Below are 56,040 nucleotides of genomic sequence, written 5' to 3' on the forward strand. Positions count from 1 at the left end.
CTGAGTATTATAAAGGGGTACATGGTCAGGAATATAAACTATCGGATATTCTCTAGCCAAAAAAGGACCGGGCGCTTTTTGCCCGGTTTTTCTTATATATTTATGCATTTGTTTCCGCTTTTTCCTTTTCTTTTGCTTCTTTGGCATAATGCTCTTTGGCAAGCTTGTCGACTTCTTTTTTTAATTCTTCAACCATGGTGTCTTCTGGTACTTTTCGGACGATCTCACCATGTTTGAATAAAAGCCCTTCGCCATTTCCGCCAGCAATGCCGATATCTGCTTCTCGCGCTTCACCTGGACCGTTAACAGCGCACCCGAGCACAGCAACCTTTAATGGTGCTTTTATTGTTGAAATATATTCTTCGACTTCATTTGCGATTTTTATTAAATCAATTTGGATGCGCCCGCATGTCGGACAAGAAATAAGTGTCGCGGCATTTGACGCCAAACCGAATGTTTTTAACAATTCGCGGCACACTTTTACTTCATCAACAGGATCTGTGGAAAGTGAAATTCTTAATGTATTGCCGATCCCCTTATGAAGGAGAATGCCGAGTCCGGCTGCGCTTTTTATAGAGCCGGAGAATTTCGTTCCTGATTCAGTAATTCCCAGGTGCAGAGGGTAATCAAAAGCTTTTGACGCTTTCTCATAAGCCTCAACAGCCAGATTAACATCGGATGCTTTAAGGGAAACGATGATATCATGGAAATCAAGATCCTCCAAAATCTTAATATGATATAAGGCACTTTCTACCATGCCATCTGCTGTTGGATAGCCATATTTTTCAAGAATTCTTCTTTCCAATGAACCGGCATTTACGCCGATTCTAATCGGAATCCCTTTTTCCTTCGCAGCATTGACAACGGCTTCGACGTTTGCGCGCTTGCCGATATTACCTGGATTAATCCGGATTTTATCAGCGCCGCCCTCGATGGCTTTCAACGCGAGTTTATAATTAAAGTGAATGTCCACAACGAGAGGAATGTTAATGCGCTTCTTTATCTCAGGAATGGCTTCAGCTGCCCTCATATCGGGACAGGCAACGCGCACGATTTGACATCCGGCTTCTTCTAGCCGGGCAATTTCGGCTACGGTTGCTTCAACATCATGAGTTTTGGTTGTTGTCATACTTTGTATGAAAAGTTCATTTGATCCGCCTATTGTCAAAGGTCCAACTTTAACTTTTCTAGTTTTTGTTCGATGGGTTATTTCTGACATGACCCTATCGCTCCTTTAATTTGAAAGATATCTTATAACGCATTTTAGTATACCATAAATATTGTAGCAGGACCCTATCTTGGCTTTCAAGCCATCTGCCGGCTTGTTTTGTGACGAAAATCAAACGGATTCTTGTTATTTGTTTTTATAAATCGGAAAGGCGTATGACCGGCCAATCCTAATATGATTAGGATCAGTATTTGGGTTAAGCTTATTGAAGTCATTCACCATTCGCTGGATCGCAATCGTATCATTTGGATTTAGCTTTTCAACGACGGAGAGGACAGTATCGCCAGGCGCAACTTGATAGTTTTTATATGGTATCGTGACGGTTTGTGTTACGTCAGTCTTGCGTTGTCCAGTATCTGCAGAGGGGAGGACACCCTCAGTCATATCACTATAGCTTGTCCAACCGACTAAGCCTAATATACTGATTATAATCAGCTTTTTCATATAAACAGCACCTTAAGATCGAATTTCTATCATACATATGTTCAGATATCCGGAATTATGCCTCACTTTCTTGTTTTTTCTGGGAACTTCAAGGGATATGAGACGTATAGATTAATTAAAGGGCAAGGATTATAAGCAAGGGGGAATCGTTATGGGGATTTTAGATCTGCCAGTCGTCGGCTTTATCGTCATTTTATTAGCAGCCCTATTATTATTTGGTGAAATGATCGTAAAAACTAAAGGTGTGTTTGCACTCATCGGCGGTGTCTTATTTTTATTATATTTTTCACATCATCTTTCACACAAATCACCAGCGTTAATGATAGTTCTATTGGCTGTGGGCCTGTTGTTGATTATTCTGGATGGCAAGTTAATTACAAATGGTTCGGTAGCGGCAATAGGGATTGTGCTAATGATTTTAGCGTGTGCCCTTCCTACACCGTCGGTTCTCTATGGGACGATGGTTTCCATCGCTTTTATCATAGGTGTCGCCGGTTCCTTTTCTTTCCTTAAGGTATTCCCTGCAAGAGGCTATTGGTCAAAATTAACGCTTGTTGATCAGCTTTCAAGTGAACAAGGCTATAATTCCATGAATGCGTCTTACCAGGATTTAATTGGGCAGGACGGTGTCACGGCAACACCTTTTCGACCGGTGGGAACGGTGGAGATAGAAGGAAAGACGTATAGCGCGGTCACGAACGGCATTTGGTTGGAAAAGGGTACAGCTGTTAAAGTTGTCTCGGCTGACGGTACAAGAATTGTTATTGAAAAAGAAGCGGATGTCTAGACGGGACGTCCGCTTCTTTTAATAGTCCGTGGTTTAGGTTTGGGCACTGCTTGAATCATTGAGGCAAGAATAATGATACAAATAAGAATGTAAGCACTGAAGAACAAGGGCGGCAGAGAATAGATTGTTTCTATTACTGCAAGGATAACTGTTGGCCACGTTATGGCATTTGCGGTTAACGACCAGACATGCTGAAAGCTCAGGCGCCGCTGCAACGTTTTTTTTATCAAAAAGCCAAGGCAAGCTAACATAGTAATCGCAACAAAGATGAAACAAGCAATGACGAAAAAATAAAAAATAACCATAATTGGAACGAAGATCGACGATAGTGATGGATTCTTAGTATAAAAAGAAATCAAGGTTGATGGCGACAAACAAAGTGTCACGATGGCTGTTAAAAGAAAAACGTACATAATAGTGGTCGTGATTTTTTGAAACCGGTACATCGAAGATTTTCTGGGATGGAAGAGATTATTCCACAATTGTTTTAATACCGTCATATGATCACCCTAAGGAAATTTTACAAAAGCTGTGGTCATTAAACAAGTTCTTTATTATACTATAAGAAGAAAAAGGCCCCGAGCATTAAGCGGGTAGATTGGAAAAACAAAAAGGAAAAAATATTTTATAAAAAAGTATTGTTTTTATGCTTAGGAAGTGTTATCATTATTTCTGTCGCCGAAAGATGATTGCAGACAAATTGCTTGAAAAACTTATTCAAAGTAAAGGTTGACACTCCAAGATACATATGATAAATTAAATCTTGTCGTTAAAATGTTCTTAAACATTATTTGAAGCATTGCAGAAGAAGAGACAGAAGTCATCTTCGAATAATATTCCACAGTAGCTCAGTGACGAGCGGTTGCATCTCGAATAAGCTTCGAGTTGTCTCGATGCACAAGCTGCGGAGAATATGCTTGCAGAAGAAGAGACAGAAGTCATCTTCGAATAATATTCCACAGTAGCTCAGTGGTAGAGCTATCGGCTGTTAACCGATCGGTCGCAGGTTCGAATCCTGCCTGTGGAGCCAAATGGCGGTGTAGCTCAGCTGGCTAGAGCGTACGGTTCATACCCGTGAGGTCGGGGGTTCGATCCCCTCTACCGCCACCATATACCATGGCGATTGTGGCGAAGTGGTTAACGCATCGGATTGTGGTTCCGACATTCGTGGGTTCGATTCCCATCAGTCGCCCCATTGGGACCCTTAGCTCAGTTGGTCAGAGCAGACGGCTCATAACCGTCCGGTCGTAGGTTCGAGTCCTACAGGGTCCACCACTGAATAACATACGGAGGAATACCCAAGTCCGGCTGAAGGGATCGGTCTTGAAAACCGACAGGGGCTTAACGGCTCGCGGGGGTTCGAATCCCTCTTCCTCCGCCATATTTTTTAAAAAAGTTGAATAAGCATTCTTTTATATCATCGCGGGGTGGAGCAGTTCGGTAGCTCGTCGGGCTCATAACCCGAAGGTCGCAGGTTCAAATCCTGCCCCCGCAACCAATATTTATCAAACGTTCCGCGTTGAATAATTAATGCTCGTTTGATATCGGGAGTGCCCACTGGGTGCAACCAAAAAATGTCCTTGAAGGGCTATTTTTTTTGTCTTCTTTTAATCGCTATGTGCCTTTTTATTTCTTTTTTGAAATTCAATGTTTAATATTTGATGTCCTCGGGGAATTTTGATACTGTAAAAAGTGTAGGACAAGGTGTTGTTATCACCATCTAACAGTCCTGCGACAAATCTACATACCAATTTCAAGGAGGAGATTTAAGATGGCTAATTATCAACTTCCAGATCTACCGTATGATTATAATGCGCTTGAACCACACATTGATGAAGAAACAATGAGGATTCATCATGATAAACACCACGGAACATATGTCAGCAAGCTAAATGCTGCGCTTGAAGGCAACGAAGAGTTTTCAAGCCAATCAGTTGATGATGTATTGAAAAATCTTAATGCTGTTCCTGAAAATATTCGCACAGCTGTCAGAAACAATGGCGGAGGTCACTCAAACCATACATTCTTCTGGCAAATCCTATCACCAAATGGCGGCGGTGAACCTACAGGTGCAATTGCCGATGCTATTAGCTCTAAATTTGGCAGCTTTGACAAATTTAAAGAAGAATTTGCAGCTGCTGCGGCAGGCCGTTTTGGTTCAGGCTGGGCATGGCTTGTTGTTAACAATGGCGACATTGAAATCGTCAGCACGCCAAATCAAGACTCACCAGTATCTGAAGGCAAAACTCCTGTTTTAGGCCTTGATGTTTGGGAGCATGCTTATTACCTCAAGTATCAAAATAAACGTCCTGATTACATTAACGCTTTCTGGAATGTCGTTAATTGGGATGAAGTTAATAAGCGTTACGAAACAGCAAAATAAATGAAGATATTAAAAAGGCCTGTGTCACGCAGGCCTTTTTAATTTTTTTGGAAACTATAGAATGTCGGCTTGTGGATAAGAAATTGAGGGAGAAGGAACATGTGCAGGTGGAAAAGTCGCCGATAATATTAAAAGAGCATTTTGATGGTTCAGGAAGCTACATTCCGAGTTATTCCCTGCCTCTTATAGAAATGATATTGAAGAAACCGTCCAGAAAACCATTAGGTGCATCACACGAGTAGTAAATTTATTGTCACTTTCGGGGCTTAGCCTATATAAGGGGAGGATTCCCTTGTTAATTGGAAATTAATAAATCCGCTTTTTCTATTAGCGGAACCTGAGTCCTATAAGGATTGAGCGCAGCCTTTTATAGGACTGTCATTCCGCTATTTTGGCAAAAATGCTGTATTTTGCGAGCGTATAGGACTGTGGTTCCGTTAACCGGTATTTTATGGGCTCATTAGAGCAACATTTTGGCAAATAGCGGAATCTGAGTCCTAAAGCTTCTATTGCCGCTTGTTAGTTCCGCCCGCCAATTTAGAGGTTAAAACATTAATTGGCGCCTTTGCTTTTTTTATTGTTTTTTTGGAAGAACCATCAAAAAAATCCCCATATTCACCGAAAAAACGATGATTCCCTCACGCAATGTCCATCAAAACAGACTCACCTGCAAAACTGACGCAATCCCCGAACAACAAAAGGACCCGAATCCTTTCAACATCATTTATATTTTCGTTTAAATTGATTCCCATCGCATATCTTCAACACAATGACACACAATAATTGTAGTTAAAGAAGTAGGGGAGTCGAGATGAATGGATATTTTTAAGAAAATCACGGGTGAAGACCATGTGCCGAAAGATCTCTTACTTTTACTACTGATCGGTGGTTTTTATTATCTAAGCATCGCCTTATCTAATACGTTCGTTAATGTTTATATATGGAAACAATCACAAAGCTTTTTGGATATAGGGCTTTACAACCTGATGATTGTCATTTTTCAACCGTTAACGTTTATTTTGGCCGGACGCTGGGCAAAGCGAATTGATCGGGTTATCGTAATGCGGCTGGGTGTCATTTCCCTTGCTGTTTTTTTCATTACAGTCCTGTTGCTCGGATCTCATGCCTCACAATTTCTCCTATTGCTCGGCGCTTTAATCGGTATTGGATTCGGCTTCTATTGGCTCGCTTTTAATGTGCTGACGTTTGAGATCACCGAACCGGAAACAAGGGATTTCTTTAACGGCTTCCTTGGTCTTTTATCATCATTTGCCGGAATGATCGGTCCTTTGACAGCGGGTTGGATCATATCCTCAATGGAAAAGTTCACTGGATACAAAGTTATCTTTGCCGTGTCACTTTTTTTATTTACATTAGCTGTTATTACAAGCTTTTATTTACGCAGGCGGCCGGCAGACGGTCACTTTGTCATTAAACGAATTATCAGTGAACGTGGAAATAATCCCCAATGGAAACGGGTTTTAAATGCCCACTTTTTTCAGGGTCTTCGTGAGGGAACTTTTGTTTTTGTTATTGGGATCTGGGTGTTCATTACAACAAAAAGTGAAATGGCGCTTGGTACCTTTGGTTTTGTTGAATCAGCTGTTCTTTTTATTAGCTATTTTTTCGTCTCAAGGTTAATTAAGCCATCAGGACGGAAAAAGGCGATTCTAATCGGAGGCATCCTTCTCTACGCGTCAGTCTATCTCATTGCCTTTAAACTCACATATACCACGTTGATTTTCTATGCCGTCACTGCAGCGATTGCTTATCCTGTTTTACTCGTGCCATATGTATCAATGACGTATGATGTTATTGGAAAAGGCTGGCAGGCCGCGGAAATGAGAATAGAATATATTGTTGTTAAAGAGATGTTCTATAATTCTGGACGGATCGTCTCCATTATACTCTTCCTTGCAACCGTTTTAATTTTTAATAAAGAAGGCATCCGTTACCTGTTATTATTCATCGGGCTTGGCCATTTCTTCATTTATTTTTGCATTCGTCACGTCAGATTAAAAACACAGCATAACAGAAAAATTAATGCCAATTCGCCTGAACAATTCCCGGACGGTGAGAGCGGATCACCGATTTAACTTTATTGACAATGAATGTCTAACAACAGCCTGTTCAAACATTGTATAATGGTGGCACCATGATTTTTTTGGTGTCACTTTTTTGGGGTTGTGTTATTCTAGAAGGTGGAGCATAAGTTAAATTTGGAGTGAATGGCATGGATCATGAAAAGAGAACGAAGAAAAAAAGAAATCACCTTCCTTTTCGTTTAAATATACTTTTTTTAGCTGTATTTTTGGCGTTTTCCGTATTGATTTTGCGTCTTGGTGTCGTCCAGATTGTAAAGGGCAAGGAATACCAAGATAAAGCAAATGAGACAGATCATGCTAAGACGCAATTGGATTCAGCGAGAGGGAAGATTTACGCTGCGAATGGTACGGTCCTGGCTGACAATCAAGCGGAATTAGCGGTTGTCTACATAAGGAAGCCAGGGACGACGAGCAAAGATAATTTAAAAACGGCAAAGAAATTAGCAAAGCTGATTAATATGGATGATTCGAAAGTGACCGAGAGGGATGAAAAGGACTATTGGATATTAACCCATAGTGATGCTTACGACCAAAAGCTAACACAAGCTGAACAGAAGAACTTTAAAGAAGATCCGAAGGAAGCGGATAAAGCGTATGATCTTGTCTTAGACCGAATCACAAAAAAGGATTTGGACAGCATTTCCAAGGCGGATATGGAAGTTATTGCGATCAAACGGGAGCTGGATCAATCAACAGACTTGACACCGCACTTTATCAAGAAAGACCTAAGTGAAAAGGAACTCGCGCTGATTGGTGAGCATCTGGGCGATTTCGACGGAAAAATCGATACAGCCGTGGCGTCAACCCGGAAATATCCTAACGGTGACTACTTCTTCCTCGGTCAGGTCAAGGATATTCCTTCAGAACTCGTTGACGGCTTCCTGGCCAAAGGCTATAACCGTAATGATAAGGTCGGCGTCAGCAACCTAGAAGAAGAATATGAAGATGCCTTGCGCGGGATTCCGACAACCCTGACGTTTACGACGAAAAATGGGAAGGCAGTCAATACACCAGAAAAAAAGGAAGGTCAAAGAGGCTACGATATCCAACTGACCATCAACAATAAGCTGCAAAAGGAAATTGCAAAGATTATAGATAAAGATATATCAAACACCAAACATACCTTCCCGCAACCAAAGCTTGACAGCGCCTATGCTGTCGTGATGGATCCGCATACCGGCGGGATTTTGGCTATAGTTGGCCGGAAAATTGACCATAGCACTGGGAAGTTCGAGGACGCATCATCTGGGGCAATCTATAATGCCTTCCAGATGGGTTCTGCTGTAAAGGGAGCGACGGTACTAGGCGGTTTCCAATATAACGCTGTTCCGGAATATTTTAATGATATGCCTATCGTTTATAAGAACGGCGGGAGATTCAAATCCTATAGTGATTTCGGTACTTTGACACCTGAAACAGCCCTTGAGCATTCTTCCAACGTATTTATGGCAAAAATTGCATCCAATATGGCAGGCTTTAAATTAAGGCCCGAAAATGGCCATTATAAGGCAAGAGTTTTTACCGGTGAACACTATCGAAAAGCGTTTGAAAACCTAAGACAGGCATACGGCCAATTTGGATTAGGAGTAGAAACTGGCGTTGATCTGCCGTTTGAAAGCACTGGGTATGAAGGCGGTATTCCCAAAGAAGGCGGTAAAATCATGCAGTTCGCGATTGGACAGTTTGATACCTATACACCACTGCAGCTGGCACAATATGCGTCAACGATCGCAAACGGCGGCTATCGATTAGCACCGCACTTTTTAAAATCGATTCATGCGCCGACGAATGATCCGAAAAAATTGGGGCCAACGATTTATCATTATGAACCGAAAGTGCTTAATCACATCAAGAATACACAAGAAGAAATTGACCGGGTCCAACGGGGGTTTTATTTAGTAACACATGCACCGAATGGAACAGCGCCAAGCTTAGGGCACCGTGACAATGCAAAATACAAAATTGCCGCCAAAACAGGTACGGCGCAAATTGATGTTGAAAATGATCCTGAACTTTACAATAAATCATTAGTGGCTTATGCACCTTATGATGATCCGAAGGTAGTCGTGGCTGTTGTTGTACCTGAAATAAAACATGGTGAGACAAATCTGGATATTGCCCAAGACATCTTTAAAGCTTACGACAAATTAACAGGGCATTCTTTAACAAAAGGGTAAAATAAAGGGCGTTACAATCTTTTGATTGTAACGCCCTTAAACTTTTACTTTGTCAGTATTTTTACGATTTCAGCAATGGACATGTCGCTTGATAATTTGAATTTGCCAAGCTGCATGTATTTTTCAAGATTATGTTTATCAAGATATTCATAAAACGGATCTTTATCCTTAATGATATGATTATCTAGCAATTGATCTGCGACATCTTTGGTGGTCATTCCGGCTTTTATGTTAATGACCGTGGTGTAGACTTGTTTGTTATCTTTCTTCGCTTTGTCTTTTGACTGATCACCCGACTTTTTGTCAGCTGATGTTTCCCTTGCACCGGCTTTTAATTGATTATAATTATCTTCCGATACCGCCACCATTTGATGTTCACTTAAGTATTTTGTGACCGTTGCTTCGGTTAAAGGCTCTTTCTTAATATCAACACTCGGTTGGTAAATCTGGTAGAAAAAATAGGCGATAACCGCGCAGGACACCAAAATCCCAAACGCAAATCCGCGCATACCTCTCTTTGTCATATTATTGTCACCTTCTTATTTTTTACGGTCAATAAGCAGCTCTTCTTCAAGCACTTGAACTTTTTTCTTAACCTTATACAATTCCTGCATCATTGACACCGATGTACCTTCGATCTGTCCCTCTAATTGCTTAATGCTGTCTTCTTTAAAGAAAGACAGAAGAAGCACAATGAGACCGACAATGACGAGAATTAAAATCACAACGCCCATGCTAATCCCCCAAATCTATTAAAGTCTCCTATATACTTATACCATAACGAGATTATGAGAAAAAGGGTTTTAGCAGAAACGATAGGAATTTGTAAAATATCGTCGAAAAATATCTTGGGTGAGCCGGAGATGAGTAAAATTTTTACATTTTTGATAATGGTAGATTTTAGTATAGTAAAACCTTGCAGGTCAAATAGGCCTCCTTGTCGTATAAATAGAGATGGTAGTATCCGACCTAATACTTTATAACAAATGGAGGCATCAAGAGATGAAAAGAAAATCACGGTGGATTGTTTTAGTTAGTATGATTTGTGTCATAAGTCTTGTTTTATCTGCTTGTCAAGGGAATGGCAATGAAAGCAAGAATAACGAAAAGGCTTCGAAGGATTCCCAGTCTAAATTAGCTAAAGTTCAAGAATTGAACATGGTTTCTGACGGGGATATATCGACGATGGCCAGTTTCCGTGCGACGGATGGCGTGTCATTGCGGGCAATTGAGGAAGTTAAATCCGGTTTAATGCGATTAGATAAGGATGGCAACATCATTCCTGATATGGCCAAGGAAATGCCAAAAGTAAGCGATGACCAAAAGGTTTATACCTTTAAATTGCGTCCGGATGCCAAGTGGTCAAATGGTGATCCGGTAACAGCTGATGATTTTGTTTATGCCTGGCATAAAATTTTGAATAAGGACACTGCCGGTGAATACGCTTATATTTTCACTTCCGCGGCAGTCAAAAATGCAAAGGAAATTACCGATCCGAAGAGTGCATTATACAATCAGGTTGACAAACTTGGCATTAAGGCGCTTGATGAGAAAACCGTGCAAGTGACACTTGAGCGTCCAACACCGTTCTTTTTAAGTTTGTTAGCTTTTCCGCCCTTTTTCCCTGTAGATCAAAAAGTGGTAAAGAAGTATGGTGATAAATACGCGATTGAACCAGACAACATGGTTTATAATGGTCCATTCACGATGACTGAATGGCATCATGGGACGGGTTGGACGTTTAAGAAAAATCCGGATTATTGGGATGCAAAAGATATTCATCTAAATAAGGTTAATTACAAGATTATCAAAGAAGTGTCAACGCAAACGAAACTTTACGATACGGACAAAATTGATTTCACCACTCTCAGTACAGACTTAATCCGTAAATATGAAAATAAATCGGATTTGCATAAAGGCGAGTTGGGAAAAGGCAATGTATACTTAAGTTTAAATCAAAAGATTCCGGCGTTAAAAAATAAAGACATTCGTAATGCGATATACAATGGGTTTGACCGCAAGAAGATAACTGAATACTTATTAAAGGATGGCTCAGCGCCCGCTTATTATTTTGTGGCTAAAGGCCGAATGAAAGGACCGGACGGCAAAGACTTTCGCGCAGCTTATCCTGAGATTAATAAGCATGACCTCAAATGGGCACAAGCGAAGTGGCGGAAGGGATTACATGAAATTGGGAAAAATAAAGTCAATCTTCAATTACTGATCTATGAAGGGTCATCAAACGCTGCCGTTGCCCAAAGTTTGAAATTTCAATTGGAGAAAAATTTAAAAGGGATCCATATTGAGATTCGGACACAACCTGTTAAACAATTTTCTGATTTAATGAGTGCCGGTAATTATGACTTTTCGTTAACGAGTTGGGGACCCGATTATCCTGATCCCATGTCCGATCTTGAAATGTGGGTAACAGGCGGTCCATTCAATAACACGGGATTCAGCAGTGAAAAATATGACAGCATGATTCAGAAAGCAAAAAAACTAGGAGCTGAGCCGAAAAAACGTTATGAGGTCTTGCAGAAAGCTGAAAAGCTTTTGTTGGATAGCGCGATTATTGTGCCTGTATACCAACCTGCCTATGTTTATTTGATGAAACCGTATGTGAAACAATTTGTTTATACACGCCCTGGACCGAACCAAGATTGGACCTATGCTTATATCGCCAAGCATTAACTAGTTAACAGCTCCCTCTTGAACCATGGCCATTTCTTTGATAAAATCAATAAGGGTTTATATTTAACTTTGATAATATTGAAAGATATGGAGGGATAACGATGCGCGTACTTGTGACATTAGAATGCACTGAAACAGGCGATCGTAATTATATTACGATGAAAAATAAACGCAACAACCCAGAGCGGATTGAAATGATGAAATACTGCCCGCGTTTGAGAAAACAAACTTTGCATAAAGAGACGAAATAAGCAGCAGGTTATAGCCTGCTGTTTTTTCTTTACATAAAACCGGTAGGAGGGACGGGATGTGAAAAAAGAATTAAGGCAGCATACGTTAAAGGCATTACAAGGGCTTTCCGATAGGATATTTGAGAAAGAGTGTCAGGACATTAAGGATAAACTGCTGCTTCAGAAGGAATGGCAAGAGGCTAAGACCGTTGCTATTACCATCTCAAGAGGCAGGGAAATTCCGACCCGTCCGATCATTGAAGAGGCTTGGCGGCAAGCGAAGACGGTGGCGGTGCCTAAATGTCATCCAGAGACAAAGGCGATGGCCTTTCATATCATAACGGATTTTGATCAACTTGAAAGTGTCTATTATGGTCTCTTCGAACCAAAGCCGGAAGAAACCGAAATCATTCATAAAGAAAATCTTGACATGATCATCGTTCCGGGGATTGTTTTTGATGAATTAGGCTATAGGATCGGCTTTGGCGGCGGCTATTACGACCGCTTTCTGGCGGATTATGCTGGTGCAACATTATCTCTTGCACTTGATTTGCAGGTGTTAAGTGATCTTCCTAAAGAACCGCATGATCAGCCCGTTCAAAAGATCATCACACCGACCCGGGTGATTTAAATGGCCAATCATTTTACAGGCATTTTGCTTTCTGGCGGGGAATCAAGGCGATTTGGCGAGCCGAAAGCATTTTATCCCTTCCAAAATCGGCCATTATATGATTATTCCCTCCAATCCCTTAAAGCTGTGACTGAAAAAGTTATCATCGTCAGCAGGCCGGAGGACATGAATCACTATCAATCGGTGACTGACGCCCTTGTGCTTCAGGACAATCCGAACTGCCAAGGGATGGGGCCGCTTGCCGGCATTTATACAGCCATGGCCGCTTCAGAGTCAGAATGGTATATTGTTCTTCCTTGTGACACACCATTCATCACTGCGGCGTTTCTCCGGAATATGAAAATAAAGCTTGCCGAATTGGTTCCATGCGATGGCATCGTTCCAATCTCTGGCGGCTATGAGCATCCGCTCACAGCTTGCTATCACAGACGATGCTTGCCAGTCATTGAAAACCTCTTGCAAAACAATGATCTTAGGATGGATGACTTGCTTAAATCAGTCAACATTCACTATACTTGTCCCGAAAACGATGGCTTTGCTCCAAAGCTGTTTGACAACATGAACCGCAAAGAACAATTATATAAAGAAAAAGACGTATAATAATAACCTCCCGGCTTCATATTAACTAGCAAGGAGGTTACGCTAATGAGAATGACATTTTTTCGCTTCTTGCTTATGGTGTTATTGGTATGTCTGATATATAATAAGCGTTATAGAATTCTTCAACTGTTGATTGGCATCGCAGGCCTAAAACAGTTATTCTGGTCACAAGCTTATAATATGAGGCACTTTTTGTCCAAAGGGATGGATTGGTTCGGCTATCGTGATTTCGAGGAGAATGAAAGCTAGCATCCCGCTATATTTTTTGCCTATAGAGTGCCAATTCTCCTTCTTTTGTTTCAACAAGAATGAGAAAATGTGTCGCTTTCTTATCGTACATAATAAGAGGCATGGTACTTCCAATCGGCTTCTCAATTTGGTTTTCCTTTATTTTAATTCCAAGCACATAGTTTTTATATAAACCTTCCCATAGCTGGCTGATCGCCCTATGGGTTGTTTTTTTATCCAAACCTGGGAGCGTCTGATTGTTGTAGACATGAAGATGGCTAAGCGGGAAGATATAATAATTTCTAAGGATGAGTTGAAATTTCTTTTCCGCTTCTTTTAATATAGCTTGGCGTTTATCTTGGATGCTGCGGTCATTCTTCGCTTGCCACTCCTGTTCCTCAGGGGTAATGGGAATCTGAAAGGATTGAAAGGTGCCCGGTCCGTTTGCCATAACGGAAAGATAATCGTAAGACATGACATCTTTCCCAGTTATGTGATCATCTTGGTGTTTTTCCGCATGATGAAATGAGATTGCCTTAAATTTTCCGCTGTCTTGAAACTTAAACCGTTTTTCCTGTTCAAGCGTTTGGGTATCCTCCTGCCATTTTGTAAGAAAGGCAAGCAATCTGCCATCTTTATATAATAGCGACAGATCCTCACGCAAATAGACCTTTTCATGTGTTTGTGACTGTACCTTCCAATCGAGTTCATATTCATTTTCCGTAACAGCAGGCTTCGCTGACAATTCCGTTTCATTGTAATCATAAGAAAGTCCCATGTCTTCTGGAAAATAGGTGATGCTGTCTTGGACATTGCTTTTTTCAAAATAAAAGATAAGAAAAGCTATAAGACATGAGACCGCAATGATAAAAAACACCGGACGATACTTTTTCATAGCATGATGCCTCCTAAAGACAAGCAAGTCGTGTTGTTCCATCCTATGCTGATCCGCTCTATTGATATGCTAAGAATGTGTCATCACGAATGGATTGTCCCCATTTGTAAATGATGTAGGAAGAGAAGGGGGGATTTGAAACATGCGGGATGAAATCTTCAGGATACCAATGCCATTGAAGAACAGACGGCCAAAAGTGCTGGCTACTAAGGATCCGGATAAATAATAATCTATTATGGGTTGCAGATGAAGGTAAATAACTTCATTGGACAACCCATTTTAATTTTGGGAAAATAGAGAGTAATGACTATATCACGACATAAAGGAGAGCAAAATGATAAATCAAACCATACAAACCATCATGGCTCATCGCTCGATTAGGAAATTTAAGGATCAAGCGTTATCTGCCGTACAAATCGAAACATTGGTCAAATCGGCACAAGCGGCCGCAACGTCAAGCTATCTGCAAACCTATTCCATTATAGGTGTGACAGATCTTGATAAAAAGAAACAGCTGTCTGAAGTCGGCAGGAATCAAACATGCATTGTAGAAAATGGCCACTTGTTCGTTTTTTGTGCTGATCTTTACCGCCATCACTTTATTGGCGGGCTGGAGAATGCAGACATTAAGACATCGCTTGAAAGTACCGAAACCTTTATGGTTTCTCTGATCGATACAGCGCTCGCTGCAGAGAATCTTGTTATAGCAGCGGAATCGATGGATCTTGGCATTTGCTATATCGGCGGTTTACGGAATGATGCCAGAAAGGTAAGCGAGATTCTAGGTCTTCCGGATAGGGTGATCCCGCTCTTCGGTCTATGTGTCGGTTTGCCTGATGAGAAGCCGGAGCAAAAACCGCGTCTCCCATGGACCCATGTCTACCATGAAAATACTTATGAGCCCGACCGGGAAGCTTATCGTGACGACCTAGATGAATATAACCGCCTGATCGCCAACTATTATGATAAGCGAACAAACGGTGAAAGAAGTGAAGGCTGGACAGAACAGATCGCACATGCACTGTCCCACCCGCATCGTACTTATATGAAGGATTTTTTAAAGGAAAAAGGCTTTCCGTTAAAATAAGATTTAAAAAAGGATGAGACTTATAAATGGGGAAAACATGGTATATCGGTGTTGATGTAGGGGGAACAACGGTCAAATTGGCTTTTGTGGATGATGAAGGACATATTATCGACAAATGGGATATCCAAACGGATACAAGCCATGACGGCAAAAATATTACCTCCGATATCTCAGAAAGTATAATGGTGAAATTAAAAGAGCATAACACGGCAATCTCCGATATTAAAGGGCTCGGCATAGGCGCGCCTGGTTTTATAAATATGGAGAATGGTTTTATATTCCAGGCGGTTAATATTGGCTGGCACAGTTATCCTCTAAAAGAGGAGCTTGAGAAAGCAACAGGTTTGCCTGTTATTCTTGACAATGACGCCAATACAGCGGCTCTTGGTGAAATGTGGCAGGGCGCGGGTAACGGTGCCGAGGATTTGCTTTGTGTAACATTAGGCACCGGTGTTGGCGGCGGTGTGATAACAAGAGGCGAAATTGTTCATGGTGTTACCGGGATGGCCGGTGAAATCGGTCATATTACAGTTATCCCTGAGGGCGGCCTTCCGTGTAATTGCGGAAAAAGAGGCTGCTTAGAAACGGTTTCTTCAGCGACAGGTATTTGCAGGATGGCGATCGAAGGACTTGCGGAGCATCCTAACAGCGCATTAAAAAGGATATTTGATGAAACGGGTGATTTAACGTCAAAAGATGTTTTTGATGCAGCCAAAGCCCAAGATACTTGGGCCATTTTAGTTGTAGAAAATGCCGCCTTCCATCTTGGCATGACGCTTGCAAGCGTTGCCATGACGTTAAATCCATCAAAAATAGTGATTGGAGGCGGGGTTTCAAAAGCCGGGGATGTTCTTATCAATCCTGTGAATCATTATTTTAAACTGTACAGCTTGCCTAGGGTTTACGAGGGGGCTGAACTTGTGCTTGCGGAACTTGGCAATGATGCCGGCGTGATCGGCGGGGCGTGGCTCGCAAAAACAAAGCTATAAATCTTGGTCCCTCTATTTTTTCATATTTTTATGACTATCACTCATAGAATAAAAATAATGCAAGATAGGGGGGATATCATGAATGTAACTGTAAGAAAAGGAGACACTCTTTGGTATTACAGCCAATTATTCGATGTGCCGCTGCAGTTGGTTATTGACAGTAATGAGATGGAAAACCAAGAAAGTCTTGAGCCCGGTCGAAAGGTAGCTATTCCAGGATATGTCCGCCAAACCTATACGCTTGATAAAGGGGAAAGCTTCTGGTCAGTCGCGACCAAAAGACAGCTTGCACTAGATACGCTGTTTTTGTTAAATCCTGATCTGAATCCTAAGGAGCTGAAAATTGGGGAAACAATCTACTTACCTGTTAGTGTTGGCAAAGCTTTTGTTAAAAGGGATCAGCCCTATGACTCCGAAGCAATGGCGCGTGACATTAACAGATTGACAACGGTTTATCCTTTTGTAAAGAGGGAAACTGTTGGAAAAAGTGTTGAAGGAAAACCGATTTACGAACTGCGCATTGGAAACGGTGAAAAAAAAGTCCATTATAATGGTTCATTTCATGCCAATGAATGGATCACTTCATCGGTGATCATGACCTTTTTAAATGATTACCTTGTTTCATTGACAAATCGCCGAACCATGCGGGGCTTAAGTACGGCGCCTTTCTATGACCAAGTCGCTTTATCCATTGTGCCAATGGTTAATCCGGACGGGGTTGATTTGGTCTTGAATGGTCCCCCCGAGGACCAAACACACAGGGAAAAAGTTCTGAAGCTTAATAAGGGAAATGGGGGCTTCAAAGATTGGAAGGCGAATATTCGCGGGGTTGATCTTAATGATCAATTTCCTGCAAAGTGGGAACTGGAACAAAAGGCAAGGGCTCAGGCACCTGCCCCTCGAGATTACCCCGGCGAGTCACCATTATGTGAACCGGAAGCCAAAGCTATAGCGGATTTAACAAAGAAACGGGATTTCGACCGCGTCCTAGCTTTCCATACACAGGGAAGGGTTATTTACTGGGGCTTTGAGGAGCACGAACCGGAAGAAACGGAAACAATGGCCCAAGAATTCTCACGGGTAAGCGGCTATGAACCAATCCGTAATGTGAAAAGCTATGCGGGTTATAAGGACTGGTTTGAGCAAGACTTTCGGCGTCCAGGTTTTACTGTTGAACTTGGAAGCGGGACCAACCCACTTCCTTTAAGCCAGTTTGATGAAATTTATCAAGAAAGCCTAGGAATCTTTTTGGCGAGCTTATATTTATAATTTATAAGAAAATTTATAAACAAAAAGGTGGAACGGCTCTTTCGTTCCACCTTTCACTGTTAGTCAAGCACCAACTTGCACGCCACCGCCGCCCAGCACATCAATGATGGTCATGATTGAGAACCAGCCAAAAAAGGCTAGTGACACAATAGCATAACCGGCACCCAAGAAATTTCTTTTGCTGATTTCTCTGATTGCCCCGATTAGGCAGAGAATTGCTACGAGCAAAAACATGATACCAATAGCCATGCGAAATTACGCCTCCTCACCTGTCAATCCTATTATTTCCAGAGAACATAAATATGTATTCCATTTTATATTTTAACCCTTTTCTGAATATTTGTCGAGAGGTCGTCATTTGGTTTAAACTTAAAAGGAAGTTGTTATTAAAAACATTGGAGGCTATAACATGCAGTGGACACAAATGCCCTTAGGAGCGATCCAAACAAACTGTTACATACTTGAAAATAATAAAGGTGAAGCACTTATCATTGATCCAGGGGATGAAGCAGGGAAATTAATTAAAGAAATTGAAGACAGGCAGTTAAAACCACTTGCCGTACTCTTGACCCATGCCCATTTCGACCATATTGGCGCATTAGACCCCGTTCGGAAAAAGTGGGATATTCCCGCTTATCTTCATGTGAAAGAACAGGATTGGCTAGCCAACCCCGAGAAAAATGGATCAGCTCATTTTCCAATGGTTGAAGACTATGTGTTTGATCAAGCGGAGGAACTGATTAATAAAGAAGGCATTATGACCATTGGACCTTTTGAGTTTGAGATTCTTGAGACCCCCGGCCATTCACCAGGAAGTATTTCCTTTTATTTTAAAAAAGATGGCGTGATTTTTTCAGGAGACGCACTATTCAATGGCAGTATCGGCCGGACCGATTTATATGGCGGCGATCAGGGCCTATTACTTGATAGCATTCACAGTAAGCTCCTGCCCCTGCCTGCGGAAACGGTTGTTGCACCAGGCCACGGCTTCGAGACGACGGTGACGAAAGAAAAGGAAACAAATCCTTTTTTGCTATAGCCGTAGGCGCACACCTCCCAACACCCGTCATAAACTAGTTGTGATGATGTGTTAAAGGGGAGGAAGTTGTGGAGAACAAAAAGTATCTTAACTTTTTGGCCAAACTTGGGATCAGCAGCGCTCATCCCGGTGGCCGTCCGTTAACAGAGGCTCTTATGAAAAGGGAAACCATAGGAAGAAATGACAGGGTGCTTGACGTTGGTTGCGGGGCGGGAGACACATCTGCTTATCTCACCGAGCATGTTAACTGTTTGGTTACCGCTGTTGATTTTCATCCTGAAATGATTAAATTGGCATCGGAAAAGGCGAAAGAGCTTAATAATCCTTTCGACGTGATCCAAGCTGATGCACAAAAACTGCCGTTTGCGGAAGGCTCATTCGACCGTGTTTTATCAGAATCAGTCACAGCATTTACCGAGATACCTGTCACGCTGGCCGAGTATTATCGGGTGCTTGCAAACAAAGGATCTCTACTCGCTATTGAAATGACCACTGAAAGAGAGCTTTCAAAACCTGCCGTCAAAGAAATCCAATCTGTGTATGGTATCCAAGACCTTTATACCGAGAATGAATGGGTGACAGCACTGCATGATGCCGGCTTCTCTGAAGTGGATGTTTTTAGGGGAGACGTCTTTGTAGGTACCGACCAAATGTTGAGTGAAGTGTCATCATTCAAGTTTTCCGAAAAACTTGATGTTGAAGCCTTTGAAGTGTGGATGGATCATATTAGGCTGATGCAGAAATATGAAGGTGTGCTTGGATATAGAATTTATAAGGCAATAAAATAACAAAAACGCCAGGATTTCCTGGCGTTTTTGTTATTCTGCTCCGCCCGGCACCATCATAAAGGCAGACCAATATGTAAAGCCGACAAAGAACAAGGTCAGGTAGGCGCCGAAAATATAAATATAGACACGTTCAGATAAGTTCAAGAAACTTACAGCGAGGAAAAAAGCTGTTTGGCCGTAAAATAAGAGCGCCATTGGCCACATGCCGCCAACCATTGCCATCACACCGGTGACAGCCGTCCAAAAAGCAAGCACAAGAAACATCTTAGGCATTATATCCCTCCTCCTGATCCATCCTTTTCTTTAAATTATAATGAAAAGGTTTTGGGTTGTAAACGCATACTTGTACAATTTATTTCAATTTTCATTATACCCTAAAAAGCCAAACTTTAGTAATAATAATCAGATTTCGTATGATAAGGTTTACAAACAAGGTGTTTTGGGAAGAAATTTTGTAGAAGGAGGGTTTAAGATGGGCAGGTTGACTTTTTTTACATATCCTAGTTGTACGTCATGCCGTAAGGCAAAGTTTTGGCTAAATGAAAATAATATAAATTATGAAGAACGACATTTGTTCAAGGAAACACCTGATGTAAAGGAGCTTATGAATATTATAAAACTGACAAGAGACGGTTTATCGGAAATTTTGGCTACGAGAAGCGAAACTTATAAGCAGTTAAATGTGAACATCGACGATTTACCCTTAAGCGAAGGGCTTAAATTGCTGTCTGACGAACCAAAATTGTTAAGACGGCCGATCATCACAGACGGAAAACGGCTGATCGTCGGCTATAACCAGTCAGGGCTAGTGAAACTTTCAGAACATCAGAAGGATGATGCCAAGCGAGTTTCCTAAAATCAGGCGGCTTTTGGAGGATTGGCATTTGGACGAGTATCATAGAAATAAACCCTTGGAAGGTTTTTCAGAAAAAGATAGTCTTGACTGACAGACACCGCAACAAAAAGAACCAATTGCCAATCCACATGTTTTAACACGGGCGACTCATCCTTTCATCTTCTAGGTTTGTTTTAATATTATATTAATGCAAAGGATTGTCTTATAACCTCATCGTTTGGAGCCGTCCGCAGGCACTTTTATTTTTGAAAAATTTTTTTTAAAAAGAAGGAGTTCCAAATAAATTGTCGAATTATACCTTTAATCTTGTTAGAAAGAAGGTGTTGGATTGGATGAAGTAGAAAAAAAGAGTCACCAAATTCTCTTAGACGCTTTTGCAACGGAAGCATCGGACATTCATTTTCTCCCCCGAAAGAAAGACACCCTCGTCGAACTCCGAATTCACAATCATCTCTACGAATTGGACCTGCTTCCACAACGTTTTGCCGAACGCATTGTTTCCCATTTTAAATTTCTCTCAGGTATGGATATTGGTGAGAGAAGACGCCCGCAAAATGGCGCGATGGAAGTGACCCTTCAGAGCCGTTATGTTCACCTTAGGTTATCGACTTTGCCAACTTCTTATAATGAAAGCCTTGTGATCCGCCTGTTGCCTCAGAAGCTCGATCTCCTTGTTACCGATTTATCCATTTTTTCCGAAGCTACAACACAATTAATGTCACTCCTTAATTATGAAAATGGTTTGATTTTGCTTTCAGGCCCGACCGGGTCAGGAAAGACGACGACACTTTACACCCTGCTGCAGGCAGCAAAACGCAAATTTAACGCAAGGGTGATCACCTTAGAGGATCCTGTAGAAAAGAAAAATGACGCCTTCTTACAAATGGAAATTAACGAGAAAGCAAATGTCGGTTATTCCGACGGGTTTAAAGCGATACTCCGGCATGACCCTGACATTATTATGATTGGGGAAATCAGGGATATTGGCACAGCCAAAATAGCGGTCCGTGCTGCTTTAACGGGCCACCTCGTCTTTTCAACCGTCCATGCTTTTGATACAACGGGCACGATCCAAAGGATGATTGAGCTTGGCATTCCCCGCTATGACCTCAAGGAAATGCTTGTTGGCGTCATTGCCCAGAGATTGGTAACCATCACCTGTCCGACATGCGGACCCGTTTGCAAACCGCAATGCCCCAATCGTCATCATTCCAAGAGAACTGGAATATTTGAGGTGCTAGCAGGCATGGCGCTTCACGAGCAACTTATCGACAGCAAAAGAAAACATCGTGCAGCATACAAAACGCTGGATGACTACCAAAGACAAGGGGTTTCACTTGGCTACATCCCCAAAAGCAGCCTTGTAAGTCCCCGTGATAACCAACATGTTCAAACGTAAATGGTCAAGAGCGCAACGCGGGAAATTCTTGATAAGCTGCGGAAGATGTCTAGCTCAAGGATATCCTCTCCACCTGGCAATAGAACTTCAAACTTACCAGCAAAAGAAACATGTTCGGGATGCTATTCAGCAGTTTTTGGCTTTATTGAAAAAGGGTTATTCTGTTCACGATGTGTTAAAAGCTTTGGACTTTCCGCATGATGTTTGCAGTCTTCTCTATTATGCGGAACAAAGCGGCCGCCTTGCCGATGGTTTTTGCGAGAGCGGGGACATGGTTTTAAAAAGGGAAAAGCATAAAGAAGCGTTGCAAAAATTATTGCGTTACCCGTTATTTTTAATTTGGATGCTTTTCATGATGATTTATTTAGTCAGCAGTTTTTTGTTCCCTAGTTTCAAAGCGCTTTATGAATCGATGACCATTGATTTGCCATTGATAACAAAAGTCATTCTTGCCGCAAATGATCACATTGCAGTGATCGGTCTCAGCATACTATGCCTTGTCATATTGTTGCTGCTTGCTGTTTACCTTTTCCACAAATTATCCAGCGTAGAGAAGAAGATCACTTTACTCTTGAAAATCCCCTTTATTTCTTCTTACATCAAGCTTTATTTCACCCACTATTTTTCTTTCCATTTCGGGAGTCTTCTGAGATCGGGGATGCCTGTGCATGACGCTATTGCCACACTTTCCAAGCAGGAATTTACAACCTTTTTTCAAACCGAAGCGAGAAGGATAGGCGAACAACTGAAAAATGGGGAACGGTTTGAGGAAATCATCAGACGGAAACCATATTACGATAAGGAATTTGTCCACGTCATTATGAATGGCCAATTAAATGGTATGCTTGGAGCCACTTTATTTACTTATAGTGAAACGGTATTGGCGAAAATGGAGGAAAAAACTAAAGTGCTTTTGACCGTCATTCAGCCGGCAACTCTGGTCTTGATCGGCGGCCTCGTGCTGACCCTCTTCATGTCTATTCTTCTTCCGGTTTTCCATATTATGAACGGGTTATAAAAAGAAAGGAAGAAATAAATGAAACATATTAAGCTAACACAAGATGGATTTACTTTGATTGAAATGATGATTGTCTTGATGATCATCTCCATCTTATTACTCATTGCTGTGCCAAATATGATCAAATCGCATGATATTGTTGAAACCAAAAGCTGCAAAGCGACGATTCAACTCGTTCAAAGCCAAATTGCTACCTATAAAGTTGAAAATAACGGCGAGACGCCTGACCTTGCAACTTTAAAAGGAGAAGGCTATGTTGACAGTGTTGAATGTCCGGATGGCGGAGAACTATCAATAAATAGTGAGGGAAAAGTGGTCAGGGCAGATGGAGAAGCACCATAACCAGAAGGGGTTTACCCTTATTGAAACAATGCTCGCTGCTTCCATTGTTTTGATTATTATTCCAGTATCGTTTATGAAACTGGCCGCCGTATCGAATCAACAAAAGCTTGATTATTTTGTCGGTGAATTAACCGATGTGATGCAGGAGGCTCAGATGACGGCGGTTTCTGAGCGCAGATTAGTGAAAGTCACATTGGATAATGTCAAGCACACCTTAAAGGTTGAGAAAGGGACAGAAATGATCAGTATCAATCATTTTGACCCTAACATCATTGTTGAAAAAGGAACGCTGAATCTCTCTATTTATTATTTGAAAAATGGCCACATGATGGGGGCGGGCAGCTTCTATGTCTCCCTTGGTGGTATAAGGTATAAGCTTACGGCTTTCATTGGTCAGGGGAGATTTCATGTTGAAAAACAATAAAGGATTATTTCTAGCGGAGGCGATGTATGCCTTCTTCATTCTAATGATTGTGTTTTTGATCAGCTTTCCTGCACTAAACAGAATTTCTCATGAAAGGATGGCAATAAAGGAAATGCATCAGGCCGTTAATATCCTCCAATATGAACTGATACAGTGGCGGATCAATGACATCGCGGAAAAGGATCAAATTATTAAAAATGGCTTGGTTTATCACTTAAGCTGGCATGATATGCCAAAAGATGAATTGAAATTATGTATTTCATGGCAAGGCAGTAACCAGCGGGGGTTGTCCCGATGTGTTGAGGGGAAAAAATGAACAATCAAAGCGGATTTTCTTTGTTGTCGCTTATGATGACATTAGGTGTTTTTAGTGTGACCATTTTTCTTATCATACAAGTCATTCCGCCTCTTGTTAAGCAATGGCAAGAAGATGTGTCACCCAAAAAAGATGTCTATCTTTTCTTCGAACAAACAGCCATGGAGGTTCATGGGGCCGATCGTTTGAGTTGCGAATCATCCGATGCTCTTTATATTTATGATGGTGAAAATAAGATTTCTTTTGGAATATCTGGTAATCGGGTATACCGTCAAGTCAACGATAAAGGATTTGATATTGTTCTGCAGCACGTTAGGTCAATTGCTTTTTCCTGTAAGGAAAACGCTGTGATGATGACAGTAGTGGACACGGAGGGCAGCATTGATCAATGGGCTGATGTTTATTTTGCATCTAAGGCGGGTGCCTCATGACTAATGAAAAAGGGTTCATTTTACCCCTAACAATGACCATTAGCTTAATTCTTATTATATTTGTCTTGCATAGTTTAGTCCTGTATCAAAGCGACCGCCGTTTTATAAAGGAAAGGCTGGTTTCCTTTGAACTAAATGAACTGATTCAACTTGCCGCTTTCGATTTAGAAGACCGAATTGAAGACAATACATTGGCTTCTTCAGGAAAACTCATTTACTCAAAAGGATTTGTCCTTTATGATACTGATAAGGTCAGCGGTCATGTTGTCAAAATTACATTTACTGCAACAATCGCTCGGAATGTGAAAAGATCATCCATATTTTATTATGATACAGAAATGAGTGGTATAACCAAATGGAAGGAATTGTCGTAAACGAAGCTGTTTTTTTAACGGGATTTATGGGTGCTGGTAAGACAACGGTCGGTGGTCAACTGGCAAAGGTTTTAGGATTGGATGTTTTTGATACTGACCATGTGATTGAAAAGACATTCAAGAAGTCAATTTCCGACATCTTTGCCGATCAAGGTGAAGCGTATTTTCGGGAATGCGAACAGCGTGTCTTAAGAGAGCTATCAAGCAAACGAGCCGTGATCACAACAGGAGGCGGAGTGATACTTGATGAGGGCAACCGCCAGATCATGAAAAAGAATGGCATAACAATTTATTTGCATTGCAGCCCGAGTAAGATTTTGAAGCGGCTTGCGGGTGATACCACAAGACCGTTGCTCCATGGGGATCAAGAACAAAAGGTTATCACCATGTTGGAAAAAAGGCTGCCATATTATCTTGAAGCGGATTATACGGTCAATACCACGATGAAAAGCGTTCAAACTATTATCAGCGAGATCGTGAATTTGCTGTATAGGCACAGGAACTTAGGGTCATAATCTTAATAGGTGATCTCTATGAAATCAAATGATTATGTTAAATTCTTGACTGAGCAATTTGTCCAGTATATGGAACAACCGAGTTCGGTTAGAAAAGACGTCAAGAGGGAAAGAAGGCAGAACCGCAAACCATTGCGAAATGAATTGTTCGGCCTGATTCCGAATGCCTGTTCCTATTATGTTGAAGGAATAAAAAGCGCATTTAAAAAGAAATAACTTAACAACGGTCAGTCTTTCATCATCATGGAGGCTGACTGTTTTGTTGTTCAATAAATCCCCCTGCATGTTAGGCAGCCATTTATTGTATGAAAACGGATGAATCCAAATAAAATAAGCCGCCATTAATTATTTGGACGTGAATATTCGGTTCATATTGATCTTTTAGGGCGGCTTTTTCTTGTAGATAAGCCTCCGGTTTTTCGTTATCTTCCTCATAAAAATGCTCTAATAGCTGTTGATCATTTTGCCAGCGCTCTTTTGCATCGTCTGCCCATTTATGGTTTTCCCTATGAATTTGCTCCTGGATAAAGACTTCCATGCGGCGTATACCGCTGAAGGGCTTAATTAAAGGGGCAAGGGTGTAACAATAATTCGGTATTTTTGGCGTCAGTGTCAGTTTCTCCATTTGATCGTGAAAATGTGTTGCGATGGTGCCATTTATTAAGTGAAGTCCTAGAGACAACAATTCATCTTTTTTTAAATCGCACTGATAGCTGACTTTTATATTTATCCCGAGCCAAGGCGCGAGTGGTGTCGACATGTTGTGGCTCTGTATTTTATCATGATAAAGCCGAATATAAGGGGCAAGCTTTTTCGTTGATGAGAATATTTGGTGCAGCCGCGGTGACCCGAAGTGAATAAATTCCCCACCCTCATCAAGCTGGTTTGTTTTTAATGTCAACGTAGCCGTCTCCGGTGTGCCGCCGATTTTTTCGATGTAGTGCCAATAGAACGGCCGATTCATCATAAGCTTATCAAGATCGGTGGTTAGCTTTACCTTAAGGAGGCCGTCTTGTCGGTTTTCAATAATATCGCATTCATTTGCCCTAAAGAATTGTTCGAGGTAGTTATGAATTGCCGCTTGCTTCATGGTAGTCATCATCCTCCAAATCTTCCCGTTCAGAATTTATGACACTTGCCAGGTTATCCATCTTAATTTTGATTTCACCAGCTGATTCCGATTCATCAAAAATTCTAAATAACTGTGAATCAAGGTTTTTAATATCAAGACGGGTCAATATCTCGTCAAGCTGGCCGATCACATTTTCAAAGAGATCAATCTTGTCATACAACAGTTGCAGGATATGTTCCTCGACAGTGCCTTTCGTAGCAAAATTGTAGATATGAACATCCTCTTCTTGTCCGAGCCGATGAATCCTGCCGATGCGCTGTTCTATTCTCATCGGATTCCAAGGCAGGTCATAGTTAATGACATGCTGGCAGAATTGCAGGTTAATCCCTTCTCCTCCAGCCTCCGTCGCGATTAGGACTTGGGCATGATTTTGAAATAACATCTTCATCCAATCTTTTTTGCTTCGTTTAAAACCGCCTCGAAATGGCACTGATGAAATACCGTGCTGTTGAAAAAACCATTGCAGGTAGAGCTGTGTGGCACGATACTCCGTAAAAATGATGACTTTATTATCAATTTGTTTTATTAATTCCAATGCTTTTTCTGCCTTAGAATTTTTCTTGACTTTGTTCACTCTTTCCATGATAGGTTCGATCATCTTCGGCAAGGCATGATCCTCAGCTTTATCAAGCATTTTTTTAAGCGTCATATAGACCGCTTCTCTGCTTGAACAAGCCTCACGCTGCAATGTCAGCAGAGAAAAGCCCTGAATCAGCATTGAATCCTTTAATACGGTAAGGGAGTCGTACAATGCCCGTTCTTCATCATTAAGCGGGATATCAATCGATTGAATGTGCCTTTTTGGCCAATCCAAGCCTGTATCCTCACGCCGGTTTCTGACCATAACCTGGTTGATTAATTCTTTGAGCGTGGCTTCATTTTTTACATCGGTTTTTCCTGATCGATAGTCTTTGGCAAACGTTTCGGCATTACCCAAGTACCCAGGCTTTAACAAGGAAACAAGATAAAAGATCTCATCAAGCCGATTCTGGACGGGTGTCGCCGTCAACAAAAGGCAAAATTTCTTTTTTAAGGACTGGACGAATTGATAATTCTTCGTCTTGTGATTCTTAAGTTTGTGTGCTTCATCTATGATAATTAAATCATAATCTTGCTCCATAATAATCTCTTTATGCGGACTGCGTTTAGCCGTATCAATGGATGAAATGACAACATCACATTGCTCCCACACGTATGACTTTCTTTGCGGGATCGCAGGGATATAAAATTTATCATTAAGTTCTGCAGCCCATTGCATCACAAGGGAAGCCGGGACTAAGATTAATATTTTCTTAGCAAGGCCTCGGATCATGTATTCCTTCATGATGAGACCCGCTTCGATTGTTTTTCCAAGACCGACCTCATCAGCCAGGATGGCTTTCCCATGCATTTGTTCGATGACGGTTTGAGCCGTTTCGATCTGATGGGGATGAGGTTTTAGCTGGGGCAGATGGCCAGGCGCAAGCAGGCCATTAAATGATGGAACCAACAGTTCTTGTTCCGCATGGTAGGCTAATTGGTACAAATCCCAGTTTCCCCAGGGTCCATCCGTTTCTATTCGTGAAAGAAAATCATCATGCCATGAACGGTCGAAATGTATTTCCGGCACCATATTAAATCCCCCCTACAAATATAAATAAACCGTTGCCTAAGATTATAAAAAAATGATAGGATAATAATAGTTAGTATGAACAATTAGATCTCGTCGTATAACATTAATTAAATTGAATCAAAAGCGAATGATAACAAGGGGAGAGACTGCTAAGGGCAGCGCCGAAGGAGCAAACAATTGTGAATCTCTCAGGCAAACAGACTCTTGTTAGACGCACCTCTGGAGAGCGCTCAATGAGCCACCGACGGGGATACCATTCGGCTTAACTTATGCCGTCTGGGTAAAACTTTCAGGTCGAAGGACAGAGTAGCACACATATTGTGTGTTTCTTTGTCCTTTTTTATTTTGGTTTCCATTTATAATTCACTGAGGAGGAGTAAAATGAGTGAGGGAAAAAAGACACCGCTTTACGAGATTTATAAAAAACAGGGTGCAAAATTAATTGATTTTGGCGGTTGGGATCTGCCTGTGCAATTTTCAAGCATTAAGGAAGAACATGAGGCAGTCAGAACAAAGGCAGGTTTGTTCGACGTCTCGCACATGGGAGAGGTTTCTGTCAAAGGGCCCGATGCTGGAAGCTTTTTGCAATATCTTGTAACTAACGATGTAACCAAACTACAAACTGGCGGAGCGCTTTATTGTGCTATGTGCTACGAAGACGGCGGTACCGTTGATGATTTGATTATTTACAAAAAAGGCGAAGAGGACTTCCTTTTGGTCGTGAACGCCGGAAATACTGACAAAGATTTTGAGTGGATGAAAAAGAATGTCAAAGGAAATGTCGAAATAAACAATATTTCAAGTGACATGGCACAGCTTGCGATTCAAGGGCCAAAGGCTGAAAGCATTCTGCAAAAGCTGACAGATACTGATTTAAGCGCCATTGGATTTTTTAAATTTAGAGATCAGGTTGCGATTCAAAGTGTGAATGCTTTAGTATCCCGGACAGGCTATACGGGTGAAGATGGATTCGAAATTTATTGTCATTGGAACGATGCTCCAATAGTATGGGAAACCCTCTTGGATGCAGGCAAAGAAGAAGGTCTTGTGCCATGCGGTTTGGGTGCGCGTGATACCCTTAGATTTGAAGCAAGGCTTCCACTGTATGGCCAAGAATTAACAAAGGATATCTCGCCGATTGAAGCGGGGATAGGTTTCGCAGTCAAGGTCAATAAAGAAGGCGACTTTATTGGCAAAACAGCTTTGCTGGAACAGAAAGAAAACGGTGCGCCGCGAAAGCTTGTGGGTCTTGAAATGATCGATAAAGGGATTCCTCGCCCGCATTATGACGTCTATTTGGGTGAAGAGAAAATCGGTGAAGTGACAACCGGCACGCAATCACCTACATTAAAGAAAAACTTAGGGCTTGCTTTAATTAATAAAGCTAATGCTGAACTTGGGAACATTGTTGAAGTGGACATTAGAGGAAAACGCCGCAAAGCAGAAATTATTAAATCAATATTTTACAAAAGAAGCTAGGTTAAAGGAGGATTATTATGGGATCATTTCGTTATCTACCTACAACAGATCAAGACCGTCGTGAGATGCTTGATGTCATCGGCGTGAATTCAGTTAAACAATTATTTGCCGACGTTCCTGAAAAAATCCGTTATAAAGGCGAGTTGAATATAGAAAAGGCATTATCTGAAACGGAACTGCTTCGTTTTATGTCTGAACTTGCTGAAAGAAATGTGAATACCAAAGAAACCCCATCTTTCCTTGGGGCAGGAGTCTATGATCATTATATTCCTTCGATCGTTGACCATGTTATTTCACGTTCAGAGTTTTATACTGCCTATACGCCGTATCAGCCGGAGATTTCACAGGGTGAGCTCCAAGCGATTTTTGAATTTCAATCACTTTTATGTGAACTGACCGACATGGAGGTAGCGAACTCTTCCATGTACGATGGTCCGACGTCACTTGCAGAAGCAGCCTTGTTAAGTGTCGGGTCAACTCGAAAAACAAAAATTGTCGTATCCGAAGCAGTCCATCCTGAATCGCGCCATGTGCTGAAAACATATGCCAAAGGACAGCGGCTGGAAGTGGTCGAAGTCCCGGCAAAGGATGGATTAACGGATCTTGAGAAGTTAAAAGATGTCGTTGATGATAACACGGCATCAGTGCTTGTCCAATATCCTAACTTTTACGGTAATGTCGAACCTTTAAAAGAGCTTGAAGCGATCACAAGACAAGGCAAAAAGGCTATGTTTGTTGTCTCAAGCAACCCGTTATCACTCGGGCTATTGACACCGCCGGGCAAATTTAATGCTGATATTGTTGTCGGCGATTGTCAAACGCTTGGCATTCCAGCTGCTTTTGGCGGACCGCATTGCGGCTACTTCGCAACGACGAAGAAATTGATGAGAAAAGTGCCGGGGCGCTTAGTTGGGGAAACGGTTGATGAGGAAGGTCAAAGAGGGTATGTGTTGACACTGCAAGCGCGTGAACAACATATCCGCCGTGACAAAGCCACATCTAATATTTGTTCGAATCAGGCACTGAACGCACTGGCATCATCAGTTGCAATGACTGCTTTAGGGAAACAAGGGATTCACGAGATTGCCTATCAAAATATCCAAAAAGCGCATTATGCAGCGGGACAGCTTGAAAAACATGGTGTGGACGTCATCAATAAAGGATCCTATTTTAATGAATTTATTGTTGATTGCAAGCAGTCTGTAAGGGAAGTTAACCGCGGATTATTAGAAGCAGGATTTATCGGCGGCTTCGACCTGGGAAGAGCTGATGACAAGTATAATAATCTCATGCTTATTGCGGTTACAGAACAGCGCACCAAAGAGGAGATCGATCGCTTCGCAGAAGTGTTAGGGGGGCTCATTCATGAATAAGCAAGATCAACCACTTATTTTCGAATATTCTAGACCAGGCCGTGTCGGTTACAGTCTCCCGGAATTAGATGTTCCGGCAGAAGAAATCTTGGATTTAATCCCTTGTGATTATATTCGCCAGGAAGCACCAGAATGGCCGGAAGTTTCTGAACTGCAAATCATGAGGCATTATACCGCTTTGTCCAAGCGGAACCATGGTGTTGATTCAGGCTTTTATCCATTAGGGTCCTGTACGATGAAATACAACCCAAAAGTCAATGAAGTCGTTGCCAGAATGGCTGGGCTAAGCCACATACATCCTTATCAGGATGAAGAGACTGTTCAGGGTGCGATGGAGATGCTTTATCGCCTGCAAACCAACCTTGCAGAAATTACCGGAATGGATGAAGTCACCCTTCAGCCGGCTGCAGGCGCTCATGGCGAGTGGACTGGTTTGATGATTATCCGCGCTTATCATGAAGCTAAAGGTGATTTTAACAGAACAAAGGTTATCGTCCCTGATTCCGCACACGGTACCAATCCGGCTTCAGCTACGGTAGCTGGATTCGAAGCGGTAACAGTGAAGTCTAATGAAAAGGGAATCGTTGATTTAGAAGACCTCAGGCGTGTTGTCGATGAAAATACAGCCGCGCTGATGTTGACGAATCCTAATACTCTTGGCTTATTTGAAGAAGAAATTGTCGAAATGGCTTCAATCGTTCATGAAGCCGGCGGCAAGCTCTACTACGACGGCGCCAACATGAATGCTATTATGGGTGTCATCAGACCCGGTGATATGGGATTTGATGTCGTCCATCTTAATCTTCATAAGACATTCACAGGCCCGCATGGCGGCGGTGGACCAGGTTCAGGACCCGTTGGTGTGAAGGAAGACCTTGTCAAGTATCTTCCAAAGCCGGTCCTTGTAAAAGAAGGAGACCGCTATACGTTTGATTATGACCGTCCGGATTCAATCGGCCGGGTGAAGCCATTCTACGGTAACTTTGGTATAAATGTCCGGGCATACTCATACATTCGGACGATGGGCGACGCGGGATTAACTCAGGTGTCGAAGGACGCCGTGCTGAATGCAAACTATTTGATGAAAAGGCTTGAGCCATACTTTGATATGCCATTTAATCAACACTGTAAGCATGAGTTTGTTCTTTCCGGCAAACGTCAAAAGAAACAAGGTGTTCGCACATTGGATATGGCGAAGCGTCTGCTCGATTTCGGTTATCATCCGCCGACCATCTACTTCCCAATCATCGTTGAGGAATGTATGATGATTGAACCGACTGAGACAGAATCCAAGGAAACATTAGATGAATTCGCTGATGCACTGATTCAAATTGCCAAAGAAGCAGAGACTGATCCGGAAATTGTACAGGATGCGCCTCATAATACGGTCATCAGCCGATTGGATGAAACGCGAGCTGCCCGTCAGCCGGTTTTGCGCTATGAAAGACCGAAACAAGAAGCATAATCTGAATAAGGAAGCAAAAAGAGCACTTCGGGTATCCGAAGTGCTCTTTACTATACTATGATTTTTTAACTTTTCCGCTCCATTTTTTAAAACCGCCTTTAAGCTGGTTTAGATCCTGACAGCCGGCCTTTTTTAAAATCGCTGCCGCTTTGTTGCTGCGAAAGCCGTTAGCACAATAAAGATAAACAGGCTTATCTTTCCGAACCTCGGATTTTCTCATTTTCATCTGGGTTAACGGAATATTTCTTGCTCCAAGGATATGTCCGTTATCAAATTCATTGGGTTCCCTTACATCAATAATCTGCGCTTTGCGATAGTTTGAACGAAATTCTTCCTCTGTTAGGGTTTTTAAATATCTGCGTTGAGAGAGAGATCGAACAACTGCGAAAACAATTAAGATGATTAAAATGACAGGAAGAATAATCCATTCCATGTGTGCATTCTCCTTTAATACAAGTCTCTTTTTAAATTATAACTTTTCACAGTCATTTTTCAAAGAAAAGAATGTTTCCATTGTAAATGTTTGTACATTGCTTTTTACATCCTAAAATGAAATAATGTACAAGCTGTTAATTTTGGGGGAAATGGTCATCCTGCTTCCGTTATGGAGGGCTCCCCAATGGATTAAAAAAGGCAACATAGAAAAAACTTTAAAAACAATTGTTTGTATGTTTTTACCCCGCTTTTTCTTCAGATATCGACGCCTTTCTTCTATTTTTGAAATTGACAAACGCGAATAAATTTGATCAATTATACAATATATAGTGATGTCTAAATTAATCAGACACAATATATTGTGTTTTTTTGTGAAAAAGGATAGAATAAAGATACCAGAGATGATCGCATCTAAGTTATACATAGGATGGGAGCAAGACATTTTTAGGAGGGCGTGACATGACGGTGATAACGACGTCTTTAACAGAGAGCATGACGATTAACCGGGAACAGCTGAACGAGGATATTAAGGAATTTCCACAGGTGTTTCCAATCACAGAAGACATGACAACGACACATAACGGTGTATCCCGGCTGGTAATGCTTGACCGCTATGCCTTTAAGGATACGGAGAAGAAAACCTTAAAAGAGGGTGACTTTGTTGTTCTGACGGTAAAGTCAGATCCAAAATTTCCAGCACGCGGGTTGGGATTTGTTCAATCAATTGATTGGGCGGAAAACCAAGCCAATATACGGGTAATGGAAGAGTATCGCGGGGTGTTGGAGGATGAGGATGAACGGGAAACAGGCGTGATTACTCGCTCCCTCGATGTAATGGACAAGCCGCTTGAAATTTATTATGAACAAATCGCATTGCGGAATGCCAAGGGCCTTTCCGATGTTGAAGAAACCGAGGCGGAGAGGAAAGCTTCATTTGAGGCATTCTATCATGAGTTGGTATCATTAAATTTTGTGCCTGCAGGACGCGTATTGTATGGTGCTGGTGCTGATACCAATGTGACTTATTTTAACTGTTATGTCATGCCTTTTGTTCAAGACTCACGGGAAGGCATTGCAGAGCATCGCAAAAAAGTTATGGAAATAATGAGTCGCGGCGGCGGGGTTGGAACAAACGGATCTACTCTTAGACCAAGGAACACATTGGCACGGGGTGTAAATGGTAAATCATCAGGATCTGTATCATGGCTTGATGATATCGCCAAATTAACCCATCTTGTCGAACAAGGGGGTTCAAGGCGCGGCGCGCAAATGATCATGCTTGCTGATTCCCATCCCGATGTGGTGGAATTCATCATTTCTAAGATGCAAAATCCCCGGATTCTTAGATTTTTGGTGGAAACAACAAAGGATCCCGAAATTAAGAAAATCGCTCGGGAAAAATTGAAGTTGACACCTTTAACTGAGACGGAAAACAACATGTACCAGAGCATTCTTAATTACAAAAACATGCCGGGTCAAGGTGGATTTAACAATAAAATTTTCAAAGAGGCAGAGGAAAGGATTAATACCGGCGGAACGTATACGGTGAATAATCCGGAATTTTTGACCGGAGCCAATATCTCAATCTGCGTCACTAGTGATTTTATGGAGGCGGTTGAAAAGGACCAGGACTTTGCCTTGCGTTTCCCCGATGTTGAACATTATAGTCCTGACGAAATGGCATTTTATAACGAAGAATGGCATAAATGCGGGGATGTAAGGGAATGGGAAGCACGCGGTTTTGCGGTGCGCACATATCGTACAATAAAAGCGCGTGAACTTTGGAATCTTATTAATGTATGTGCCACCTATTCAGCTGAACCGGGTATTTTCTTCATCGACAATGCCAATGACATGACAAACGCCAAAGCATATGGACAGAAGGTTGTAGCGACTAATCCATGCGGAGAGCAGCCACTAGCGCCATTTTCCGTTTGTAACCTTGCTGCTGTTAACCTTGCGCAAATGGCTAATAAAGAAACCAAAACGGTTAATTTTGAAAAATTGAAGCAAACCGTTGCAACTGGCGTACGCATGCAGGATAATGTCATCGATGCGACACCATACTTCCTTGAAGAGAACCAAAAGCAAGCGCTAGGAGAAAGGCGGGTTGGTTTAGGTGTCATGGGACTGCATGATCTTTTGATTTATTGTGAAACAGAATACGGTTCTGAAGAAGGAAATGAGCTGGTTGATCAGATTTTCAAGACAATCGCGACATCAGCTTACGAAACATCAGTTGAATTGGCAAAAGAAAAAGGGAGCTTCCCGTTCTTAACGGGACAAACAGATGCTGAAACCGAACAGCTGCGCAAGAGTTTCTCAGAGACCGGGTATGTCAAGAAACTCCCTGAATCCATACGTCAGGCTATATTGGCGCATGGGATTCGAAACTCGCACCTATTGACCGTTGCTCCAACGGGGTCAACTGGAACGATGGTTGGTGTGTCAACTGGTCTTGAACCTTACTTTTCGTTCTCATATTATAGAAGCGGCCGTTTAGGAAAGTTTATTGAAGTGAAGGCTGATATTGTACAGGAGTACCTGGATAACCATCCGGAAGCAAACGCAGACCAACTGCCGAAATGGTTTGTCACAGCAATGTCATTAACCCCTGAAGCCCATGCTGATACACAATGTGTCATTCAGCGCTGGGTAGACAGCTCGATTAGTAAAACCGTTAACGCACCAAAAGGGTATACGGTTGACCAAGTTAAAGGTGTCTATGAGCGTCTATACAACGGCGGGGCAAAGGGCGGCACAGTGTATGTAGACGGGAGCCGGGACGCCCAGGTGCTGTCGCTGAAGGCTGAAGAGAACAGTTTTGATGACGATCAGGATCAGGAACAAGAACATACAAAAGAGAGGAAAGTTGTGCTCGTCGATACGATTACTCAGCTTGATAAAACCGACGTCACATATGGATCAGAGGTTGGTGATATTTGTCCGGTCTGCCGAAAAGGACATGTTGAAGAAATCGGCGGCTGTAACACTTGCACCAATTGTAATGCCCAATTAAAATGCGGGCTATAAATAGCTATAAGATGGACTGGACACGAAGGCGCGTGTTCAGTTCATCTTTTGTACATTGAGCCCCAATTGATCCGATGAATGGGCCTTATACCGCTTGTCTTTCGGAAAAATGTATAGTAAGATTTTAATGGGTGAAAGAGATGTCGGCACTAATGTTAGGGGGGACACCATGCCGCCTACTCCGAGTATGGAAGATTATATTGAACGGATTTATTTACTTATACAAGATAAGGGATATGCGAGAGTATCGGACATTGCCGAAGCACTTGAAGTCCACCCCTCGTCAGTTACAAAAATGGTACAGAAGCTTGATAAGGATCAATATCTCATTTATGAAAAGTATCGCGGATTCATCCTAACTTCAAAGGGTGAGAAGCTTGGGAAACGGCTCGTGTACCGTCATGAGCTTCTTGAAAACTTTTTAAATATTATCGGTGTCAGCCAAGATAAAATATATGTCGATGTAGAAGGCATCGAACATCATTTAAGCTGGGATGCCATCGACAGGATAGGTGACCTTGTCCAGTATTTTGAAGAAGATACCGACAGGATTTCACAGCTTAGGGATATTCAGAAAAGAAATAAAAATGTCGATGATTAACACTAAGGAAAACTGCTGGATGCGCTACCGGCAGTTTTCTTTAGTTAATAAGAAAGTATAAGTTCGCTAAAGCGAAAAAGCGGAATAAAGTATAAAAATAATGCTCCTCCGCTTCGCTTTGTCGCAAGGCAGCAAAGATGCTTATTCAAGCAGAAGCCTTGCAACTACGCCCTCTGTCTTCGCCAATCGGCAAGTTTTCTATAAATTTATGAGGTCTAAGGAGTCCCTCCTCCTAATACATATCTATGGAGGGGAGGAAAAACGATTTTGTGGATTGACGGCGTTTTTTCCGGTGGTGGCGTGAAGGCTTTTGCTTTTGTAGGTGCTCTGGAAGTTTTGGATAAAGCAGGCTTTCGCTTTCGGCGATTAGCAGGTACGAGTGCAGGCTCCATCGTCGCAGGATTGCTTGCGGCGGGCTACACATCGAAAGAGATTCATAAACATATGGAAGCCATGCAGCCCTCGATTTTTTTGGATCAGCAAAAATCTTTATTTAAGCTGCCTTTTCTGAAGTGGCTCACATTATATTGGCGGATGGGATTGTATAGAGGGAATGTTTTTGAAAAGTGGATGAGGGATCTGCTGCGGGCAAAAGGAGTTGATGCCTTTGGCGATTTGCCGCCAGATACGCTGAAAATCATCGTTTCCGATATATCCAGGGGGAAAATGGTCGTCCTGCCCGACGATTTAACTCATTATGGGATAGACCCTGCGAAGTTTTCAGTGGCTAGAGCGGTACGGATGAGCTGCAGTTTGCCGTTTTTCTTTGAACCGGTTCCTTTATACAATCAACGGGGTGAAAAATGCCTCATCGTGGACGGTGGTGTATTAAGTAATTTTCCGTTATGGCTTTTTGATAAAGGCGATACATTGCCGGTTCGTCCATTTCTTGGTTTCCAGTTAAGTGGAAGATCTGACATGTTAGTTGCAAAAAAAATTAAAAATGCAGTTGATTTGTTTCAAGGATTGTTTTCAACAATGAGAGAGGCGCACGATGCAAAATATATTTCGAAATATGCCGCCTCCAATATTATTTTTATTCCTGTGGATGATGTGCAAACATCCGATTTTAAGTTGTCGGATAAGGATCGTGATAAATTGGTTGACATTGGAAAGAAGCGGGCAGAACAGTTTTTGAAGAAGTGGACGTATTGATTATTGCTTGTTTTGCTTTCATGCACACCGGAACCAAAAACCCACTCGGAACGCCATGTTTTTCAGTTAATTGCCGTCTAAAAAGATAGACGGCTTTTCTTTAGTTAATCAGAAAGTATAACTTTGTCTTTGCTAAGTTAATCAGAAAGTATAACTTTGTCTTTGCTAAAGGCTCGCCAATCGGCGAGTTTTCTTTATGCAAATTAAAAACGGTTTGGAATATGACCAAGCCGTTTTTATGGCGTTAAAGCGCGATTAAAAGAGGACGCGTTTCTTCTTTTTATTTTTTTTGCCGTCTATAACGGTTAGATGAGCATGATCCTTAGCCTTTAGCGGCGAAGCGCCACGTTTGCCTTTGGCAGTTGACTTTACGACCTTAAGATGTGTTGCTCTTAAGGAGCGGACTTTATGTCCCGGGCTTTTATGCTTTTTCTTAGATTGTTTTACAGCACGCCTATATGCACTTGAGTCATCCTGCCGATGGTTGATGAAGCGTTTGAAAATCATTATCCCTACCCCAACTATTACACCGAAAATAAGAATCTTAATCACTAGTGACATAGGATCAGAAGTAACAAGTGAGTAAAGTCCTATAGCACCTAATCCGATAATCAGAAAAAATATAGGGTAATACAATAACGACTTCACCACCATTCACCTCCTTAGTTTTTAAACAACATGACTGTCAGATGGCTCTTTAGCGCCCTCAATTTGCGCCTCTCGTTCTCTCATTTCTTCAAATGCACGAATTGAAACTTCAATTTGTAAATCATCAGGCTCCTTAGTTGTCAAAAGCTGCAGCCAGAGCCCAGGGTAACCAAGCCAGCTAAGCATTGGAACACCGCGGACTTTATTTGTAAGCTGTAATACTTCGTAAGCAATGCCTAAATCCACCGGTATGAGGATAATGCGGTAAACCAACCTAAGCCATAGGGGATTTGTTGGCACGAAAAAGTAAAGAATAACACTGATAATCGCTGTAAAAAGAATGAAACTGCTGCCGCACCGATAATGGAGGCGAGAGTGTTTTTTCACATTTTCGACTGTTAAAGCTTTGTCATTTTCAAAGGTATTAATAACCTTATGCTCAGCGCCGTGGTATTGGAACACCCGCTTCATAAGAGGGGTAAGTGAAACAAAATAAATGTACCCTAAGAGCAGGACAATCTTGAAAAAACCTTCAAGTAATATTTGCGAAGCATCACTCTTGAAAATGGGTTTGAAAAGATCAGCCGCGACAGCTGGCAACAATGTAAATACAAATTTTGCAAACAAAAAAGATATAATGCCGATCACAGCAATACCCAAGATCATGCCAAGCTTTGAGGAATCCATATCTTCCTTTTCTTTCATTGCCTTCGCTTCAGTTTCTGGATCTTGATCGTAGACCTCAGAAGCAAAATTCAAATGCTTTGTGCCGATGGCCGTCGCTTCCAAAATACCGATAATGCCCCGGATAAAAGGGATTTTTTTGAGTTTATTCAAAGCAGGATTCTGCTTTTTGAGACATTCGAATGTTTCGATGGACTGGTCTTTTCTGCGAACGGCGGTTACCGTCGTATGCTTTCCGCCCATCATGACGCCTTCGATGACTGCTTGGCCGCCATATGCAGGTCTTTTTTGAGTCATGGGATCACCAACCTAATTTTGATCTTTCACTTATCTTCATTTTACTAGAAATCAATCAAAACCTCTAGGTTAGAAGTCCTTTTATCTCTAGTTTTACCCGAAATAAACGAATTATACACTTTATTTGACATTTTATTTTTAAATTGATGGAAAATTGCCAAAAGGTAAGTGTGCTTCTATTTTATCATCAAATCCATTTATTTGGACATATTAATTTTTGAAGACCTGAACGGAGGTAGAATAAGCATGGGAGATACCCCGAGACTCGAGCAAAATAAAACAGAGACAAAAATTACGACAAACGGCAGGGTGGCTTTAATTGGTTTATTTGGCGGCTTAATATGGGGGCTTGTAGGTTATCTTGCCTGGGTACTCAATTTTACTAAGGTTGGACCGGGATTTGTTTTGGCCCCATTCCCTTTAGGAAAATGGAAAGCCGAATCTTTAGGCCAATTAGTCGGCGTCTTATGTGTATGTGTCTTATCAATCATCATGGCCTTTGTATATAAATATGCTTTGGGAAAAATAAAATCCATGTGGATCGGCATCGGTTTTGGTTTGGTTTTGTGGGTCATTGTTTTTTATATTCTTCAACCGTGGATTCCGGGAATTCAGCATGTGACGAAGCTCGGATGGAACACCATCTCAACAACGGCATGTTTGTTCGCATTATATGGTCTCTTTGTTGGTTATTCCATTTCATACGACCTTGAGAGCTATTCAAATTCTGAGAACTATTCAAAAAAATAATGCTGTGGTAGAATGTTCTAGGAACATTCTATTTTTCTGCTAAAAGGAGTTTCTTATGAAACGGTTTCTTGTCATTAACGGCCCGAATCTTAATGCTTTAGGTAAAAGAGAACCAGGTGTATATGGAAAAGAATCCCTTGAAAATCTTGAAAACCAATTAATTGAATTGGGGAAAGAGAAGGGTTTCGATACAGTGTGTGTCCAATCCAATTATGAGGGGCAAATCATTGATTGGATACATGAAGCAGAGGGACACTATCTGGGCATTGTCATTAATCCCGGCGCTTATACACACTACAGCTATGCTATTCGTGATGCTATTGCAAGTATTCAGCTTCCCGTCATTGAAGTTCATTTGTCCAATGTCCATGCGAGAGAAGCATTTCGTCATGAATCTGTGACGGCTCCTGTAGTGGCTGGCCAAATCGTTGGCCTCGGTTTTAAGGGGTATCATTATGCCCTTTGCGAGCTTTTAGAGCGCTCATAATATTTTAGCAGCAGAAAGAACATAGAACAGGTAGGAATAATGAAGGAGGAAAAAATAAGCAATGATTTCAGTAAACGACTTTCGTACGGGTTTAACTATAGAGGTTGACGGCGGGATTTGGTCCGTCATGGAATTTCAGCATGTCAAACCTGGAAAAGGTGCAGCATTTGTCCGCTCCAAACTTAGGAATCTAAGAACCGGCTCCGTACAGGAAAAAACATTCCGCGCGGGAGAAAAGGTAGCTAAAGCTCATATTGATAACCGCAAGATGCAGTATTTGTATGCAAATGGCTCAGCCCATGCTTTCATGGATCTGGAAACCTATGAACAAATTGAATTGGAAGACAGCCAAATTGAAGAACAACTCAACTTCCTTAAGGAAAATATGGAAGTTAATATTCAAACATACGAAGGCGAGACGCTTGGTGTCGAATTACCGAACACCGTTGTCTTGGAAGTGGCAGAGACTGAACCGGGAATCAAAGGTGATACAGCATCTGGAGGCTCAAAACCAGCGACATTAGAAACCGGTTATATCGTCCACGTACCGTTTTTTGTCAATCAGGGTGATAAATTAGTCGTCGATACGCGCTCTGGGGATTACGTTTCCCGCGCATAACAGCATACTTAACTCGTTTCAAATTCATCCCCGTGAACACATCGTTCACGGGGATTTTTGCGTTAATAAGAAAGTATAAACTTTCTTACGCACATAAGTGCAACTAAGCCTCTGGCAGCGCCATTCTAAAGACTGCCAATCGGCTAGTTTTCTTTAGCATATTCAGTACAAGCCCGCATATATTTGTGATAAGTCACAGCAGTTTATATAGAAAACTTGGCTTACGCCCGCGCCTTAATGGCGAAAACCTTAGTTGCAAGGCTTCTGCTTGAATACCCATCTTTGCTGCCTTGCGACAAAGCGAAGCGGAGGAGCATTATTTTTACTTTATTCCGCTTTTTCGCTTTTAGCGAACTTAAACATTTTTAAAGTATAAATTAAAGGATGATCATTATGAAGGAGATTCTCAGGATTCTGCCGGCATCAGCAATGGGGTATATCCAATCTATACCTAGGACTGAGCATGAGAACATTGAGGAGATTAGGCTTCGGGTCGGCCGCCAGATTGAAATTGTGATGAATGGCAGGCCCTACCCTCGTATTCAGGAGAACCAGGATGCAAGCTTTTCCCAAAAAGATGCTCAAAGCTTCATCCACAAGCTTAGCGAGTATTCCCTCTATGCCCTTGAAGAGGAACTGCGGCGCGGGTTTATCACAATCAGCGGCGGCCATCGGGTCGGTTTATCCGGCCATGTGGTGACGAGGGGCGGCCAAGTCAAATTAATAAGAGATATCAGTTCTTTTAACATACGGATTGCCAAACAGAAAATTGGTGCTGCACTCCCGTTGGTACCTTATCTATTTGAAGGCGGCCATTGGTATAACACACTGATTATTGGTTCCCCGCAAACAGGCAAGACAACACTGCTCAGAGATCTGTCGAGGCTCATCAGTTCAGGGATTCCAGAGCAAAGTATTTTATCGAAAAAGGTTGGAATTGTTGATGAGCGTTCGGAAATTGCGGGAAGCTTGAGAGGTGTTCCCCAAAATGAACTGGGACAGCGTGTGGATGTACTAGATGCCTGCCCAAAAGCAGAAGGCATGATGATGCTGATTCGCTCGATGAGTCCAGATGTTCTGGTTGTCGATGAGATCGGCAGAAAGGAAGATAGTGATGCCCTGCAAGAGGCAATGAATGCCGGTGTAGCTGTTATGGCTACTGTCCATAGTGCCGGCTATCAACAGCTGTTCAAACGCCCGACCATCTCGCCGCTGCTTGAAACCGGTGTGTTTGAACGGTATGTCGAGCTTTCAAACAGAGCGGGCCAGGGCCATAATGGAAGGATTAACAGAATTCTAGATGGACAAGGAAAGGTTGTCCATAGAACCGGGAAAATGACATCATGACTAAAATCATCGGCGCATTAATTATTATTATGGCAACAACGCTTGCGGGTTTTATTCTTGCTCGACGTTACAGTGACAGACCCAAACAACTCAGACAACTAAGGAACGCCCTTCAATCTTTAGAGGCGGAAATTATGTACGGCCTGACACCTGTTAAAGAAGCTTCAGTCCATCTTTCAGAACAATTGCCGGAACCTCTGGCATCCTTTTTTTCTCAGCTTGTCGTCAAGCTAAATGATGGTGCTGAGTCACTTCAAACAGCATGGGACGAAACAATTGAAGTGTTTTGGCACCAAACAGCGCTAAAAAGCAGTGAAAAGGAAATTTTGCACCAATTTGGCGCTACTCTCGGCAAGCATGACAGCGAAAATCAAAAAAAACAAATTCAGATGGCGCTATCCCATTTAGAACGGGAAGAGTCCGATGCCCGTGATATGCAGGCCAAATATGAAAAAATGACCAAAAGCTTGGGATTTCTGACGGGTTTGCTCGTTGTATTGTTGTTATTTTAGTTTTATTTCCGCGTGGAACAGCTCTCGGAAATAGAGAACGATAGAGGAGGAACCCTCATGTCATTGGATGTCAATACAATATTTCAAATCGCGGGGATCGGCATCATTGTTGCCATGATTCAGACAGTGCTGAAACAAATGGGCAAAGATGATTGGGCGCAATGGGTGACACTGATCGGTTTTGTCGTCGTTTTATACATGGTGGCAACACTTATCGATGACCTTTTTGAAAAAATTAAGAGTGTTTTTCTCTTCCAGTAAAAGATGAAGAGCCAAGCTTTCTTAACACTAAGGGGGGAACTTCGATTGATATTCTCCAAATTGTAGGCCTGGGGCTGATCACGACTTTTCTCGTCTTGGTTCTAAAAGAGCAAAAGCCTGCTTTTGCCTTCCTGCTAACAGTTTTTGTCGGGGCGCTCATTTTTATATTTCTAATTGGTCAAATCAGTTCTGTGTTGGACATGCTCAAGAAGCTTGCTGTAAGCGCGGGCTTAAATCTTATCTATGTTGAAACGATTTTAAAAATCATCGGCATCGCCTATATTGCGGAATTCGGTGTGCAAATTACGAAGGATGCAGGGCAGGGTTCACTAGCATCCAAAATTGAACTGGCGGGAAAAATACTTATTCTTGTTTTGGCCATTCCGATCATGACGGCCATCATAAAGACTGTCATCGGCTTGATTCCTCAATAAAGGGAGGTTATGAATAATGAGCCATTTGCCTGCTCTCTTGCCGCAAAAAATCATTGCTGGTCTCATCATTCTATTTATCATATTGATTTCTTTACCCGCCGCTGCAAATGGACAAACCCCTCAAGAGGAATGGGTTGATAAACAGTTAAATCAGCTGGATACGGATAAGATTCAGGATTACTGGCAAAAAGTTATTACAGAATATCACGGTTTTTTACCCGAAAGCCAAAAGATGGATTTTAAGAGCTTTTTGAAAACCGACAAGAGCGGGATGCTTAAAGGATGGCTTTCAGGTGCCGTAAAATATTTATTTCATGAGCTCTTAATTAACGGCAAACTCCTTGGCACCTTGATCATGCTGACGGTATTCTCCATGATTCTGCAAGCGATTCAAAATGCATTTGAACATAAATCGGTGTCTAAAGTAGCCTACGCCGTTGTCTATCTCGTTCTTATTATTCTTTCTTTAAATAGCTTCAGGGTTGCCATCACATATACAACAGACGCAATTGAGAGCATGAGCCACTTCTTGCTGGCGTTAATGCCGTTAGTTTTAGCGCTGACGGCCTCAGTTGGCAGTATCACGTCAGTGGCCTTTTTTCACCCTTTAATCGTCTTTTTGATCAATTCAAATGGCTGGCTTGTCGCTAATTTTGTCCTGCCATTATTATTCTTATCTGCGCTATTGCAAATCGTTAGCACGCTGACTGATCACTATAAGGTTACTAAGCTTGCCGCATTACTTCGCAATATTGCCATTGGCACGCTTGCGGTATTCTTTGCTGTCTTTCTTGGGGTAATGTCAGTCCAAGGTGCGGCTACAGCTATTTCGGATGGTGTGTTAGGCAAAACAGCTAAATTTTTGATGGGGAATTTCGTCCCCGTGGTAGGTCGGATGTTCACTGACGCCACGGAAACAGTGATCAGCGCATCGATGTTGCTAAAGAACACGGTCGGCTTGGCGGGACTTGTTATATTGATCTGTTTGATTGTTTTCCCTGCCCTTAAAGTTCTGTCATTAGCATTGATATATAATTTGGCTGCGGCAATCCTCCAGCCGCTTGGGGGTGGCCCTGTTATCGAAAGTCTGTCAATTATGGCTAAAAGCTTGATCTATATCTTCGCCGCTCTCGTTATTGTATCCTTGATGTTTTTCCTGGCTGTCACGATTATTATTGCTGCGGGCAATTTATCAATAATGGCGAGATAAGGGGGGCTTTGATGTCGTTTATCACCCAATGGATGACTCAGATTATTTTAGTTATTCTATTTGCCATTATTTTGGAGCTTCTACTTCCAAGTAATAGCTTTCAAAAATATGTAAAAATGGTCATAGGTTTGATATTGATCATCACACTTTTAACTCCTGTTACTAAGCTATTAAATGTTGATATAAACCAAACAATCCGAACGATAGCAAACAAAAACAGCGGAACAGAAATGAAAAATTCAATGAAAAAACAAGAAAGTGAAATACTAGGGGCACAAAGCGCATATATTCATAACTATATGGATGTCCAAATGAAAAAAAGTGTAAAGGAGGCGCTGGTAGACCAATATGGATTAGTTATTAAAGATTTACATCTCACAATTAAAAAAGGTAAAGAGGGTCAGAACCCCTGGACTATCGAAAAAGCTGATGTAATTGTCGGACAAGCGAAAAAGGGAAAAGCCGAAGCAACTGATAAGCAAGAGGTCAAGCCGGTGGAAGAGGTCAATATTAATATCAATGATGAAAAGACGTCAACGCCGGCACAAAAGGATAAGCCTATGAAAAAGAAGGAGAAGGAAGTCAGGGCTTTCCTAGCAGAAAAATGGGGCGTTGATCAAAGCAGAATCATCGTTCAAATGGAAGGAGGATAGCAAAATGTGGAACAGACTGATTGAACAATTGAAAGGGCTGTTCTTTACAAAAAAAGAAGCACAGCCTAAAACCTCATCGAAGTCAAAGAAATCACCGGTACAAGTGCTGGCCCTTCTGTTTGCATTAGGTGTTGCCCTCATGCTTCTCAGTCATTTTATAACAGGACAAGATCCTAAGTCAGACAAAGGGACGGCACCGGTTTTTAACGCGAACGGTTCACAGAAAGAACAGCTATCCTCCCTGAAATCAGACGAGATGAACAAAAAGTTTTCTTCCATTGGCGAGTATGAGAAATATTACTCACGGCACATAGAAGATATCCTAGACAAAGTCACAGGGATTACCAACGTTTCAGCATGGGTGACACTGGATTCTACGGAAAGAAACATCTATCAAAGCAATGAAAAGACACAAACGAATAGGACGGAAGAAACAGATAAGAACGGTGGTAAAAGAGAAGTCAAAGAAAATAGCAATGACAATGAAGTGGTTGTGATCGATGATGGGAACAACAAGCATCCGCTTGTTGCTGGACAGCGAAAACCTGAGATCCGAGGCGTGCTGGTAGTTGCGGAAGGTGCTGACAGCCCGACAATCCGGTCCTGGATCATGGAGGCTGTCAGTACGGTGCTAAATGTGCCAACCTATAAAGTTCAAGTTTTACCAAGAACAGCTAAGGAGGCTCCTTAATGGTGTTAAAAAAACAAACAGTATGGTTATTAACGATGTTAAGTTTGATCATTGTCCTTTCAGTCTATTACATTACATCTCCTGGCGGGTCCACATCGGATCAGGCGGCGGATACCAAACAAAACGGGCAGAAAGCAGCTGATGTAGCCGGTAAGCCGGTCAATACAAAGGTAACTTCCGAGGATCAGCTTGCCGAGTATAGTTTGAAGAAGGCAGATGATCAGAAAGAAAAGGCAAATGAATATCAAAGTGTCATAACGTCTGATAACAGCACAGTAGCAGATGTCAATAAGGCCTACGACAAAATGGAGGCACTGCAAACGACTGCTAACAATGAAAAGCTGCTCGAAGACATGATTAAAAGTAAAGGCTATGCCGATGCGGTTGTGTCAACGGATGAAAACAATGTTACCGTCTATGTGGCATCTGAAGATATGTCAAGCAAACAGGCAAATGAGATCCAGAGGATGGCCCACAAATATTTCGGAGGTCAAAAACTTGTCCAAGTGAACTATGCTATTGCAAAAAAATAAACCCATTTTTAGAGGGCTGTTGCCTTATGGCACAGCCCTTTTTGGTCGTCTTAGTGCAGACAATCAAACAAGTGTGCTATAATGGTACTAAAAATGTGGGTTTTGATTAAAGGAGTGCTAGACTTTGCTAAAAGTACAAGAAATCAGAGAGTTAATTAAATTAATCGACGATTCAACAATTGATGAATTTGAGTATGAAGTAGATGGGGCCAAAATTGCTATGAAAAAGGGCGGCACCCACACGGAGATCATCCAAACACCGATCCAGCAGCCGATTCAACCGGCACTGCAGCCTGTTCAAACAGCTGCTCCCGCCGTGGCACCGCAGCCTGTATCACAGGAACAATCATCTGGGCCAGAACAAAAAGAAGCAACGACAGATGACAGCAATTTACATAAGATTGAATCGCCGATGGTCGGCACATTCTATTCTTCACCATCACCTGATGCCGATGTTTTTGTAAAAGCAGGAGCAAAAGTGGATAAGGATTCTGTAGTATGTATTGTCGAAGCCATGAAACTTTTCAATGAAATTGAAGCGGATGTAAAGGGCGAAATTGTTGAGATTTTAGCAGAAAACGGACAACTCGTCGAATATGGTCAGCCGCTGTTCTTAGTTAAAGCAGAATAGGAGTTACACACATGATAAAAAAGTTATTAATTGCCAATCGAGGAGAAATAGCAGTTCGAATTATTCGTGCCTGTAAAGAATTAGATATCGAAACAGTGGCAGTCTATTCACAGGCTGACAAGGAAGCACTTCATGTTCAATTAGCAGATGAGGCTTACTGCATTGGACCAACCGCTTCGAAAGACAGCTATCTTAACTATACGAACATCATGAGCGTCGCGACCTTGACGGGGGCGGATGCCATTCATCCAGGTTACGGCTTTTTGGCGGAGAACGCCGATTTTGCTGAAATCTGTTCGGAATGCAATATTATTTTCGTCGGTCCGTCGTCTGAGGCCATTAACCGTATGGGGATAAAAGATGTGGCCCGGACGACAATGCAAGAGGCTGGCGTCCCTGTTGTTCCTGGTTCTGACGGGATTGTGCCTTCCATCGAGGAGGCGGTTAAAGTAGCTGAAACAATAGGATACCCAGTAATTATAAAAGCAACAGCCGGCGGCGGCGGTAAAGGCATCCGGATTGCCCGGAATGAAGAGGAATTAAAGAAGGGCATTGCCATTACACAGCAGGAAGCTGAGACGGCTTTCGGCAACCCGGGCGTTTACCTTGAAAAATTTATAGAAGACTTTCGCCACGTTGAAATCCAGGTTCTGGCCGATAACTTTGGCAATGTCATCCACCTTGGCGAGCGGGACTGTTCGATTCAAAGGCGGTTGCAAAAGCTTGTTGAAGAGACACCATCACCGGCTCTTGATGAGGAGAAACGTCAGGAAATGGGTGATGCGGCTGTTCAAGCAGCAAAGGCTGTTAATTATAGCGGTGCTGGAACAGTCGAGTTTATTTTTGCCGCAGACGGGAATTTTTACTTCATGGAGATGAACACCCGTATTCAGGTTGAACACCCCGTAACCGAATATGTGACGGGTATAGATCTTATTAAGGAACAAATTTTGGTTGCTTCAGGCCATAAGCTTAGCTACCGTCAGGAAGATATAACCTTTAACGGCTGCTCGATCGAATGCCGGATTAATGCGGAGAATCCGGACAAAAATTTTATGCCTTCCCCCGGAAAAGTGGAGATGTATCTTCCGCCGGGCGGACCGGGAGTAAGGGTGGATTCTGCTGTATACCCTGGCTATACCATTCCGCCCTTCTACGATTCGATGGTCGCAAAAATCATTACTTATGGTGCAACGCGTGAAGAAGCGATCAATAAAATGAAGCGTGCCTTGAGTGAGTGTGTGATTGAAGGAATCAAAACGACCATTCCTTTTCATTTGCGTTTGTTAAACCATCCTGTCTTCATTGGGGGAGATTTTAATACGAAGTTCCTTGAAAAGTATCCTTTGACTGATCAAGATTAATTCTTTGGAGGTGACGGGGCATGGAAGAGAATCAAATGTTTGAAATGGAAGAAAGCGGGTCGGACCTCGGCAAGGTAGAAATATCACCTGAGGTTATCGAAATTATCGCAAGCTTAGCTGCCACTGAGGTAGAAGGCGTTGCATCGATGCACGGCGGCTTTGCCACAGGTGTCGTCGAGAAAATCAGCCGAAGAAGCTACGGTAAAGGTGTTAAAGTCGATTTAACGGATGAAGGCATATTGGTCGATGTCCAATTGCATATGAATTATGGTGTGTCGATACCGGAAGTCGGGCAAAAGGTTCAAGATAATATCATGCAGACGTTGAAAACCATGACAGCATTGGATGTTAAAGCCATTAATATCCATGTTGTCGGTATTCAGTTTGAACAGCAGGAAAAGAAAGTTGCGGAGGATATAAAATAAAAATCAAAGGGTGCGCCCTTTGATTTTTATTTTTTACCTTTGGCTATAAAGAAGACTTGGCTTACGCCCGCGCCTTTAATGGCGAAAGCCTTAGCTCGCGCTTATACTTTATACCGCTATTTCGCTTTAGCGAACTAAAACTTTATTAAAGTATGATAAAAGCAAGGTTTTTATGCTATTATCATTCTTGGGTAAGAATAATGAAGGGAAGGCAAGTTATGAATCGAAGACAAGCAAGAGAAAAGGCTGTACAAGCTTTATTCCAAATATCTGTCGGACAGGCTGATCCAGTAGAGGCTATGACCAATGTCACAGAATCAGATAACATTGACCCGTTTTTACATAAGCTCGTGACGGAAACTGTAGAACATATGGATACAATTGATGAAGAGATCAAACGACATCTCATCAATTGGCAATTTGACCGGATTGGTAATATTGATAAAACCATTCTCCGTCTAGCCGTTTGTGAAATTAGGCATTTTGAAGATGTCCCGAATAATGTTGCAATGAATGAAGCCATCGAACTTGCAAAAACGTTCGGTGATGACAGGACAAGGAAATTTGTCAACGGTATCCTGGCAAAAGTGAAATAAAAGTTAAGGAGGAGTTCCTTAAAATGAGTGGACAATTAATCAGCGGAAAAGAGATTGCCAAAAACAAAAGGGAAGCCATGCGGCAAACAGTTGAAGCCTTACAGAAAAAAGGAATTAAACCGGGGCTCGCCGTCTTATTAGTTGGTGAAAATCCGGCTTCACTGTCCTACGTAAAAGGCAAGATAAGGGATTGCAAGGAAGTCGGTATTCATTCTGAACTCCAAAGATATGAAGCATCCATTTCTGAGGATAAGCTGCTGAGTGAAATTGAAAAATATAATCGTGCTGATCATATTAACGGCATATTAGTGCAACTGCCTCTTCCAGATCATATTTCTGAACAGAAAGTCATTCAAACAATCAGCCCCGACAAGGATGTTGACGGCTTTCATCCGATTAACTTGGGTAAGATGCTGACAGATCAGAACACGTTTTTACCCTGCACACCATACGGCATTATTGAGATGATGACAACAATGGAGCTCCCAATAAAGGGCAAGCACGTTGTCATTGTCGGCCGCAGCAATATTGTAGGCAAGCCTGCTGGACAGCTTTTCTTGAATGAAGACGCTACAGTAACGTATTGTCACTCCAAAACGGAAAATATGTCTAAGTATACAAAAATGGCTGATATTCTTGTTGTTGCGGTTGGAAGAGCCGATTTAATCGGTGCCGATGATATTAAAGAAGGCGCGGTCGTCATCGACGTAGGAATGAATCGCAATAAAGAAGGAAAACTTGTCGGCGATGTTTCTTTTGACGAAGCAAAGGAAAAGGCGGGCTATATTACGCCGGTGCCAGGTGGTGTCGGTCCTATGACACGGACAATGCTATTAGTCAATACCATTGAAGCAGCAAAGCAGCAAAATAAAGGAACGGCGTAATATAATGGCTGGGGAAAGGTATATCAGCGTAACCGCATTAACGAGATATTTGAAAAGGAAATTGGAATCCGACCGTCACTTGCAAGATGTCTGGCTTAGGGGTGAAATTTCCAATTTTAAAAGACACAGCAGAGGACATATGTACTTGACAATCAAAGATCAAGGTTCAAGGATACAAGCGGTCATGTTCGCGGGTCATAACCAAAGGATGGATTTCACTCCAGAAAACGGGATGAAAGTCCTTGTCCGCGGCGAAATCTCGGTATATGAACCTTATGGCCAATATCAACTGTATATCAAGGACATGCAGCCGGACGGCATTGGCAATCTTTATCTTGCCTTTGAAAAGTTAAAAAAGAAGCTTGATCAAGAAGGCTATTTTGCCAAAGAGAGAAAGAGGCCGCTGCCTGGGATTCCTTATGAAATAGGGATCATTACATCTCCTACTGGGGCCGCGATCAGGGACATTTTTACAACGATCAAGAGGCGTTTTCCCGCAGCGCGGCTTTCAGTTTTCCCGGTTTTGGTTCAAGGAGAGCGTGCCGCGGATTCTATTGCAAAAGCGATTAAAGCGGCCAATGACTTGGGGTTTCTGGATGTTTTGATCGTCGGGCGCGGCGGCGGATCAATTGAGGAATTATGGGCATTTAATGAAGAGCGAGTGGCACACTCTATTTTCCACTCTGCTATTCCGATTGTTTCAGCTGTCGGACACGAAACCGATTTTACCATCGCAGATTTTGTTGCTGATTTGAGAGCAGCAACCCCAACAGCTGCTGCTGAGCTGGTTGTCCCTCATATTAATGAGCTGAAAAATCGGGTCGAAGATCGCATGTCACGCTTGGTCTACACAATGAATAAAAGGGTGGAAAGGGAAGCTGAGCGCCTAGCCCGATTACGGCGTTCTTATGCCTTTAAATATCCCGCCCAACTTCTCCGACAAAAAGAACAAGACCTTGATCGGCTATTTGACCAGTTGACAAGAAATGCGAAGCGGCAAATTAAGCATTACAGAGATCAAAGTGAGCAGACAACGCGTATATTATATAAGCACCATCCTGAAGAAAGAATAAGGCAGCATAAAGAAAGTGCGGATAATATGAAGAATAGGCTTGTCAGAGCAATGGCTTTCCAAAGTCAAAGGAAGCAGCATGATTGGAAGCATTTGATCGGCCAGTTAAACGCGTTAAGCCCGTTAAGTATTATGGAACGAGGGTACAGTCTTGCTTATACTCAAGAAGATATTCTTGTCAAATCTGTCAAAACCATACAACCTGGGGATCCACTAAAGGTAAAAATGTCAGACGGCACACTAGATTGTCAAGTATGGGGAATAGAGGAGCGTGATCCAAATGACTGAAGAAAATAAAGTTCCTGCATCATCAAATACAAAGGACATTACATTCGAAGACGCTATGGAGAAGCTTGAGAAAATTGTAAAACAACTTGAGGAAAACGAAGTTCCTTTGGAAGAAGCCATTGACCTATTCCAAGAAGGTATAACCCTGTCAAAATTGTGTCATCAGAGATTAGAAAAGGTTGAGGAAAAAATGGATCAAATTATTGAAAAGGATGGCGGCATGAAGCCGTTTAATATTCAGGAGGACGACATGGCGTGAATGAGGACATAACCGTCTACTTAAATAAGAAAAAAGAGATGATTGATACACAACTCCCGCTTTTTGTAAAAAAATTATCCGCGCCCGATGCCTTAAAAGAAGCGATGATTTATTCCCTAGAAGCAGGGGGCAAGCGTTTGCGGCCGATTTTACTATTGGCGGTGATCGAAGCATTGGGACAGGACCCTGCCAAAGGTCTTAATACGGCTGTTGCTTTGGAAATGATTCACACGTATTCGCTTATACACGATGATTTGCCTGCAATGGATAATGATGATTTAAGGCGGGGGAAACCGACCAACCATAAAGTATTTGGCGAGGCGGGAGCTATATTGGCAGGTGATGCTTTATTGACACTTGCCTTTGAAATTGCCGCAAATGATTCAGAAGATATTGATTCAATAACCAAGCTCAAACTGGTGACGAAACTTGCGGCGGCGGCTGGGCCAGAAGGCATGGTCGGGGGCCAGCACGATGATTTTATGGCAGAAGGCTTGGCTCTTGAATTGGTTGATCTCGAAAGCATTCATTTAAGAAAAACCGGCAAACTTTTAACGTACGCGGTCGAGGCGGGAGCACTTATAGGCGGGGCGAATAAGGCAGTAACCCAAAGGTTGTTATCATTTGCCCGGCATATGGGCATAGCCTTTCAAATTAAAGACGATATATTGGATATAGAAGGCAATGAACAGGATTTAGGCAAGCCTGTAGGCAGTGATGTGGCTAATCAAAAAAATACATATCCAAAGCTCCTGACAATGGATGGGGCAAAAGAGAAATTGAATGATCATTTCCAGCAAGCGGTCCATGAATTAAATGTCACCGGCCTACAATGCGAACGTTTAAAGCAAATTGCGGAATATATATTAAAACGAACATCTTGATCATAGACTAAAATGAACCGTGTGTATTCACCCGCACTTTCGCCTTCATGCGAAATATGCTATAATATAGATAAAGAATAAGGTGGTGCAGTATTCTAGTCGATCTTACTATTTCTGAAGGCGGGGCTAAAAATCCGCATAAGGGCACATCGATGAAGTTCCTGGTTCCGGCTTGGGGCGCCCAGCCTTGGGTCGGTTCTGGGAGTAAAGAGCGTAGGGCGATCCACAAGGGCATGTGGGCGATGACCCTGCGTTCGCGGAGACCCATAACTTTAGCACATGGCGCGAAAAGTATGGGGGAAAACCTGTTTGCAGCTGACGTTTGTGCAGCACTCAACAAACAGCGTAGCCTGCCTTGAGTGGAGTTTCGAGGGGATTATGGTATATTGAGCTTGGTGGTTCGTTTGGCCGACGCATCATTCGCTCTCATCATATGAAATCGACTCTGCAAAAGAGGCTAGGAAATCGTAACGATTGCTGAGGAAAACTCCTAGACTGTTCACATTTTGACATTTGAAGGGGATTATAGTGTGGTCTAAGTGGTGATCCAGTTCAACGTTTGGCGACAGCGTTGGCAAGGCTTTAAAAGGAAACTACCTGGCTGGCAACGTCCGGGCAGCTTTGCGGGAAAACCTACTGGACCTTAAGCCGCAGCGTTTACTCTTCAAATGACCACCTTCTTTAATATTATGTGCGAATATGCCATTCACTATTATTACATAGGGGATAAATAGGGATAATTATGAAAGTTGATATAAAGAAAACGCTAAAGTGGAGTATCAGTATCGCCGTTATCACGCTTGTGTTAGCGGCTATTTTTTCAGTCATTTCTAACAGCTTATTAGGCGGTGTCACGTGGGCAATCGGTATGCTGATTGTGCTTGGGATTGTACTCATCGGGGTCGTTTTTGATATTATTGGGGTTGCAGCAACTGCTGCAGACGAAACACCGCTCCATGCCAAAGCTTCAGTGAAGGCAAAAGGAGCGAAACACGCGATCTTTATTTGCCGGAATGCAGATCGTGTGTCAAACTTTTGTAATGACGTGATTGGTGATATTTCCAGTGTTGTCAGCGGTACGGCTTCAGCGGCCGTCGTTCTTGAACTTGTTGTCCAATTCAGCAACGGCGACAATTCAACTGCACAATATGTTGTGTCAATCGTTTTTACATGTATCGTCTCAGCACTAACTGTAGGCGGCAAGGCTTTTGGCAAAAGCTTTGCCATCAATTACGCAACGGAGATTATATACCATGTCGGCAGATTATTTTATTTTGCCGAGCAGCAGCTGCATATAAATATTTTGAACAAAAATAATAAGAAAAAAAAGGTTGCCAAACGAAATGTCAAATAAGGTGAGTGAGCACTCATGGATGTAACAAAAATTAACAATCCCGATTTTTTGAAAAGGCTAAGTATGGATGAAATGGAAGGTTTGGCTAATGATATTCGGGAATTCCTAATCCAGCGGCTTTCAGAAACCGGCGGTCACTTGGGACCTAACTTGGGTGTCGTGGAATTAACTTTGGTTCTCCACAAGCTGTTCGACAGCCCAAAAGACAAACTGATCTGGGATGTCGGTCACCAAACCTATGTTCATAAAATATTAACAGGGCGCGGTAATCAATTTGGAAGTCTTCGTCAATATAAAGGTCTTTGCGGTTTCCCAAAAAGAAATGAAAGCGAACATGATGTTTGGGAAACAGGGCATAGCTCAACATCATTGTCCGCGGCAATGGGCATGGCAGCGGCGAGAGATATCCAGGGTAAGGACGCGGAGGTCGTCGCGGTAATCGGTGACGGCGCGTTAACTGGCGGTATGGCTTTAGAGGCATTAAACCATATTGGCCATGAACAGAAAGATATGATTATTGTTTTAAATGATAATGAAATGTCAATTGCACCGAACGTCGGGGCTCTTCATAATATGTTGGGCCGGCTCCGCACGGCTGGAAAATACAAAAAGGTCAAAGATGATCTGGAATATTTAATGAAAAAAATCCCCGCTTTTGGCGGCAGAATAGCATCTGCTGCAGAACGTGTTAAAGACACTGTTAAATATATGCTCGTTTCAGGCATCTTTTTTGAAGAACTTGGTATTACCTATTTGGGGCCAGTTGATGGGCATAATATGAATGATTTAATTGAGAACCTTAATTATGCTAAGAAAACGAAAGGGCCCGTCTTAGTCCATGTCTTGACACAAAAGGGCAAGGGTTTCAAACCTGCGGAATCGGATAATATTGGGACATGGCACGGACCTGGTCCATATAAAATTGAATCCGGGGACTTCATTAAGCCGGTAGATGCCCCTCCGGCTTACAGCAAGGTTGCGAGTGAAGCATTGCGGGCTGTAGCCAGAAATGATGACCGGGTCGTTGTCATTACTCCGGCAATGGTCGTGGGTTCAAAGCTTGTGGCATTCCAAAAAGAATTTCCGGATCGCTTATTCGATGTCGGCATTGCCGAGCAGCATGCGGCTACTATGTCAGCCGGCTTAGCGACACAGGGAATGAAGCCTGTCTTATCCATCTATTCCACCTTTATGCAGCGAGCATATGATCAGATCGTTCATGACATTTGCCGGCAAAATCTTAATGTCGTTTTTGCGGTTGATCGGGCAGGCCTTGTTGGTGCTGACGGTGAAACACATCAAGGTGTCTTCGACGTTGCATTTATGCGGAGTTTGCCAAATATGACCATCATGATGGGCAAAGATGAGAATGAGCTGCAACACATGGTTTACACGGCATTAAAATATGATAAGGGTCCTATTGCCGTAAGGTATCCTCGCGGTAATGGCCTTGGGGTTGAAATGGCTGATGAACTACAAGAGATCCCGATTGGGTCTTGGGAAGTGTTAAAAGAAGGAAAAGACATCGCAATTCTTTCCTTTGGCCCAATGCTGCAAACCGCATTGGATGCCGCCAAACGTCTGCAGACGGATGGGGTCTCAGCATCAGTTATTAATGCCAGATTC

The 56,040-nt window shown here is 42.3% G+C and carries 66 protein-coding genes, 6 tRNA genes and 1 riboswitch (1 of these 73 only partly in view); of the genes, 58 read left to right on the forward strand and 14 right to left on the reverse strand.

Features of this window, described 5'->3' with window-relative positions; genetic code table 11:
* Positions 1-100: 100 nt before the first annotated feature.
* Together ispG and EV207_RS03225 are read right to left on the reverse strand one after the other, a co-directional pair.
* Entirely contained in the window at positions 101-1,219 is a 1,119-nt protein-coding gene (gene ispG / locus EV207_RS03220) for a flavodoxin-dependent (E)-4-hydroxy-3-methylbut-2-enyl-diphosphate synthase (protein ID WP_132743610.1), read from the reverse strand.
* 135 nt (positions 1,220-1,354) lie between these two features.
* Complete coding sequence (locus tag EV207_RS03225) at positions 1,355-1,672, reverse strand: hypothetical protein (protein WP_132743612.1); 318 nt, start codon at positions 1,670-1,672, stop codon at positions 1,355-1,357.
* Between the two features lie 151 nt (positions 1,673-1,823).
* Here EV207_RS03225 and EV207_RS03230 point away from each other — a divergent pair, with 151 nt between their 5' ends.
* Positions 1,824-2,459, forward strand: a complete 636-nt coding sequence (locus EV207_RS03230) for an NfeD family protein (protein ID WP_132743614.1) — start codon at positions 1,824-1,826, stop codon at positions 2,457-2,459.
* On the opposite strand, the gene EV207_RS03235 is transcribed toward EV207_RS03230, so the two are convergent.
* On the reverse strand, positions 2,456-2,959 hold the full coding sequence (locus EV207_RS03235; RefSeq protein ID WP_132743616.1) for a DUF1189 family protein: 504 nt from the start codon (positions 2,957-2,959) through the stop codon (positions 2,456-2,458). The genes EV207_RS03230 and EV207_RS03235 overlap by 4 nt on opposite strands.
* A 455-nt stretch (positions 2,960-3,414) precedes the next feature.
* Here EV207_RS03235 and EV207_RS03240 point away from each other — a divergent pair.
* The 10 genes from EV207_RS03240 to EV207_RS03280 all read left to right on the forward strand — a co-directional run bounded on the left by EV207_RS03240 (position 3,415) and on the right by EV207_RS03280 (position 9,124).
* A tRNA-Asn gene (locus EV207_RS03240) sits at positions 3,415-3,489 on the forward strand.
* Positions 3,490-3,492: 3 nt separating this feature from the next.
* Positions 3,493-3,569: transfer RNA gene (locus tag EV207_RS03245), tRNA-Met, on the forward strand.
* A gap of 9 nt (positions 3,570-3,578) precedes the next feature.
* Positions 3,579-3,654, forward strand: a tRNA-His gene (locus EV207_RS03250).
* Positions 3,655-3,657: 3 nt separating this feature from the next.
* Positions 3,658-3,734, forward strand: a tRNA-Ile gene (locus EV207_RS03255).
* Between the two features lie 13 nt (positions 3,735-3,747).
* Positions 3,748-3,840, forward strand: a tRNA-Ser gene (locus EV207_RS03260).
* Between the two features lie 40 nt (positions 3,841-3,880).
* Positions 3,881-3,957 (forward strand) — tRNA-Met (locus EV207_RS03265).
* A 273-nt stretch (positions 3,958-4,230) separates the two neighbouring features.
* The gene (locus EV207_RS03270) at positions 4,231-4,842 is read left to right on the forward strand and encodes a superoxide dismutase (protein ID WP_132743618.1); all 612 of its coding nucleotides are present in this window, start codon (positions 4,231-4,233) and stop codon (positions 4,840-4,842) included.
* A gap of 71 nt (positions 4,843-4,913) precedes the next feature.
* Complete coding sequence (locus tag EV207_RS22920; protein WP_165886819.1) at positions 4,914-5,084, forward strand: hypothetical protein; 171 nt, start codon at positions 4,914-4,916, stop codon at positions 5,082-5,084.
* 573 nt (positions 5,085-5,657) lie between these two features.
* A complete protein-coding gene (locus tag EV207_RS03275) occupies positions 5,658-6,938 on the forward strand; it encodes an MFS transporter (protein ID WP_132743620.1) in 1,281 nt (426 codons plus the stop codon).
* A 137-nt stretch (positions 6,939-7,075) separates the two neighbouring features.
* Positions 7,076-9,124: a penicillin-binding transpeptidase domain-containing protein gene (locus EV207_RS03280; protein ID WP_132743622.1), complete on the forward strand. Its 2,049-nt coding sequence runs from the start codon at positions 7,076-7,078 to the stop codon at positions 9,122-9,124.
* A 44-nt stretch (positions 9,125-9,168) separates the two neighbouring features.
* Here EV207_RS03280 and EV207_RS03285 read toward each other — a convergent pair whose 3' ends face one another.
* On the reverse strand, positions 9,169-9,648 hold the full coding sequence (locus EV207_RS03285) for an endolytic transglycosylase MltG (RefSeq protein WP_132743624.1): 480 nt from the start codon (positions 9,646-9,648) through the stop codon (positions 9,169-9,171).
* Between the two features lie 15 nt (positions 9,649-9,663).
* A complete protein-coding gene (locus EV207_RS03290) occupies positions 9,664-9,858 on the reverse strand; it encodes a hypothetical protein (RefSeq protein WP_132743626.1) in 195 nt (64 codons plus the stop codon).
* 268 nt (positions 9,859-10,126) lie between these two features.
* Here EV207_RS03290 and EV207_RS03295 point away from each other — a divergent pair, with 268 nt between their 5' ends.
* The 5 genes from EV207_RS03295 to EV207_RS03315 all read left to right on the forward strand — a co-directional run bounded on the left by EV207_RS03295 (position 10,127) and on the right by EV207_RS03315 (position 13,525).
* Positions 10,127-11,815, forward strand: coding sequence for a peptide ABC transporter substrate-binding protein (locus EV207_RS03295; RefSeq protein ID WP_165886820.1), 1,689 nt, complete (start codon positions 10,127-10,129; stop codon positions 11,813-11,815).
* A 101-nt stretch (positions 11,816-11,916) separates the two neighbouring features.
* Positions 11,917-12,066 (forward strand): 50S ribosomal protein L33, encoded by a 150-nt coding sequence (gene rpmG, locus EV207_RS03300; protein ID WP_132743630.1) that lies wholly within the window; start codon positions 11,917-11,919, stop codon positions 12,064-12,066.
* A gap of 58 nt (positions 12,067-12,124) precedes the next feature.
* On the forward strand, positions 12,125-12,676 hold the full coding sequence (locus tag EV207_RS03305; RefSeq protein WP_132743632.1) for a 5-formyltetrahydrofolate cyclo-ligase: 552 nt from the start codon (positions 12,125-12,127) through the stop codon (positions 12,674-12,676).
* Positions 12,677-13,276 (forward strand): molybdenum cofactor guanylyltransferase, encoded by a 600-nt coding sequence (locus EV207_RS03310; protein ID WP_132743634.1) that lies wholly within the window; start codon positions 12,677-12,679, stop codon positions 13,274-13,276.
* A gap of 45 nt (positions 13,277-13,321) precedes the next feature.
* Positions 13,322-13,525, forward strand: a complete 204-nt coding sequence (locus EV207_RS03315; RefSeq protein ID WP_132743636.1) for a hypothetical protein — start codon at positions 13,322-13,324, stop codon at positions 13,523-13,525.
* Between the two features lie 7 nt (positions 13,526-13,532).
* Here EV207_RS03315 and EV207_RS03320 read toward each other — a convergent pair whose 3' ends face one another.
* The gene (locus EV207_RS03320; RefSeq protein WP_132743638.1) at positions 13,533-14,399 is read right to left on the reverse strand and encodes a hypothetical protein; all 867 of its coding nucleotides are present in this window, start codon (positions 14,397-14,399) and stop codon (positions 13,533-13,535) included.
* Between the two features lie 337 nt (positions 14,400-14,736).
* On the opposite strand from EV207_RS03320, the gene nfsA reads away from it, so the two are divergent.
* From nfsA to EV207_RS03335, 3 genes are all read left to right on the forward strand, one after another.
* On the forward strand, positions 14,737-15,486 hold the full coding sequence (gene nfsA / locus EV207_RS03325; RefSeq protein WP_207902915.1) for an oxygen-insensitive NADPH nitroreductase: 750 nt from the start codon (positions 14,737-14,739) through the stop codon (positions 15,484-15,486).
* Between the two features lie 26 nt (positions 15,487-15,512).
* Positions 15,513-16,475, forward strand: coding sequence for an ROK family glucokinase (locus EV207_RS03330; RefSeq protein ID WP_132743642.1), 963 nt, complete (start codon positions 15,513-15,515; stop codon positions 16,473-16,475).
* Between the two features lie 78 nt (positions 16,476-16,553).
* Positions 16,554-17,744: a M14 family metallopeptidase gene (locus EV207_RS03335; protein WP_132743644.1), complete on the forward strand. Its 1,191-nt coding sequence runs from the start codon at positions 16,554-16,556 to the stop codon at positions 17,742-17,744.
* Between the two features lie 63 nt (positions 17,745-17,807).
* Here the strand turns inward: EV207_RS03335 and EV207_RS03340 are convergent, their stop codons facing one another.
* Positions 17,808-17,993 carry a DUF2759 domain-containing protein gene (locus EV207_RS03340; protein WP_132743646.1) on the reverse strand — a complete coding sequence of 62 codons (186 nt, stop codon included), beginning with the start codon at positions 17,991-17,993 and terminating at the stop codon, positions 17,808-17,810.
* A gap of 160 nt (positions 17,994-18,153) precedes the next feature.
* Here EV207_RS03340 and EV207_RS03345 point away from each other — a divergent pair, with 160 nt between their 5' ends.
* Together EV207_RS03345 and EV207_RS03350 are read left to right on the forward strand one after the other, a co-directional pair.
* Positions 18,154-18,783 (forward strand): MBL fold metallo-hydrolase, encoded by a 630-nt coding sequence (locus EV207_RS03345; protein WP_132743648.1) that lies wholly within the window; start codon positions 18,154-18,156, stop codon positions 18,781-18,783.
* A gap of 68 nt (positions 18,784-18,851) precedes the next feature.
* Positions 18,852-19,571: a class I SAM-dependent methyltransferase gene (locus EV207_RS03350; RefSeq protein WP_132743650.1), complete on the forward strand. Its 720-nt coding sequence runs from the start codon at positions 18,852-18,854 to the stop codon at positions 19,569-19,571.
* Between the two features lie 30 nt (positions 19,572-19,601).
* Here the strand turns inward: EV207_RS03350 and EV207_RS03355 are convergent, their stop codons facing one another.
* Entirely contained in the window at positions 19,602-19,844 is a 243-nt protein-coding gene (locus EV207_RS03355) for a DUF2626 domain-containing protein (RefSeq protein WP_132743652.1), read from the reverse strand.
* A 199-nt stretch (positions 19,845-20,043) separates the two neighbouring features.
* Here EV207_RS03355 and EV207_RS03360 point away from each other — a divergent pair, with 199 nt between their 5' ends.
* Positions 20,044-20,427 (forward strand): Spx/MgsR family RNA polymerase-binding regulatory protein, encoded by a 384-nt coding sequence (locus EV207_RS03360; protein ID WP_132743654.1) that lies wholly within the window; start codon positions 20,044-20,046, stop codon positions 20,425-20,427.
* Between the two features lie 2 nt (positions 20,428-20,429).
* Here EV207_RS03360 and EV207_RS22925 read toward each other — a convergent pair whose 3' ends face one another.
* Positions 20,430-20,567 (reverse strand): hypothetical protein, encoded by a 138-nt coding sequence (locus EV207_RS22925; RefSeq protein WP_165886821.1) that lies wholly within the window; start codon positions 20,565-20,567, stop codon positions 20,430-20,432.
* Between the two features lie 188 nt (positions 20,568-20,755).
* On the opposite strand from EV207_RS22925, the gene comGA reads away from it, so the two are divergent.
* The 9 genes from comGA to EV207_RS03405 are packed head-to-tail and all read left to right on the forward strand — an operon-like array spanning position 20,756 to position 25,462.
* Positions 20,756-21,826, forward strand: coding sequence for a competence type IV pilus ATPase ComGA (comGA, locus tag EV207_RS03365; RefSeq protein ID WP_132743656.1), 1,071 nt, complete (start codon positions 20,756-20,758; stop codon positions 21,824-21,826).
* On the forward strand, positions 21,813-22,844 hold the full coding sequence (comGB, locus tag EV207_RS03370; RefSeq protein WP_132743658.1) for a competence type IV pilus assembly protein ComGB: 1,032 nt from the start codon (positions 21,813-21,815) through the stop codon (positions 22,842-22,844). Before comGA ends, comGB begins: the two co-directional genes overlap by 14 nt.
* A gap of 18 nt (positions 22,845-22,862) precedes the next feature.
* Entirely contained in the window at positions 22,863-23,186 is a 324-nt protein-coding gene (gene comGC / locus EV207_RS03375) for a competence type IV pilus major pilin ComGC (protein ID WP_132743660.1), read from the forward strand.
* Positions 23,170-23,610, forward strand: coding sequence for a competence type IV pilus minor pilin ComGD (gene comGD / locus EV207_RS03380; protein ID WP_132743662.1), 441 nt, complete (start codon positions 23,170-23,172; stop codon positions 23,608-23,610). Before comGC ends, comGD begins: the two co-directional genes overlap by 17 nt.
* Positions 23,594-23,926: a hypothetical protein gene (locus tag EV207_RS03385; protein ID WP_132743664.1), complete on the forward strand. Its 333-nt coding sequence runs from the start codon at positions 23,594-23,596 to the stop codon at positions 23,924-23,926. The genes comGD and EV207_RS03385 overlap by 17 nt, the downstream gene beginning before the upstream one ends.
* Entirely contained in the window at positions 23,923-24,357 is a 435-nt protein-coding gene (locus EV207_RS03390; RefSeq protein WP_132743666.1) for a competence type IV pilus minor pilin ComGF, read from the forward strand. The genes EV207_RS03385 and EV207_RS03390 overlap by 4 nt, the downstream gene beginning before the upstream one ends.
* Entirely contained in the window at positions 24,354-24,731 is a 378-nt protein-coding gene (gene comGG / locus EV207_RS03395; protein WP_132743668.1) for a competence type IV pilus minor pilin ComGG, read from the forward strand. The genes EV207_RS03390 and comGG overlap by 4 nt, the downstream gene beginning before the upstream one ends.
* Positions 24,713-25,246, forward strand: coding sequence for a shikimate kinase (locus tag EV207_RS03400; protein WP_132743670.1), 534 nt, complete (start codon positions 24,713-24,715; stop codon positions 25,244-25,246). The genes comGG and EV207_RS03400 overlap by 19 nt, the downstream gene beginning before the upstream one ends.
* Before the next feature lie 18 nt (positions 25,247-25,264).
* A complete protein-coding gene (locus tag EV207_RS03405; RefSeq protein ID WP_132743672.1) occupies positions 25,265-25,462 on the forward strand; it encodes a YqzE family protein in 198 nt (65 codons plus the stop codon).
* 82 nt (positions 25,463-25,544) lie between these two features.
* Here the strand turns inward: EV207_RS03405 and EV207_RS03410 are convergent, their stop codons facing one another.
* Together EV207_RS03410 and EV207_RS03415 are read right to left on the reverse strand one after the other, a co-directional pair.
* Entirely contained in the window at positions 25,545-26,336 is a 792-nt protein-coding gene (locus tag EV207_RS03410) for a YqhG family protein (RefSeq protein ID WP_132743674.1), read from the reverse strand.
* Entirely contained in the window at positions 26,314-27,990 is a 1,677-nt protein-coding gene (locus EV207_RS03415; RefSeq protein WP_132743676.1) for a DEAD/DEAH box helicase, read from the reverse strand. Before EV207_RS03415 ends, EV207_RS03410 begins: the two co-directional genes overlap by 23 nt.
* Before the next feature lie 127 nt (positions 27,991-28,117).
* Positions 28,118-28,204: riboswitch (glycine riboswitch) on the forward strand.
* A gap of 167 nt (positions 28,205-28,371) precedes the next feature.
* Between EV207_RS03415 and gcvT the strand changes: the two genes are divergently transcribed.
* The 3 genes from gcvT to gcvPB are packed head-to-tail and all read left to right on the forward strand — an operon-like array spanning position 28,372 to position 32,307.
* Positions 28,372-29,469 (forward strand): glycine cleavage system aminomethyltransferase GcvT, encoded by a 1,098-nt coding sequence (gene gcvT, locus EV207_RS03420; RefSeq protein ID WP_132743678.1) that lies wholly within the window; start codon positions 28,372-28,374, stop codon positions 29,467-29,469.
* Positions 29,470-29,486: 17 nt separating this feature from the next.
* Entirely contained in the window at positions 29,487-30,842 is a 1,356-nt protein-coding gene (gcvPA, locus tag EV207_RS03425; protein WP_132743680.1) for an aminomethyl-transferring glycine dehydrogenase subunit GcvPA, read from the forward strand.
* Positions 30,835-32,307, forward strand: a complete 1,473-nt coding sequence (gene gcvPB, locus EV207_RS03430; protein WP_132743682.1) for an aminomethyl-transferring glycine dehydrogenase subunit GcvPB — start codon at positions 30,835-30,837, stop codon at positions 32,305-32,307. Before gcvPA ends, gcvPB begins: the two co-directional genes overlap by 8 nt.
* 55 nt (positions 32,308-32,362) lie before the next feature.
* Here gcvPB and EV207_RS03435 read toward each other — a convergent pair whose 3' ends face one another.
* On the reverse strand, positions 32,363-32,740 hold the full coding sequence (locus EV207_RS03435; RefSeq protein WP_132743684.1) for a rhodanese-like domain-containing protein: 378 nt from the start codon (positions 32,738-32,740) through the stop codon (positions 32,363-32,365).
* A gap of 461 nt (positions 32,741-33,201) precedes the next feature.
* On the opposite strand from EV207_RS03435, the gene EV207_RS03440 reads away from it, so the two are divergent.
* The 3 genes from EV207_RS03440 to EV207_RS03450 all read left to right on the forward strand — a co-directional run bounded on the left by EV207_RS03440 (position 33,202) and on the right by EV207_RS03450 (position 37,531).
* On the forward strand, positions 33,202-35,775 hold the full coding sequence (locus tag EV207_RS03440) for a vitamin B12-dependent ribonucleotide reductase (protein ID WP_243646928.1): 2,574 nt from the start codon (positions 33,202-33,204) through the stop codon (positions 35,773-35,775).
* Between the two features lie 169 nt (positions 35,776-35,944).
* Complete coding sequence (mntR, locus tag EV207_RS03445; protein WP_132743686.1) at positions 35,945-36,376, forward strand: transcriptional regulator MntR; 432 nt, start codon at positions 35,945-35,947, stop codon at positions 36,374-36,376.
* Positions 36,377-36,643: 267 nt separating this feature from the next.
* Positions 36,644-37,531 (forward strand): patatin-like phospholipase family protein, encoded by an 888-nt coding sequence (locus EV207_RS03450; RefSeq protein WP_132743688.1) that lies wholly within the window; start codon positions 36,644-36,646, stop codon positions 37,529-37,531.
* Positions 37,532-37,786: 255 nt separating this feature from the next.
* On the opposite strand, the gene EV207_RS03455 is transcribed toward EV207_RS03450, so the two are convergent.
* Positions 37,787-38,179: an SA1362 family protein gene (locus tag EV207_RS03455; RefSeq protein ID WP_132743690.1), complete on the reverse strand. Its 393-nt coding sequence runs from the start codon at positions 38,177-38,179 to the stop codon at positions 37,787-37,789.
* Positions 38,180-38,200: 21 nt separating this feature from the next.
* Complete coding sequence (locus EV207_RS03460; RefSeq protein WP_132743692.1) at positions 38,201-39,160, reverse strand: DUF1385 domain-containing protein; 960 nt, start codon at positions 39,158-39,160, stop codon at positions 38,201-38,203.
* 246 nt (positions 39,161-39,406) lie between these two features.
* Here EV207_RS03460 and EV207_RS03465 point away from each other — a divergent pair, with 246 nt between their 5' ends.
* From EV207_RS03465 to dxs, 21 genes are all read left to right on the forward strand, one after another.
* Positions 39,407-39,910: a YqhR family membrane protein gene (locus tag EV207_RS03465; protein ID WP_132743694.1), complete on the forward strand. Its 504-nt coding sequence runs from the start codon at positions 39,407-39,409 to the stop codon at positions 39,908-39,910.
* A gap of 55 nt (positions 39,911-39,965) precedes the next feature.
* Positions 39,966-40,397 (forward strand): type II 3-dehydroquinate dehydratase, encoded by a 432-nt coding sequence (gene aroQ / locus EV207_RS03470; RefSeq protein ID WP_132743696.1) that lies wholly within the window; start codon positions 39,966-39,968, stop codon positions 40,395-40,397.
* Between the two features lie 61 nt (positions 40,398-40,458).
* Positions 40,459-41,016, forward strand: a complete 558-nt coding sequence (efp, locus tag EV207_RS03475; RefSeq protein ID WP_132743698.1) for an elongation factor P — start codon at positions 40,459-40,461, stop codon at positions 41,014-41,016.
* 393 nt (positions 41,017-41,409) lie between these two features.
* Positions 41,410-42,363 carry a stage III sporulation protein AA gene (gene spoIIIAA, locus EV207_RS03480; protein ID WP_132743700.1) on the forward strand — a complete coding sequence of 318 codons (954 nt, stop codon included), beginning with the start codon at positions 41,410-41,412 and terminating at the stop codon, positions 42,361-42,363.
* Positions 42,360-42,875, forward strand: coding sequence for a stage III sporulation protein SpoIIIAB (gene spoIIIAB / locus EV207_RS03485; protein WP_132743702.1), 516 nt, complete (start codon positions 42,360-42,362; stop codon positions 42,873-42,875). Before spoIIIAA ends, spoIIIAB begins: the two co-directional genes overlap by 4 nt.
* Positions 42,876-42,932: 57 nt before the next feature.
* Positions 42,933-43,136, forward strand: coding sequence for a stage III sporulation protein AC (gene spoIIIAC, locus EV207_RS03490; protein ID WP_132743704.1), 204 nt, complete (start codon positions 42,933-42,935; stop codon positions 43,134-43,136).
* A gap of 44 nt (positions 43,137-43,180) precedes the next feature.
* Positions 43,181-43,570, forward strand: a complete 390-nt coding sequence (gene spoIIIAD / locus EV207_RS03495) for a stage III sporulation protein AD (RefSeq protein ID WP_132743706.1) — start codon at positions 43,181-43,183, stop codon at positions 43,568-43,570.
* A 16-nt stretch (positions 43,571-43,586) separates the two neighbouring features.
* Positions 43,587-44,780, forward strand: coding sequence for a stage III sporulation protein AE (spoIIIAE, locus tag EV207_RS03500; protein ID WP_132743707.1), 1,194 nt, complete (start codon positions 43,587-43,589; stop codon positions 44,778-44,780).
* A gap of 11 nt (positions 44,781-44,791) precedes the next feature.
* Complete coding sequence (spoIIIAF, locus tag EV207_RS03505; protein ID WP_132743708.1) at positions 44,792-45,433, forward strand: stage III sporulation protein AF; 642 nt, start codon at positions 44,792-44,794, stop codon at positions 45,431-45,433.
* A 4-nt stretch (positions 45,434-45,437) separates the two neighbouring features.
* A complete protein-coding gene (gene spoIIIAG / locus EV207_RS03510; RefSeq protein WP_132743709.1) occupies positions 45,438-46,124 on the forward strand; it encodes a stage III sporulation protein AG in 687 nt (228 codons plus the stop codon).
* Entirely contained in the window at positions 46,124-46,657 is a 534-nt protein-coding gene (locus EV207_RS03515; protein ID WP_132743711.1) for a SpoIIIAH-like family protein, read from the forward strand. The genes spoIIIAG and EV207_RS03515 overlap by 1 nt, the downstream gene beginning before the upstream one ends.
* Positions 46,658-46,781: 124 nt before the next feature.
* Entirely contained in the window at positions 46,782-47,288 is a 507-nt protein-coding gene (accB, locus tag EV207_RS03520) for an acetyl-CoA carboxylase biotin carboxyl carrier protein (protein WP_132743713.1), read from the forward strand.
* An 11-nt stretch (positions 47,289-47,299) separates the two neighbouring features.
* The gene (gene accC, locus EV207_RS03525) at positions 47,300-48,652 is read left to right on the forward strand and encodes an acetyl-CoA carboxylase biotin carboxylase subunit (RefSeq protein ID WP_132743715.1); all 1,353 of its coding nucleotides are present in this window, start codon (positions 47,300-47,302) and stop codon (positions 48,650-48,652) included.
* 20 nt (positions 48,653-48,672) lie between these two features.
* Complete coding sequence (locus EV207_RS03530) at positions 48,673-49,077, forward strand: Asp23/Gls24 family envelope stress response protein (RefSeq protein ID WP_132743717.1); 405 nt, start codon at positions 48,673-48,675, stop codon at positions 49,075-49,077.
* Positions 49,078-49,295: 218 nt separating this feature from the next.
* A complete protein-coding gene (nusB, locus tag EV207_RS03535; protein ID WP_132743719.1) occupies positions 49,296-49,673 on the forward strand; it encodes a transcription antitermination factor NusB in 378 nt (125 codons plus the stop codon).
* A 23-nt stretch (positions 49,674-49,696) separates the two neighbouring features.
* Positions 49,697-50,557: a bifunctional methylenetetrahydrofolate dehydrogenase/methenyltetrahydrofolate cyclohydrolase FolD gene (folD, locus tag EV207_RS03540; RefSeq protein WP_132743721.1), complete on the forward strand. Its 861-nt coding sequence runs from the start codon at positions 49,697-49,699 to the stop codon at positions 50,555-50,557.
* Between the two features lie 4 nt (positions 50,558-50,561).
* Complete coding sequence (xseA, locus tag EV207_RS03545) at positions 50,562-51,917, forward strand: exodeoxyribonuclease VII large subunit (RefSeq protein WP_132743723.1); 1,356 nt, start codon at positions 50,562-50,564, stop codon at positions 51,915-51,917.
* Positions 51,910-52,176, forward strand: coding sequence for an exodeoxyribonuclease VII small subunit (gene xseB / locus EV207_RS03550; RefSeq protein ID WP_132743725.1), 267 nt, complete (start codon positions 51,910-51,912; stop codon positions 52,174-52,176). Before xseA ends, xseB begins: the two co-directional genes overlap by 8 nt.
* Positions 52,173-53,060, forward strand: coding sequence for a polyprenyl synthetase family protein (locus tag EV207_RS03555; protein ID WP_279389161.1), 888 nt, complete (start codon positions 52,173-52,175; stop codon positions 53,058-53,060). Before xseB ends, EV207_RS03555 begins: the two co-directional genes overlap by 4 nt.
* Before the next feature lie 742 nt (positions 53,061-53,802).
* Positions 53,803-54,414, forward strand: a complete 612-nt coding sequence (locus tag EV207_RS03560; protein ID WP_132743726.1) for a hypothetical protein — start codon at positions 53,803-53,805, stop codon at positions 54,412-54,414.
* A gap of 15 nt (positions 54,415-54,429) precedes the next feature.
* Positions 54,430-56,040, forward strand: partial view of a 1-deoxy-D-xylulose-5-phosphate synthase gene (dxs, locus tag EV207_RS03565; RefSeq protein ID WP_132743728.1) — the 5' portion only. Its footprint extends 282 nt past the window's final position; the window shows 1,611 of its 1,893 coding nt (coding positions 1-1,611); its start codon is at positions 54,430-54,432; its stop codon lies off the right edge, out of view.

The organism is Scopulibacillus darangshiensis, from assembly GCF_004341035.1.
GTDB classification, from domain to species: Bacteria; Bacillota; Bacilli; order Bacillales; family Sporolactobacillaceae; genus Scopulibacillus; species Scopulibacillus darangshiensis.

Coding starts and splice junctions, on each gene's coding strand:
- ispG (WP_132743610.1), bottom strand. CDS start 1,219: ATGTCAGAAATAACCCATCGAACAAAAACTAGAAAAGTTAAAGTTGGA.
- EV207_RS03225 (WP_132743612.1), bottom strand. CDS start 1,672: ATGAAAAAGCTGATTATAATCAGTATATTAGGCTTAGTCGGTTGGACA.
- EV207_RS03230 (WP_132743614.1), top strand. CDS start 1,824: ATGGGGATTTTAGATCTGCCAGTCGTCGGCTTTATCGTCATTTTATTA.
- EV207_RS03235 (WP_132743616.1), bottom strand. CDS start 2,959: ATGACGGTATTAAAACAATTGTGGAATAATCTCTTCCATCCCAGAAAA.
- EV207_RS03270 (WP_132743618.1), top strand. CDS start 4,231: ATGGCTAATTATCAACTTCCAGATCTACCGTATGATTATAATGCGCTT.
- EV207_RS03275 (WP_132743620.1), top strand. CDS start 5,658: ATGGATATTTTTAAGAAAATCACGGGTGAAGACCATGTGCCGAAAGAT.
- EV207_RS03280 (WP_132743622.1), top strand. CDS start 7,076: ATGGATCATGAAAAGAGAACGAAGAAAAAAAGAAATCACCTTCCTTTT.
- EV207_RS03285 (WP_132743624.1), bottom strand. CDS start 9,648: ATGACAAAGAGAGGTATGCGCGGATTTGCGTTTGGGATTTTGGTGTCC.
- EV207_RS03290 (WP_132743626.1), bottom strand. CDS start 9,858: ATGGGCGTTGTGATTTTAATTCTCGTCATTGTCGGTCTCATTGTGCTT.
- EV207_RS03295 (WP_165886820.1), top strand. CDS start 10,127: ATGAAAAGAAAATCACGGTGGATTGTTTTAGTTAGTATGATTTGTGTC.
- rpmG (WP_132743630.1), top strand. CDS start 11,917: ATGCGCGTACTTGTGACATTAGAATGCACTGAAACAGGCGATCGTAAT.
- EV207_RS03310 (WP_132743634.1), top strand. CDS start 12,677: ATGGCCAATCATTTTACAGGCATTTTGCTTTCTGGCGGGGAATCAAGG.
- EV207_RS03315 (WP_132743636.1), top strand. CDS start 13,322: ATGAGAATGACATTTTTTCGCTTCTTGCTTATGGTGTTATTGGTATGT.
- EV207_RS03320 (WP_132743638.1), bottom strand. CDS start 14,399: ATGAAAAAGTATCGTCCGGTGTTTTTTATCATTGCGGTCTCATGTCTT.
- EV207_RS03330 (WP_132743642.1), top strand. CDS start 15,513: ATGGGGAAAACATGGTATATCGGTGTTGATGTAGGGGGAACAACGGTC.
- EV207_RS03335 (WP_132743644.1), top strand. CDS start 16,554: ATGAATGTAACTGTAAGAAAAGGAGACACTCTTTGGTATTACAGCCAA.
- EV207_RS03340 (WP_132743646.1), bottom strand. CDS start 17,993: ATGGCTATTGGTATCATGTTTTTGCTCGTAGCAATTCTCTGCCTAATC.
- EV207_RS03345 (WP_132743648.1), top strand. CDS start 18,154: ATGCAGTGGACACAAATGCCCTTAGGAGCGATCCAAACAAACTGTTAC.
- EV207_RS03355 (WP_132743652.1), bottom strand. CDS start 19,844: ATGCCTAAGATGTTTCTTGTGCTTGCTTTTTGGACGGCTGTCACCGGT.
- EV207_RS03360 (WP_132743654.1), top strand. CDS start 20,044: ATGGGCAGGTTGACTTTTTTTACATATCCTAGTTGTACGTCATGCCGT.
- comGB (WP_132743658.1), top strand. CDS start 21,813: ATGTTCAAACGTAAATGGTCAAGAGCGCAACGCGGGAAATTCTTGATA.
- comGC (WP_132743660.1), top strand. CDS start 22,863: ATGAAACATATTAAGCTAACACAAGATGGATTTACTTTGATTGAAATG.
- comGD (WP_132743662.1), top strand. CDS start 23,170: ATGGAGAAGCACCATAACCAGAAGGGGTTTACCCTTATTGAAACAATG.
- EV207_RS03385 (WP_132743664.1), top strand. CDS start 23,594: ATGTTGAAAAACAATAAAGGATTATTTCTAGCGGAGGCGATGTATGCC.
- EV207_RS03390 (WP_132743666.1), top strand. CDS start 23,923: ATGAACAATCAAAGCGGATTTTCTTTGTTGTCGCTTATGATGACATTA.
- comGG (WP_132743668.1), top strand. CDS start 24,354: ATGACTAATGAAAAAGGGTTCATTTTACCCCTAACAATGACCATTAGC.
- EV207_RS03400 (WP_132743670.1), top strand. CDS start 24,713: ATGGAAGGAATTGTCGTAAACGAAGCTGTTTTTTTAACGGGATTTATG.
- EV207_RS03405 (WP_132743672.1), top strand. CDS start 25,265: ATGAAATCAAATGATTATGTTAAATTCTTGACTGAGCAATTTGTCCAG.
- EV207_RS03410 (WP_132743674.1), bottom strand. CDS start 26,336: ATGAAGCAAGCGGCAATTCATAACTACCTCGAACAATTCTTTAGGGCA.
- EV207_RS03415 (WP_132743676.1), bottom strand. CDS start 27,990: ATGGTGCCGGAAATACATTTCGACCGTTCATGGCATGATGATTTTCTT.
- gcvT (WP_132743678.1), top strand. CDS start 28,372: ATGAGTGAGGGAAAAAAGACACCGCTTTACGAGATTTATAAAAAACAG.
- gcvPA (WP_132743680.1), top strand. CDS start 29,487: ATGGGATCATTTCGTTATCTACCTACAACAGATCAAGACCGTCGTGAG.
- gcvPB (WP_132743682.1), top strand. CDS start 30,835: ATGAATAAGCAAGATCAACCACTTATTTTCGAATATTCTAGACCAGGC.
- EV207_RS03435 (WP_132743684.1), bottom strand. CDS start 32,740: ATGGAATGGATTATTCTTCCTGTCATTTTAATCATCTTAATTGTTTTC.
- EV207_RS03440 (WP_243646928.1), top strand. CDS start 33,202: ATGACGGTGATAACGACGTCTTTAACAGAGAGCATGACGATTAACCGG.
- mntR (WP_132743686.1), top strand. CDS start 35,945: ATGCCGCCTACTCCGAGTATGGAAGATTATATTGAACGGATTTATTTA.
- EV207_RS03460 (WP_132743692.1), bottom strand. CDS start 39,160: ATGACTCAAAAAAGACCTGCATATGGCGGCCAAGCAGTCATCGAAGGC.
- EV207_RS03465 (WP_132743694.1), top strand. CDS start 39,407: ATGGGAGATACCCCGAGACTCGAGCAAAATAAAACAGAGACAAAAATT.
- aroQ (WP_132743696.1), top strand. CDS start 39,966: ATGAAACGGTTTCTTGTCATTAACGGCCCGAATCTTAATGCTTTAGGT.
- efp (WP_132743698.1), top strand. CDS start 40,459: ATGATTTCAGTAAACGACTTTCGTACGGGTTTAACTATAGAGGTTGAC.
- spoIIIAA (WP_132743700.1), top strand. CDS start 41,410: ATGAAGGAGATTCTCAGGATTCTGCCGGCATCAGCAATGGGGTATATC.
- spoIIIAB (WP_132743702.1), top strand. CDS start 42,360: ATGACTAAAATCATCGGCGCATTAATTATTATTATGGCAACAACGCTT.
- spoIIIAC (WP_132743704.1), top strand. CDS start 42,933: ATGTCATTGGATGTCAATACAATATTTCAAATCGCGGGGATCGGCATC.
- spoIIIAE (WP_132743707.1), top strand. CDS start 43,587: ATGAGCCATTTGCCTGCTCTCTTGCCGCAAAAAATCATTGCTGGTCTC.
- spoIIIAF (WP_132743708.1), top strand. CDS start 44,792: ATGTCGTTTATCACCCAATGGATGACTCAGATTATTTTAGTTATTCTA.
- spoIIIAG (WP_132743709.1), top strand. CDS start 45,438: ATGTGGAACAGACTGATTGAACAATTGAAAGGGCTGTTCTTTACAAAA.
- EV207_RS03515 (WP_132743711.1), top strand. CDS start 46,124: ATGGTGTTAAAAAAACAAACAGTATGGTTATTAACGATGTTAAGTTTG.
- accC (WP_132743715.1), top strand. CDS start 47,300: ATGATAAAAAAGTTATTAATTGCCAATCGAGGAGAAATAGCAGTTCGA.
- EV207_RS03530 (WP_132743717.1), top strand. CDS start 48,673: ATGGAAGAGAATCAAATGTTTGAAATGGAAGAAAGCGGGTCGGACCTC.
- nusB (WP_132743719.1), top strand. CDS start 49,296: ATGAATCGAAGACAAGCAAGAGAAAAGGCTGTACAAGCTTTATTCCAA.
- folD (WP_132743721.1), top strand. CDS start 49,697: ATGAGTGGACAATTAATCAGCGGAAAAGAGATTGCCAAAAACAAAAGG.
- xseA (WP_132743723.1), top strand. CDS start 50,562: ATGGCTGGGGAAAGGTATATCAGCGTAACCGCATTAACGAGATATTTG.
- xseB (WP_132743725.1), top strand. CDS start 51,910: ATGACTGAAGAAAATAAAGTTCCTGCATCATCAAATACAAAGGACATT.
- EV207_RS03560 (WP_132743726.1), top strand. CDS start 53,803: ATGAAAGTTGATATAAAGAAAACGCTAAAGTGGAGTATCAGTATCGCC.